Below are 57,671 nucleotides of genomic sequence, written 5' to 3' on the forward strand. Positions count from 1 at the left end.
CAGCTCCGGCCAAGAAACAAACCGACAGTTGAATGACACCGACATGACGCATGTGTCAACCATGCCCCAGGACATACCGTCAACCATGCCCCGACACATGCGTCATTTAGGCCCCGAGACATTACATTTTAGATTTCAGTGGTTTTTGAACATAAACAGTCAATAAACTGGACTTTGTAATACTTGAAGCTGTTTATGGTGAATAGCAACAATAATTATATATATAGTGGTGGGGAGAAGGCAAGCACGGGGACGCGGACGAAAAGTCGGACGCTCTGGAGTCCGGATGGAGTCCGTGATGTATTCGATGGAGTTGAGGTCTCGCGTCCTTGATCTACGTTGTGTGGATGGTTTGAGTTGAGCGTGCGCGCGACAGCGACGATGGACGTCGCGCTCGCAATGCTGTCGCGTCGCACGCGTATTAGCATGTCCGCAACACGCCGAACATGTGGATAACCCATACCTTTCGACCACATGGGTCAGCCGGGCTTGCATCGCCGATGACACGGCCGGCACGATGGATGTATGGCATATACGAAACGAATTGACGATATCGACCGCACCGGCAGTGCAGGTCACACAAGCGGCACAAACAGTGCAAACAGTACGGAGGACTCCCGCCGCACGCTACGCCGTGTCGGCGACGCACTGATCACTGCCGGTGTGGCGTTGGGCGCGCTGACGGTGGCGTTGATGCTGTATCTGCAGCGTGGCACGTACGATCCGATGGATGTGCTCGTGCTGCTCGCCATGTGCGCGACGATCGCCGGATGCCCGCTGTGCGTGGTCGCCGGGGTGATCGTGCGGATCGTCGGCGCTATGCCGCCCGCTACTCCTCAACCGTCGCGTGACGTGCGCGCATCAGGTCGAGCGCGTGCGCGAGATCGGCCGGATACTGCGAGGTGACGGTGGTCCAGACGCGGGTGCGCGGATGCCGGAACTCAAGTTTCATGGCATGCAGCCATTGCCGCTCCAAGCCGAGCTCGGTGGCCAGCACCGGATTGGCGCCGTACATCGGGTCGCCCACCAGCGGATGCCCGATGGACGAGAAGTGCACGCGGATCTGGTGCGTGCGCCCGGTCTCCAGATTCACCGATACGAGCGTAGCCTCGCCGCCGAACCGTTCCATGACATCCCAGTGGGTGATCGCGGGCTTGCCGGCCGGCGTGACGCAGAAGCGGAAGTCGGAGACCTTGGCGCGCCCGATCGGCGCATCGATCGTGGCCCGGTCCTCCTTGAGTCCGCCCTGTACGAGCGCATGATACGTTTTGACGACCTCATGCTCGGCAAATTGCCGCCGCATCTCGACGTAGGCGAGATCGGACTTGCACACGAGCATCAGGCCGGATGTGCCCACATCGAGCCGTGAGACGATGCCCTGACGCCCTGCGGCACCATAGGAGGTGATGTGCACGCCGCGCTGCAGGAGGCTGCCGAGCACGGTGGGACCGGTCCAGCCGACCGACGCGTGCGCGGCCACGCCGACGGGTTTGTCGACGACCACCACGTCGTCGTCCTCGTAGACGATGGCCATGTCGTCGGCGATGGGCTCGGGTTCTGCCTGTTCCTCGACGAGGTCGAATTCGACGGTCTCCCCTGCCATGAGTGTGCCGGATTTGGCGATATCACGGTCGAGCACGCGCGCCTGGCCGGTTTCGATGAGTTCGGCGGCCTTGGCGCGCGATATGCCGAGCATCTTGGCCACGGCCACATCGAAACGCTTGCCGACCAGCGCATCGGGAGCGGGAACGAGACGGCTCATAGGCTCATGCCGCCTTTCGACGCGTCCCTCCCGTCAGCGACGCCGGAGGTCGCGTTATCGTCGGCCGCAGTCACCGCCGCGGCTCCGCCCTCAGCCGGAGTCGCATGCCCGTCACCGGCCGCGGCCGTATAAGCCACATCGTCCACACGAACCACGCCGGCGGAAGCTGCCGCATCATCGCCGTCCTCACGGTCGAGCGGCACGCCCAGCACGATGAGCAACACGATGCCGATGCCGGCTACCATCAGCCAGATGTCCGCCACGTTGCCCACGGACCAGCCGTAGTTGAGGAAATCGACGACCTTGCCGTTGAGGAATCCGTCCGCATAGACGACCCGGTCGATGAGGTTGCCGAACGCGCCGGCGAACGCCAGCGCGAACAGTACCGTCCATCGCGTCGACACCGTACGTACGCCGAGCACGACAAGCACCACGCTCGCCGCGATGGCCAGCAGGGAGATCACCCAGGTCATCGACGAGCCAAGGCCCAGCGACGCGCCGGGATTGTGCACGAGCGTCAACGACAGCAGATTCGGGATAACGGGAACCGTACGGCCGTCGCCCAGTGCGGACTGCGCCCACAGCTTGGTCAGCTGGTCGATGACCAGCGCAACGGCCGCCACACATGCAAAGACGGCCACGCGAACGCGCGACCGTCCCTGTCGAGTAGTCATGATCGAATACCCGCCGCGAAGCTCACTGACCGGACTGCTCGGTCTGGTTGTAGCTGTTCGTGTCGGAGACCTGGTTCATCAGGCCGCTGAGGAACTCGGTCAGACGGGCGCGATATGCGCTCTCGAACTGCTTGAGGCCCTGGATGTTGCCCTCGACGACCTTGGACTGCTCGGCGAGCGTCTCGCGCACCTGCTGCGCGTAGGTGTCAGCGCCGGAGCGGGTCTTCTGGTCGTACTCGGAGGCGCGACGCTGGACTTCGTTCTCGTACGCGTCGGCTTCCTCGTGCTTGTTCTGCACGTAGGTATCGGCTTCCTGACGCTTGGTCTGCAGGTAGTCCTCGGCGTCCTTGCGGGTCTTGGCCGAGTACGCATCGGCGTCGGAGTGGGTGTGCTCGGAGTAGCCGTCGGCGTCGGCGTGCGTGCGCTTGCTGTACTCGTCGGCTTCCGTGCGCGTGCGCTTGCCGTAGTTGTCGGCCTCGATGCGCGTGCGCTTGCTGTAGTCGTCGGCCTCAGTGCGGGTGCGCGACGAGTAGTCGTTGGCCTTGGTGATGAGCTCGTTGTACTTGGCCTGGCTGGCTTCGGTGATCTCCTTGGCCTGCGCCTTGCCCTTGTCAACGTACTGGTCGTGCAGCTGCATGGCGAGCGTCAGCATGGCGGTGGCGCGCTCCGGCTCGGTGTTCGCGGACGCGGCGGCGCCGGCGATCTTCTGCAGGCTGCCGGTCTCGGTGCTCGGCTCGACCTTGGAGACCTGCTCGCGCAGCTGGTTCTCGCGCTGCTTGGACTCCTCGAGCTGGCGGGTGAGCTCCTGCACCTGCTGGGCGGCCTGGTGGGCCTTGACGACCTGCTGCTGGGCGGCGGCCAGCTGGCGGGACAGATCCTCGCTGTTGGCGCGGAAGGTGTCGCGCTCGCGCTGGATGGCGGTGAGCTGGTCGGCCAGTGCCTGGTTGTCGGACGCCTTGGCGGCCTGCGCGGTGAGCTGGTCGATCTGCTTGTTGAGCTGGTCGACCTGGCCCTTGAGTTGCTCGTTCTGGGAGGACAGCGCGCGGTTGCTCTCTTCGGCCTCAGCCAGCTTGGACTGGGCCACCTGCGCGGCCTGGTCGCCCTGGCCGGCTGCCTTGCCGGCGGCGTCCTTGAGGCTCGCGTTCTCGCGGGTCAGCTGCTGGACCTGATCGGTCAGGTCGGAGATCTTCTTGTTCAGGCTGGTCACGTCCGGGCCGAGGGCCTGGGTGGCCGCACCGGCGGCGACGGCCTGCTTGCCGAGCGCCTCGACGGTCTCGGTCACCTGATCAAGAAAATCGTCGACCTCGTCGACGTCATAGCCTTCCTTGAATCGAACCGTTTGGAAGGTATGCTCCCTGATGTCCTTCGGAGTCAACAAAGCCATAAATCTTTACACCTCGCTTTGGGGCACTGCCTCGCTGTGTTGGTATCAACACACGATGCTATCACGTACCCCGTGCCAAAGTGCTGTCCTTGGCGGTTTTTCGGGCAGTATTCCGCGGTTTGGAGGACATGGAGGACGCCACAGCGCACGACCGCACGCATCAGATGAGCATCTGCAGCACCACCAGCGCGAAATACAGCACGAGGAAGCTCACATCGAAGTAGACCGGCCCCATCGGAATCGGTTTGATGTAGCGGCGCAGCCATCGCAGCGGCGGCTCGGTGAGCTGGTAGACGACCTGGATCAGCGACTGGACGACGCCGCGCGGATACCAGCGCGGCGCGAGCACGAACGCCCAGTCGAGGATCATACGGATGAACAAGATGGTGATGTAGGCACCGATCAGCCAGTCGATGATGCGGGCAAGCAGGTATAACAGCATGCCCCCAGCCTATCAAGAGGTCTGGGGGCATGCTGAAAAGTCGCTGTGTGCGAAATGGGAGCGCTGGCCGTCAGTCGGCGAACAGGTCGTGCGCGGAAGACGGCGCCTGCGGCTCCTCGACCTTGATGTTCACCTGCGCAGGGCTGAGCAGGAACACGCGCGGAGTGACGCGTTCGATGGAACCGCGCACGCCGAACACCACGCCGGCGGAGAAGTCCACGATGCGGTAGGCCACGGCCTCCGGCACACCGGTCAGGTTGAGCACCACCGGCACGCCGTCACGCAGGGCGCGACCGACGAGCTGGGCGTCGTCGTAGGTCTTGGGGTGGATCGTGGTGATCCGGCTGACGCGGCTCTGGAACGGGTTGGATTCACGGCCCGACGCCGAACCGCCGGCGTTGCCGGAGGCCGAAGCCGTGGTCGACGACGGCGCCATCGGGGTCACGGAGTGGTCGGAGTCGAACGAGGACTCGTCGGCCGGCTCCTCGTCGTACTGGTCATCGTCATCCGTCACGTCCGTCATGCCCAGATAGGACATCGCGTTCTTCATAAACCCTGCCATGGCAGCTCCTTTCGCTCAGCGTGCTCGGCTGCGCCTCAATGTGTCCGGTTCCGTTCGCCGTTCGTTGTCGTGTCGTGCCGCCGTGTGGTCAGCGCAGGAAGTCCGGGATGTCGAGATCGCCCGGATCGTTGGCGGAGATCACCTCGTGCTCGGACGTCTCGTCGAAGGACTGGGACGCGGCATCGCCGGACGTCGGCGCGTACTGCTGCAGCGGCGTGACGGCCGGGGCCTGCTGCTGCGGCTGCGCGACCGGCTGCGGATGGGCGGGGGTGGCCGGATACGGCTGGCGCGCCGGGGACGGGCTCGTCACGATCGGCACGGTGGTCGGGGCCGGGGTCTGCGGGATGATCGGCGTGGCGGCCGGCGCGTTCGCGGCCTCCTCGGCGGCGGCCTTGGACTTCGGGTCGAAGCCGGCGGCGATGACGGTGACGCGCACTTCGTCGCCATACGTGTCGTCGAGCGACAGACCCCAGATGATCTGTGCCTCGGGGTGGATGGCCTTGCGCACGAGCTCGGTCGCGGCGGCGGCCTCCTGCAGGCCGAGGTCGGTCGGGCCGGCGATGTTGATGAGCGCGCCGTGGGCGCCTTCGATGCTTTCCTCGAGCAGCGGGGAGCTGATGGCGATCTCCGCGGCCTGGGTGGCGCGGTCCTCGCCGCGTGCGGAGCCGATGCCGAACAGTGCGGTGCCGGCGCCGCGCAGGATGGCGGTGACGTCGGAGAAGTCGACGTGGATATAGGAGTTCATCGTGATGAGGTCGGTGATGCCCTGCACGCCGGCGAGCAGCGCCGTGTCGGCGGTCTTGAACGCGTCGACGATGCCGACGTTGCGGTCGGACAGCTCGAGCAGACGGTCGTTCGGAATGACGATGAGCGCGTCGACTTCCTTGCGCAGGTTTTCGATGCCGAGGTTCGCGGACGCGGCACGCTGCGGACCTTCAAAGGAGAACGGACGGGTGACGACCGCGATGGTGAGCGCGCCCTGCTGGTGCGCGGCCTTCGCGACGATCGGGCTGGCGCCGGTGCCGGTGCCGCCGCCCTCGCCGCAGGTCACGAACACCATGTCGGCGCCCTTGAGGGACTCCTCGATGTCGGACTGATGGTCCTGCGCGGCCTTCGCGCCCTTCTCCGGGTCGGCGCCGGCGCCGAGGCCACGGCTGGTGTTGTCGGAAAGGGAAATCTTCACGTCGGCGTCCGAACGCAGCAAATCCTTGGCATCGGTGTTCACTGCAACGAACTCAACGTTCTGCAGACCCTCGGCGATCATACGGTTGACGGCATTGCCGCCAGCGCCGCCGACACCAACGACCTTGATGTTGGTTTTGTCGCTGAACTGCTCAGTCTGGGCGATTTCGCTCACCATTGTCTCCTGTCACTCACACGGTTACGCACAACTCTATCGCAGAACCCCTGATAAAAAGGTCACTTTTCTCGGTGTGTGTCGGCGTTTCGCGCATAGAATACACCATTTGCACACGTTTGCATGGATGCCGGCCCCTATTCCGCCGCCCGTCGCCGGGTCCCGTCAGTAGCTGGCGTCCATCGGATCGTCGCCGAACAGCGTCTCGTGCTGCTCGTGCGTCGTCTCGCGCGACTCGAGCCAGCCGTACGGCAGATGCACCTTCTTGGCGAACCGCACCCGGCCGCGCGGCTTGTCCTTGACCCGCTCCGGGAACGTCATCGCCGGGTCGAGCCGGCCGATCTCGCGGCGCACGTCGTCGAGGCTCTCGCATTCCATGAACGCCTTGCGCGTGGAACCGCCCACCGGGAAGCCCTTGAGATACCACGCGATATGCTTGCGCAGGTCGTGCACGGCCATGCGTTCGTCGCCGTCGTAAAACTCAGTGAGGAGTTCGGCGTGGCGTTGGATGACGTTGCAAACCTCGCCGAGCGTCGGGTTGACGCGGGTATCATCGCCCGCGAACGCGTGCTTGATGTCGGCGAACAGCCACGGTCGACCCTGGCATCCGCGGCCGATCGCGACGCCCGCGCAGCCGGTCTCGCGCACCATCTCGAGCGCGTCGTCCGCACCCCAGATGTCGCCGTTGCCGAATACCGGGATGTCGAGCGCCTCGACCAGTTCGCCGATGCGGCTCCAGTCGGAGTGGCCGCCGTAGTATTCGGCAGTGGTGCGCGCGTGCAGCGTCACGGCCGCGCATCCCTCTTCCTGCGCGATGTGCCCGGCTTCCATGAACGTCTCATGCTCGTGGTCGATGCCGACGCGGATTTTCGCGGTGACGGGGATGTTCGCTTCGCCGCACACGCGCACGACGCGCTGGATGATCTCGCGAAACAGGTCGGTTTTCCACGGCAGGGCCGAGCCGCCTCCGCGACGGGTGACCTTGGGCACCGGGCAGCCGAAATTGAGGTCGACATGGTCGGCCATGTGCTCGTCGACGACGATATGCGCGGCCTGTTCGACGATGGCCGGGTTGACGCCGTACAACTGCAGCGAGCGGATCTTCTCGCTCGGCGCGAACCGACATAATCTCAACGCCTTAGGATTGCGGGCGACGAGCGCGCGGGCGGTGATCATTTCGGCGACGTACAGGCCGTCGGGGCCGTATTCCTCGCAGATGACGCGGAACGGCCAGTTGGTCACGCCGGCCATCGGCGAGAGCACGACCGGCGTGGGCACGGTGATCGAGCCGAGCTGGACTGGCGCGATCGTCACCGGTTCGGCCACGGCGTCCGGCGACGTCATCCCGTCGCCCGTCGTCGCGACCACGTCGCCTCGTGGGTCGAGACGCTCGCGGTCACGCGCGGCGATCACGGTTTCGGCATCTTTAACGTTCGTCACCATACGTCTTTCCTGTTCCTCCCGGCTCCCCTCCATGAGGGGAGCTGTCATGCGCAGCATGACTGAGGGGAGCAGAAGGTCATTGCCTTCCCGCTCCCCTCAGTCCGATTCGCGGTCGCCCCCTCAGCGAGGGGAGCCGCATACCTATCAATGCAATCAGTACAGGCCGCCGGCCTCATTGATCCTCACGGAGTCCGGCCAGGCCTCGCCGCCCATCGCGACCGGCTTCTGCGGCACGTGCGTGCGCTTCTCGCCGATGCGGGCATCGACGTATTCGGCGACCTTGTCGAGCGAGATGCGCTCCTGGTTCATGGTGTCGCGGTCGCGGATCGTCACGGCCTGATCGTCGAGCGTGTCGAAGTCGACGGTGATGCACAGCGGGGTGCCGATCTCGTCCTCGCGGCGGTAGCGGCGGCCGATCGCACCGGCCTCGTCGTAGTCGATCATCCACTCGTGCTGGCGCAGGTCGGACGCGAGGTTCTGCGCGACGGTCTGCAGCTCGGGCTTCTTGCTCAGCGGCAGCACGGCGGCCTTGATCGGGGCCAGACGCGGGTCAAGGCGCAGCACGGTGCGCTTGTCGACGCCGCCCTTGGTGTTCGGAGCCTCGTCCACGTCGTACGCGTCCACGAGGAAGCACATGAGGGAACGGGTCAGGCCGGCGGCCGGCTCGATGACGTACGGCACGTACTTCTCGCCGGTGGCCTGGTTGAAGTAGCTCAGGTCCTCGCCGGAGTGCTTGGCGTGCGCGGACAGGTCGAAGTCGGTGCGGTTCGCGATGCCCTCGAGCTCGCCCCAGTCGGAGCCCTGGAAGCCGAACTTGTATTCGATGTCGACGGTGCGCTTCGAGTAATGGGCGAGCTTGTCCTTCGGGTGCTCGTAGTGGCGCAGGTTCTCCGGCTTGACGCCGAGGTCGAGGTACCACTGGGTGCGCGCGTCGATCCAGTACTGGTGCCAGTCCTCATCGGTGCCCGGCTCGACGAAGAACTCCATCTCCATCTGTTCGAACTCGCGGGTGCGGAAGATGAAGTTGCCCGGCGTGATCTCGTTACGGAAGGACTTGCCCATGTTGGCGATGCCGAACGGCGGCTTGGAACGCGACGAGGTCATGACGTTCTTGAAGTCCACGAAGATGCCCTGCGCGGTCTCCGGGCGCAGGTAGTGCAGGCTGTTCTCATCCTCGACCGGGCCGAGGTGCGTGCGCAGCATCATGTTGAAGTCGCGCGGTTCGGTCCACTTGCCGCGGGTGCCGCAGTCGGGGCACACGATGTCGGCCATGCCGTTTTCCGGCAGCTTGTCGCCGTGCTTCTCGGCGTAGGACTCCTGCAGCTTATCGGCGCGGTTGCGCTTGTGGCAGTTGAGGCACTCGACCAGCGGGTCGTTGAACACGGCCACGTGGCCGGAGGCGACCCACACCGGGGTCGGCAGGATGATGGACGTATCCACGCCCACCACGTCGCCACGGGTGACGACCATCGAACGCCACCACTCGCGCTTGATGTTGTCCTTCAGCGCGACGCCGAGCGGACCGTAATCCCACGCGGAGCGGGTGCCGCCGTAGATTTCTCCGGCGGGGAACACGAACCCGCGACGCTTCGCGAGGGACACGACTTCATCGAGTTTGGATACAGCCACAATGCACCTTCTGGTTTGAACGGTTTGGGGACTAGTTAACGTTCCCGAGTCTATAGGCACAGCGTGACAGTGATATAAGGTGCGTCTTAATACCACATGCGGGCAGGAAACGCCAGAGACGGGACACGAAAGAACCAGGACATGTCCACGTAGCGGCATAGCGTCGGGAACGTAATGCAGGGGAACCCGGAGGCAACGGCCGGGTTGAGAGTGGCGTGAGCCTGACCCTTGGAACCTGTTGGTTAAGACCATCGTAGGGAGCAGCGATATGAGCGAAGATTCGCATATGCACTGTTGCAACGACGCCGACGACACCGATCTGGCCGATCTGCGCGAGCGCATCGCGCAGGCGGTGCGGGACGTGAAGGCGCAGACGCCGCTGGCGCAGTCGTTCACCAATTTCGTGACCATCAACCTCGTGGCGAACGCGCAGCTTGCGGCCGGCGGCACCGCGGCCATGAGCTTTCTGCCGGACGACGTGATCGATACGGCGTCGATCTCCGGCGCGGACTACATCAACGTCGGCACGCTGCTGCCGTTCTACAAGGACGCGTTGCCGCAGATCGCGCGCGCGTTCCACAAGACCGGGCACAAGTGGGTGCTCGATCCGGTGGCGGCCGGCATCGGCAAGACGCGTACCGAGATCCTGTGTGCGTTCCGTGCCGTTCCCCCGACGATCGTGCGCGGCAACGCGTCGGAGATCATCGCGCTGGCGACCATGTGGGGGCTGATCTCCCCCGACGAGGCGAGCCGCCCGGCCGGCGTGGAGTCCGTGGACGAGGTGGACGCCGCCGTCGAACCGGCGCGTAAGCTCGCCACATTCCTCGCACAGTCCGCGCCGGACGGCAAGGCCGCGGTGGCCGTGTCCGGCAAGGTCGATCTCGTGACCGACGGCGACCAGATCTATCGTCTGACGGGCGGCAGCGCGCTCATGGCGAAGATCACCGGCGCCGGCTGCTCGCTCGGCGGCGTGACCGCGACGTATCTGGCCGTCGCCGAACCGCTCGTGGCCGCACTGGCCGCGTCGCTGCTGTACAACCGCGCGGGCGAGATCGCCGAAGCCAAGGCCGAAGGCCCCGGCTCGTTCCAAGTGCATCTGCTCGACGCCCTGTGGAACCTCACCCCCGAGCAGGTCGCCGCCTCCGACATTCGCTGATTCTTCCGTCTCTGGCTCCCTTCAGCGAGGGGAGCCATAACCAATCGATCGTCCGCCAATCATCATCCATACAGACTTCCTGTAGATCAACCCAAAAGGAACACCATGAACAACTATCCATTCGCATCGATGCGCGACTCGTTCGACCTGTCCGCGTACTTCGTCGTCGGCCCGCAGGACACGCACGGACGGCCGGTCACCGACGTGATCGAGGAGGCGCTGCGCGGCGGCGCCACGTTCATCCAGCTGCGCGCCAAGGACGCGGACGCCAAGGAGATCACCTCGCTTGCGCAGGACATCGCGCAGATCATCGAGGACAACGACAAGTCCGATTCGGTGGCGTTCGTGATCGACGACCGCGTGGACGTCGTCTGGCAGTGCCGTAACAAGGGCATCAAGGTCGACGGCGTGCACATCGGCCAGACCGACATGGAACCGCGCGAGGCCCGTGCAATGCTTGGTGACGATGCGATCGTCGGCCTGTCCGCCGAAACCGAGGCGCTCGTCAAGCTCATCAACGAACTGCCGGACGGCTGCATCGACTACATCGGCGCCGGCCCGCTGCATGTGTCCACCACCAAGCCCGAAGCGTCGGTCGGCGGCAATGACGGTTCCGGCAAGACGCTCGACGCGAACCAGATCAACACGATCTGCTTGGCCTGCGACTTCCCGGTCGTGGTCGGCGGCGGCGTGACGCTCGCCGACATGGACATGCTCACGCACACCAAGGCGGCCGGCTGGTTCGTCGTCTCCGCGATCGCCGGTGCGGACGACCCGCAGGCCGTGACGCGCGCGATGACCGACGCGTGGAAGGCCGTGCGCGGCGACGCGAAGCACGGCTACGCCAAGCGCGTGATCGCTCCGGCCGAACCGGCCGCCGACGCGGACGCCACGGCCGCCACCTCCGCCGAACCGAAGTTCACCAACGCGAAGGAAGCCAAGGAGGCGGTCAAGCTCGCCAAGCAGCAGCGCGTCGACATCGCCGCCCGCGGCTCCAAGCAGCGCGACAAGGCGCATATCCGCAAGACCAAGCCGGTGCATTTCGAGAACCAGTTCGGCAGCTACGACCTCGAGGTGCCGTACACCGAAATCAAGCTGTCCGATACGCCCGGCGTCGGCCCGAACCCGCCGTTCCATGACTACAACACCGAAGGCCCCAAGTGCGATCCGAAGGAAGGTCTGAAGCCCCTGCGCCTCGACTGGATCCTCGACCGCGGCGACGTGGAGGAATACGAGGGCCGCGAGCGCAATCTCGCGGACGACGGCAAGCGCGCCATCAAGCGCGGCAAGGCCACCAAGGAGTGGCGAGGCCGCAAGCACAACCCGCTCAAGGCCAAGGACCACCCGATCACGCAGATGTGGTATGCCCGCCACGGCATCATCACCCCGGAGATGAAGTACGTGGCCGAGCGCGAGAACTGCGACGTCGAGCTCGTGCGTTCCGAACTCGCCGCGGGCCGCGCGGTCATGCCGTGCAACATCAACCACCCGGAGGCCGAACCGATGATCATCGGATCCGCCTTCCTCACCAAGCTCAACGCGAACATGGGCAACTCGGCCGTCACCTCGTCCATCGACGAGGAGGTCGAGAAGCTGACGTGGGCCACCAAGTGGGGTGCGGACACCGTCATGGACCTGTCCACCGGCAACGACATCCACACCACGCGCGAGTGGATCCTGCGCAACTCCCCCGTCCCGATCGGCACCGTGCCGATGTACCAGGCGCTGGAGAAGGTCGAGGACGACGCGAGCAAACTGTCTTGGGAGCTGTTCCGCGACACCGTGATCGAGCAGTGCGAGCAGGGCGTGGATTACATGACCATCCACGCGGGCGTGCTGCTGCGTTACGTGCCGCTGACCGCAAACCGCGTGACCGGCATCGTCTCGCGCGGCGGTTCGATCATGGCCGAATGGTGCCTGCAGCATCATCAGGAGAGCTTCCTGTACACGCACTTCGACGAGCTGTGCGACATCTTCGCCAAGTACGACGTCGCGTTCTCGCTGGGCGACGGTCTGCGCCCGGGCTGCCTCGCGGACGCGAACGATCCGGCGCAGCTGAGCGAGCTGATGACGCTGGGCGAGCTGACCCGCCGCGCATGGGCCAAGGACGTGCAGGTCATGATCGAAGGCCCGGGCCACATCCCGTTCGACACGGTGCGCATGAACATCGAGATGGAAAAGGCGATCTGCAACGACGCGCCGTTCTACACGCTCGGGCCGCTCACGACCGACACTGCGCCGGGCTACGACCACATCACGTCCGCGATCGGCGGCGTGGAGATCGCCCGTTACGGCACGGCCATGCTGTGCTACGTGACGCCGAAGGAACACCTCGGCCTGCCGAACAAGGACGACGTCAAGCAGGGCGTGATCGCGTACAAGATCGCCTGCCATGCGGCCGACATCGCCAAGCACCACCCGCACGCGCAGGACCGCGACCTCGCGATCTCGAAGGCCCGCTTCGAGTTCCGCTGGCTCGACCAGTTCAACCTGAGCTACGATCCGGACACGGCGATCGCGTTCCACGATGACACGCTGCCGGCCGAGCCGGCGAAGATGGCGCACTTCTGCTCGATGTGCGGCCCGAAGTTCTGCTCGATGGCCATCTCGCAGAACATCCGCAAACAGTTCGGCGGCGAGGCGTCGCAGGAGCGGATCGTCGCCGAATCCGCCGAGAACGTGGCGCGCGGCATGGCCGAGATGAGCGAGAAGTTCAAGGCGCAGGGCGGCAAGCTGTACACCACCGCCGAATAGCGAGTAGCGTAAGGCATAACGCATGTGCGGCGGCCGCGGTCCACGACGACGCGGCCGCCGCACGTCGTAGGAAAGGACCCATCATGACCACAACTCTCATTCCCGTGCTGGCGATCTCCGGCTCCGACTCGTCCGGCGGCGCGGGCGCGCAGGCCGATCTCAAGACCATGCTCGCCAACGGCGTGTTCGGCATGAGCGCGATCACCGCGATCACCGCGCAGAACACGATGGGCGTCACCGGCGTGGAGAACATCTCCCCTGCCATGGTCGCCGCGCAGATCGACGCCGTATACGCCGACATCCCGCCGCAGGCCATCAAGATCGGCATGGTCTCCTCCGCCGAACTCATCAACGCGATCGCCGACCGGCTCGAGGCGCACGAGGCGAAGAACGTCGTGCTCGACCCGGTGATGGTCGCCACGTCCGGCGCGAAGCTCATCGACGACGACGCGATCGCCGCGCTCACCACGCGGCTGTTCCCGCTCGCCACGGTCATCACGCCGAACATTCCCGAAACCGAAGTGCTGCTCGAACTGCTCGAGCACCGCGACGCAGCGCTCGACACCGACAAGTGGGCCGAAACCGCGGAACAGTCGGCGTCCATCGCCGACGAAGCCGCCATGGAGACGGCCGGCCGCACCATCGCCGGCCACTTCGGCTGCGCGGCGCTCGTCAAAGGCGGTCACGGCGTGGCCGACGCGAATGACCTGCTGGCCGAGCCGGATGGCACGGTCACGTGGATCAACGGCGAGCGCGTCGACAATCCGAACACGCACGGCACCGGATGCACGCTGTCGTCGGCCATCGCGGCGAACCTCGCCAAAGGCGATGCGCTGCCCGACGCGATCCGTCACGCGAAGGCGTATCTGACCGGCGCGCTCAACGCGCAGCTCGACCTCGGCCACGGATCCGGCCCGATGGACCACGCGTGGGCGTGGCGTTAAACGCGAAGCCCTGAGCGATCACCAGCTCACCGGATCATCCAGACAAGCCAATACCCCGGATAATTACCCTAGATAATCCCTAAATAATAAGGAGTCCGATCATGCCCATTGATCGCAACGCCATCAAGCAGGAGGTTCCCATCGACCCGGAGACCGGCAAGCCGTATCTCAACACGGTCGCCGCGATCCAGGTGTCGGTGAGCGGCGCCGGTTCGGAGGTCTCGCCGTACGTGGCGCAGGCCATCAAGGTGATCCGTGATTCCGGCCTGCCGCAGGAGACCAACGCGCTGTTCACCGACGTCGAGGGCGACCTCGACGAGGTGCTGCATGTCGCCGGCGAGGCGGCCAAGAAGCTCGCCGAACAGGGATATCGCACGAGCCTCGTGCTGCACATGGACATCCGCCCCGGCTTCACCGGGCAGCTCACGGAGAAGCCCAAGCTCGTCGACGAGATCCTGAGCGAATAGGCCCGCCGTCGGCTCGGTTCCCGGGATTCGGGTCGCGCATCCCGGGAACCGTAAACCGCACAATATCGCACAATCGCACATCCATCTTCCGTGGCATCCCAAGGTTCCGCTAGGTGCAATCGCACATGGCTGGTTCCCGGGATCGTCCGCCGCGCATCCCGGGAATCGACGTCCACTATGTGACCCTTCCCAGTCATTCCACGCACACAAACCTAATCTATCGTCAAGGTCAACGCTCGCCTACACAATAGGCGGGCGTTCCGGGTTCAAGGCCAGCCTTCAGGCACACCGCGCATCCCACACAATGGGACCGTAAGAACGCCGATCCGCCGGCCAAGATTCCCAAGTAGAGGTTTGTATCATGACTGCTGCAGAACAGCAGATTTCCGCCGCCGCAACCGCCGCCCGCGCCAGCGAGGCAACCGCGGATCCGGCACAAGTGCAGGACATCATCTCGCGCGTGGACCGCGCCCATGAAACCACGATGTTCCATCGCATCGTCGCGCTCGTCGCGGCCGGCATGCTGATGGACAGCATCGACGTGTACATCGGCTCCGCCGTCGCGTCCAGCGCGCTGGCCACCGGCTGGTCCACCGTCAAGCAGAATTCGACGTTCATGTCGGCCGGTTTCCTCGGCCTGCTCATTGGTTCGTTGCTGGCCGGTTTCGTCGGCGATCTCAAAGGCCGGCGCACCGCCTATCAGATCAACCTGCTGCTGTTCGGCGGCTTCACGTTCCTCGGCGCGTTCGCCCCGAACATGGCCGTGCTCTCCCTGTGCCGTCTGGGCGCGGGCCTCGGCCTCGGCGCCGAGATCGTGACCGGCTTCGCGATGGTCAACGAGTTCGCGCCGATGAACCGCCGCGGCCACTGGTGCGCGATCGTCTCGCTCGTCGCCAACTGCGGCGTGCCGATCGCCATGCTGCTGTGCGCGTTCATCATCCCGCGCTGGAGCTGGCGTCCGCTGTTCGTCGGCATTGGCGTGGTGGCCGCCGTGATCTGGTGGCTGCGCCGCGACATTCCCGAATCCCCACGCTGGCTCGCCGTGCACGGCCGCTACGATGAGGCCGATGCGATCGTCAAGGAGATGGAAGCCAACGGCTCCGAGCCGGCCGGCGCATTCGACACCGCCGCCGACGCGGCCGCCGACGCTGCCGCGCAGAACCGCAACGCGGGCGGCCGTTCGCTCGGCATCTGCCTGCTCGTGGCGATCGTGGCCGTGGGCGCGACCAACGTGTGCTCGTACGCGTTCACCTCATGGGTGCCGACGATCCTCGTCAAGCGCGGCATCAACCTGTCCTCGTCACTCACCACGTCCACGCTCATGATGCTCGGCGCCCCGGTCGGATGCCTGATCGGCTCGCTGCTCATCGACCGCATCGGCCGCAAGCGCACGATCGTGCCCGCGTTCCTGTTCACCGGCGTGTTCGGCATGGCATACGCGTTCCAGACCTCGACCGCCGGCGCGATCATCGTCGGCTTCCTGCTCATGATGTGCCTGTACACGCTGATGGCGTCGGTCGTGGCCGTGTACGCGCCGGAGCTGTTCGCCACCAAGGTCCGCTTCCGTTGCGTCGGCCTCGCGAACGCGATCGCCAAGCTGCTCAACGTGCTCATGCCGATGGTGGTGGGCTGGATGCTCACCGCGCTTGGCGCTACCTCGATCTTCGTGTCGATCAGCGTGATCGCCATCTTCTCGATGCTCATCGTCGGCTTCTTCGGCGCCGAAACCTCCCAGCGCTCCGTCGGCTGATCCGGCCGCATCGCTTGCCAGTGGCGGAAAGGGCTCGCTGACGCACTCGTCAGCGAGCCCTTTCCGCCACTGGCGTTGTGCGTGTTGCGTACGGGAGGAGTCAACCGCAGGAAATACACGCTAAACCGCCGACCAGCGTGTACAACCCGCGATCCCAGTGTGGGTATCCGTGGGAAATACACGCCCATCAAGCCCCCAACGTGTATTTCCCACGGAAGCGGCTCGGGGTATCCCCGGGTTGCACACGCATTAGGCTCAGTCAGCGTGTGCAACCCGGGGATACCCCCGTCTACCGCAGAGGGATCACCGCCGACAGCGTCCATTCACCGTCCTGCGCATCGATGGTGAGCGCACCGTCGCGCGCGTCGAGCCGGGTCCGGTACCGGTTGAGTCCGGTGCCGAGACGCGGGGCATCACTATCCCGGCCGGACGCAGCGACGGAGTTCACAGCCGTGTCCACGAGCGCGACTTGCACAGCGTCGCGGCCGATGCCGATCGTGAGCACGTAGCCGGCGGCGGGGTCGGCATGTTTGGCGATGTTGCCGTACAGTTCCTCGAGAAATCCCTCGATCAGCTCGTCCGGCTCGGCGCCATCGTTCGCATTCGTGATGATCGTCTGACCGTCGAAGCCGAGTTCCGCAAGACGATGATCGCCGGCATGTGCAATCGTACGCAGCTGTGCGGCGAGCGGACAATCGTCGCGTTCGGCGTTCGGATTGACGACGGATGATCCGGATGAGCGCCGCGCATGATGACTCACAGACGACGATGCCAAGCCGAGATCATCGGATGTCCGATCGTCGATCAGCGGTACCGATGCTGACGCAACGGCCTCGGCACGACCGTTCATTTCCGCCGCCCGATGCCCGCCATCCCGTCCCTCGATCACGCCGATGACCTGATGCGTGCGATCGAGCGCGCCGGACGCCACGTCGCGCAATTCGCGCAGCTCCTCGACGCCGGGCGACTTGCCGTCGGCGATATCCTTGTCCAATCGCAGGATCAGGTACGCAAGATCGTTCGACACGTAGTCGTGGATGTCCTGCGCGGCGCGGGCGCGTTGACGGCGGTATGCGAGTTCCATGCGTTCGCTGTGCCGTTCGTGGTTCCAGCGTGCGGCCATGCCGCCGAGCAGGAATCCCGCGAACAGCACGATGACCGGTATGACGCCGGACATGGCGACCGTGCCGAGCAGGACGTGACGGTCGTCACCGCGACGGTCGCCGTCACCGGCGCCGTTGACGTCACCGTCGCCGGCGGATGCGGTGCCGTCCGTGGCGGCATGGTCGCCGGTGATCGTATCGGTGTGATCAGAGGCATCGGCGTCACCGTTCGATGATTCGTTGCTCGGCTCACGGCGGGCATCATCCGTACCGTTGGCGTCCGTAGTATCATCCGCGCTGCCGAGGGAGTCGGCGGATGATCCCGCGCTGTCGGCGTCTGTAGTATCGCCCGCGTCTCCGGCCGCATCATCGTCGGCATTCGTGGACATGCTACTGCCCGTGCCGCCACCCGAACCGACATGCCATTGCGGCAGCGCCACACCGCCCGCGGTGAACAGCCACGCGGCCAACGTCATCAGCGCGACCAGCGCCGCGATCCGCCGATTCGCATATCCCAGCACACCGACCGCAACCAGTACGGCGACCAGCGCCGCCGACGGCGTCTCGACCGGAGCCACGCACAGCACCGTCCACGTCATCGCCGTCAGCAACCCGCCGCTGACCGGCCGGAACGCCATCAGCACCACGGCCCACACCAAGCCGAACGCGCACATCGCATCCACGGCCCCCATATCGCCGTCGGTCAGACGTGTCAAGGTTTCAGCCGCACAGACCAACGCCACGATCAGCACCGCCGTCAGCAGCCATGCGTTGCCCGTACGCCGATCGGCGTCGGCCAGCCGGTCCAGCCATCCGGTCATCGTCACTCCGATCACTAGAACACGTGCCGCCGCACGCAGATCGAAATTGCGTGGGCGCGGCTGCGGGCGCCAAGTTTGGCGAGCGCCCGCCGTTCGAACGTGGCGACCGTCGGCACACCGACGCCGAGCCGATCCGCGATTTCACGTGTGGTCAGTCCGTCCGCGTACAGCCGCAGCACGTCCCGCTCCTTGGGCGACAGCGCCCCGCGACCGGCGTCGTAGGACGTGTCCTCCAGCAGCGTGTGCGCTTCGGCCGCGTCAAGGAACCGCACAGCGCCACTATCGTCAGTGCCGCTATCGCCAGCACCGTCCATACCGTCCGCACCATTCGTCGCCAATCCCCGCGCGGCGCGGCGGATCGCCACGGCCATGCCGGCAAGATCGGTTTTGCCGACCAGCGCCTGCATGCCGCAGCGCACCGCCTCGTCGAGGAACGAGCCGACCGCATACGAGGTCACGCCGACCACGCCCACATCCGCGCGTTTGACGCGGATCGCACGGCAGACCTCGGTACCGGGCACGTCGTTCATCGACATGTCGGTCACGAGCACGTCCGGCCGTTGCGCGCGGTTCAGGCATCGGCTGATCGCGACCGCGCCAAGCTCGCATGTCCAGACCACGTCGAACCGCACGTCCATGCGCGCGATCATCGTCGACAACACGGCCACCGCATACGGATCGTTGTCGACAATGCCGATGCGGATGCGTACGTTCGCATCGTCGGCAGCAGCACCGTGTCCGCTCCGCCCATCGTCGCGCATCATGTCCATGCCGCACCTCCCCGTCATCATCATGCCGCCCGCGCGGCCACGTCGTCGCGCCGCGTCATACGCGCTATGACATCCATCATTCCACGGCTCGCGCCTGTTCCATACTGGAATCACCACAACACGCCGGAACGGACGCGCCGCACGCCGCACGTCCCGGCTTGAAGACGGACCGTCGCACGACCGTCCGGAAAGGAGGCCATCATGACCTCGGTACACATCGATTCCGTCACGCGGGATCCGAACACACCACGCGGCGACGATCCCGATCGCCGCACGCCGCACACCGCTCCACGTTCCATGCGACGTTTCACGCAATGGTTCACCGAACACTGCACTTGGAACCGCGCCCATTGGATCGGCGTCATCGCGCTGGCGACGCTGCTGTTGCTGGTCACCTATTCCCGGCTCGTCACATTCCTGCCCGAACTCGACGGCCGGCCGATTCCGGACGGTTTCGTGTGGGTGCCCGTTATGACGGCCGGCTACTGGCCGGTCGGCTTGGGCGTTGCGAATCTGGCTCTCGGCTCGATCCGTTCCGGTTCGCTCTCGTTTCCGACGGTCAGCGCGCTGATGGGACCGCTCGGCTTCGGCTGGGCGCATCTGCGCATGGTCGGCTATGTCGAATACCGCCGGTGGTCTGATTGGCTGGCGTTGATGCGCGCGCACGGCGGCGAACTACTGGTGCAAACGTTGTACGGCAGTGCGGTGCTGCTGTTTGCCTACGCAGCGGTGGCGTTCGCCTGCTACGCGATCGGCCGTTACGGATTGCGCAGGCTGTTTCTCGCGCCGCCGCCGACAAGCGCGAGCGGCCGCATGCTCGCGTGGGCGCGGCGTGACGCGGTGCGGTTCGGCTGCTGGCTGACGCTGGCGATCACGTATGGATTGGTAATTGCGTTCTCGCTGATACGCGGCGAACTGGCGATGGCCGGCGCGTTGATGATCAATTTCGTGGTGCCGCCGGTGCTGCTGGTGACGTGTGGCGCATACGCGAGCCGTGACGCGGCGATGCCGGGCGGACGCCAGGTCGCCGGTCCGGAAACGACCGCAGACGAAGCCGGACTTGACGACAGCAGACGGCGAGCGGTTCCCGATTGGCTGCGCTCGCTGCTGTTCCCTGCGGTCGGGTCGCTGATCGGCACGGTTGCGGTATTCGCATTGGTTGCACAGTATCAGGACGAATGCCCGATCAACGGCGTGTGCACGCCGATCGGCGGCGGCTGGTTCATCGACTGGACCACACTGGTCGATACGGTGCCGTCGTTCCTGGTGCTGTATCTCGTCGCCGGCTATCTCGGCTACGGCGTGGTGCTGGCCGTACGGCTGATTGCGCGGGCCGTCCGTCGCCGCCGGCACTAAAGCCTCCGTAACGGCGCTAAAGTTTCCGTCGGCACTAGAGTCTCCCGTACGCCGTACGGATCCCTCTATACCATCCCCCTAAACAGACGCTTCTCCCCACCTTCTTAACGGACATACAGCCGATTTGGGCAGGTAAATCGACTGTATGTCCGTTGGAGGGATACGTCGAACAACGCGCAGGAACGCTCAGGGACACAAGAATCCGTCACCAACACCGCAAATCACACCTCCCCCAACGGACATGCAGCCGATTTTCCTACCGCAATCGGCTGTATGTCCGTTAAGAGCGAGAAGACATGCCATCACGGCGCTCGCTCCTCCCCCGCCTTTCACACCATTCCTCTCTTCAACGGGCATACAGCCGATTCGCCCGGCTATATCGGCTGTATGTCCGTTGAAGGAAGAGAGCCGTGATCACCACTGCATTGTGATACACTATCGTTAGTTTGATGATTTAACTATATAATCGACATACCGCAAGGCAGGCGACCAATGACATCACGAGTTCTGGTGGCGGGCATCGACACCTCCACGCAATCGACCAAGGTACGCGTCACCGATGCGGCGACCGGCACACTGGTGCGCTTCGGCCAAGCACCGCATCCGGACGGCACCAGCTGCGATCCGAACGCGTGGTGGAACGCGTTTCTCGCGGCGAAGGATCAGGCGGGCGGCCTCGACGACGTCGCCGCACTGGCGGTCGGCGGCCAGCAGCACGGCATGGTACTGCTCGACCGGCAGGGCCGCGTGGTGCGCGACGCGTTGCTGTGGAATGACACCCGCTCGGCGCCCGATGCGGAACGGCTGATCACCGAGCTGGGCACCGCCGGCAAGGCCGCGGACGGTTCCGAAGACGATCTCGCCGACGACCCGGTCATGCGAGGCCGCCAGCGCTGGGTCAGGGCCGTCGGATCGTCGCTCGTCGCGTCGCTGACGATCACCAAGATCGCATGGGTCGCCGCGAACGAGCCGGACAACGCACGTCATGTCGCCGCGGTCTGTCTGCCGCACGACTGGCTGAGCTGGCGCATCGCCGGCCACGGTCCGGTCACGGACAACGAGAGCGCCGATCTCGACGCGCTGTTCACCGACCGTTCGGACGCGTCGGGCACCGGCTACTTCGATTCGGCGACGAACGAGTACCGCATGGACCTGTTTCGACTGGCGTTCGGCCGCGACGACGTGATCCTGCCGCGCGTGCTCGGTCCAACGGAAATGGGTGCAGTAGCCGATCCCGCGATCGCCGGCAAGAACGTTCCCGACGGATGCGTCATCGCGCCGGGCGGCGGCGACAACGCGATGGCCTCGCTGGGTCTCAGCATGGGCGTGGGCGACGTGTCGATCAGCCTCGGCACGTCGGGTGTAGCCGCGGCCATCTCCCCCGTGCCCGCGTACGACATGACCGCATCGGTGACCGGATTCGCCGACTGCACCGGTCACTGGCTACCGCTCGCCTGCACGATCAACGGGTCGCGCATCGCCGACGCGGCCCGCAACGCGCTCGGTGTCGGGTATGACGAGCTGGCCGATCTGGCCGCTCAGTCTGTGCCGGGTGCGCACGGCGTCACGCTGATCCCGTATTTCGACGGCGAACGCACGCCGAACCGTCCGGATGCGACCGCGACGCTGCACGGCATGACGCTGCACAATACGACCCGCGCGAATATCGCCCGCGCGTTCGTGGAGGCGCTGCTATGCTCGCAGCGCGACTGTCTCGAGTTGGTGAAGGGCCTTGGCGTGGATGTCAAGCGCATCCTGCTCATCGGCGGCGGCGCGAAGTCGTCCGCGGTGCGCGCATATGCGCCGTCGATCCTCGGCATGGACGTACTGTTGCCGAAGACCGACGAATACGTGGCGATCGGCGCGGCACGTCAGGCCGCGTGGGTGCTGGACGGCGCGGCCGAGCCGCCGGCATGGGAGCTGACCATCGAGGACACGCTCACCGGCGAGCCTACGCCGAACGTGTACGCCCAGTACGTTCGGTACCGCGGCTGACCAACACGGCCGATCATCGGCACCCGCTCGGACGCGCCCCACCCTGTCCCGTCCCGTGTGTTGCGTGTGCATCCGTAGGAAACCCACCCCCTCCTGTCGTGTATGGCGCGACATGACGTTGGCGCATCGGCGATCCCGCATCTAGACTGGACGCAGGGGCAAGGGAAGGGGCGCAACGTGGCATCATCGGTACCATCAGCGGCATCATCGGCGGCAACATCAATGTCTGCGACACCGGCCTCTGCACCGGCTTCCGAGACCACGTCAATGCCCACCCCGCCGCATACCATCCGCGTCGCCATCGTGGACAACGATCCGTACGCCTTGTTCGGCCTCGCCGCGCAGGTCAAGGCATGCGGCCCGCGGTTCGCGGTCATCTGGCAAAGCGAGCTCGGCGCGGTCGCGTTCCAGAAGGCGCTCGACCCGCGCACCGCCCCGGATGTCGTGCTGGTCGACATGTCGCTTACCGACATGCAGGGCCCCGACCTGTGCGCGCAGATCCGCCGTCGCTCCCGCACGATCGGCCTGATCGGCATTACGTCGCGTCCGGTCGAGCAGTACCGCGATCCGATGATCGAGGCCGGCGCGCAGGGACTCGTCGGCAAACGCATCAGCCCACAGTCGCTCGCCCACGCGCTTGCACAGGCCGCACACGGCGAGCCGATCACAGCAATCGCAACGCCCGCAGCACCGTCTCCCACCGCAACGCCCGCATCATCATCCTCAACCGACGACCGCACGTTCCAGTCCATCGCTGCATCCTTCGTCCGCGTGAACGCCGGCCGCACACGCGGCACCACGCTGTCCGACCACGAGCGCGAGGCGCTTGCTCTGTATGCCGACGGCCTGAAAACCGCGCAGGTCGCCACGCGCATGGGCATCACCGTGTCGAGCGTGCAGACACTGGTCAACCGTGCCAAGACCAAGCTCGGCGCGTCCAGTCTACCGCAGGCCATCCGTATCTGCACCGAACGCCGTCTGCTGGCGAGCGTCGCGGATGAGCAACAGGTTTAGCGAGCGCCGATGACCAGCGCACCGACATCCCGCCCGTCGCTATCAGGCGATCGCCTCCACGAGTTGTCCGGCACGTCGTATCGTAGCGCGCCGGACAGCCCGGCATCGGTAGCGCCGAACTCCGCAGCATCACCGAAGCCAACGTTGTCATACACGGTGCGATCGATGGCCGCACATATGGCCGCACGGTACGCCTCGCGTCGTTGGGTTGGTACGTTCGGCGCGCTGTTCGCCGCATACCTCACACTGGGATCGCTGATCGTCGCGTTCGTCAGTTACGTCGACCATCCCGTCTGGCTGGCGGTCACGACCATGCTCGCGTCGGCCGGATGCCTGCTGCTGCCCGGTCTGCCGACAGTCGGCGCCGGGTTGGTCACCGCATTGTGGTCGCTGGCTCCGATCGTGTCCGCCGCCGGGTCGGATACATTGATGCCTCCGCATCTGGGGTATGCCGCGTTGTTCGCGGCCGGCGTGGCCGCGTATTTCGGTGTCCGACGGTATCTGCCACTGCTGGCTGCCGCGTTCGGCGTGTATCTGTGCGGCATGTTCGGCGTGATCGGCGCAGGTACGGCTGGCTCGGTTTCAGGGGGCATGATCGGGTCATCGGGCGACCTGTTCGGCGTACTGAATACGGTCGCGGAGACGGCGATACGGTTCGCATTGGCGACGGTCGCCGGTGTCGCGTTGCGCGAACAACAACGCAAGCAGACCGCGGAGGCCGCGTTGGAACGCAGTCGGATGACGTTGGAGCGCCATCGTTCGCAGCAGACGTTGGCCACGGGGATTCATGACGGGATAGCGAACAAGCTCGCATTTCTGCTCATGACGTTGGATCGGCACATCGACGGCGATACGGTGATCGGCGGCGAGGAGCTGCGGCGGATGCGCGACTGTGCGGACGAGGCATATGCGAGCAGTCACGACCTGATCCGCATGCTGAGCCGTGACGACACGTCGCCGTCTTCGCAGCCCGACGCGGCCGATGATATCGGCAGGCACGCCGGCGTTGATGAGGATGGGCCGATGCGGTCGGCCACGACGGCGGACAACGGGACGACGGGCGCAACGCACTCGGCATGCGATATGCACGGCACACGAAACGTCACGTATGGCCAAGACTCGGGTGACGTGGCGATCGCGAGCGGCATGGACCCATATGGCATGTCGTTTACGGACGGACCGGACTCGCGCGACGGCGCGACATCGCCGTCCGTCACCGGGTACCGGTGGATCGGCGTGATCGCGGATGCGCTGCGACGATACGACGAGCAGCTGTCGGAGGCCGGGTTCGACGGGGCCGGCCTGCCGCCCACGTCGGCGAGCGCACCGCCCGCGGTGAGCGCGGCGGTGTTGGACGAGACGTTGGCGTTGCTCGGCGAACTGTATGCGAACGTGATCAAGTACGCCGATTCCTCACGACCGTACATCGTCGCGGTGAATGCGACGGCCGACCGTATCGTCGTCACCTGCGCCGATACGATTGCGGGTGGATCGGATGATGCCGGCAACGCCGTCGGCACAGTCGATATGGACGGTACGGCCAATACGGACGGTACGGACAGGATCGCCGATATGAACGACGGCACCGATCATACGGCCGACGGCGGCGGGTCGGCATGCACGCCGACCGGCATCACGCGGTCTCACATACACGGTTCCGGCACCGGCCTCGCCCGCCGCCGCGCACAGATCGAACGACTCGGCGGCATATTGACCGTCGCAGCCGACGGCGACGCATGGCATTGCGAGGCCATTCTGCCGTATTCGGCGTGAGCCAAACCGGTCACGCCCTTTGCTCCCATCAAGCCGACTGAGGGAAGCAAGGAACCGCGCCTATCCGTCATGAATCGCACGACGCGAGCTTGGGCAGACACCCCCGCACGCGCACACTGGAATCATCCGGTCACCCCGACCGGTTCACCCCGCAAGGAGGTCGTCATGAGCACCATCACCCATTCCCGCGCACGGCGACTACGCATCATCGCAGCCATCGTCGCGCTCATCATCATCGCTGCGGCCGGCATCGCTTACGGCGTCGTGCGGTCGCACCGGCCGTACTACACGATGCTGGTCCTCGGCGACGCGTCGGCGACGTCGCGCACGCAACGGCTGCGCGACGGACTGGTCACCGCCGCCGGCCTGGACGACGATCAGGTCACCGTCGACGATCTGCGCGACGACGTGTCGCCGAGCATCGACGCCGACATTCCGACGCAACTATCGGATGCCGACCGTCAACGCATCATCGACAGGATGATCACGTTGCAACGGCGGGGCGGCGTCGCACTGATCGCGCCGGCGGCGCTGTTCGACGCGACCACCGACCAGCAGACCTGTACCAACGATCTGGCGGGCGCGGTCTCGCTCAGCGGCGTCCGTTCCCCCGATTCGGGAACGCTGCCGTTGAGCGCGTCGTTCGCCAAGACGCTGCCGGATGATGCGTGGTACTACACCACCTGCACCGACGGCAAGACCACGCTCGACCCGACCACGAACGACGATCTGTCGAGACGTTGCGAATACGACGCGGACCGCGGTTCGACGATCTGCGCCACGGACCGCGGGGCGACGGAATACCGTCCGGCAGCGAGCGTGGTCCCGCCGGGCGACGACGCGCACGTCTACGACAACGTCGACTCGTACGTCTGGGAACAGCACGGCATGCTGGAACGATACGACGTCACACCGCAGGGGTTGGATCTGCGGCGGTCGGCCACATGGACGACGCTCGGCGGCGGCGCGACTACGGCGGACGCCGATTACGTGGTCGCGTTCTTCGCCGACGGGAATCTGAACAGCCAGGCGACCACGCTCAACGACGCATTCGCCCGCTATCTCAAGCTGTAGTTCACATCCCATATGGCGAACGTATATCCGAACACATCGCAACGTATATCGCAAGGAGGTTGGTTACGATGTCCGACGTTATTCTTGGACCCACGAATCCGAATCATGAGGTCGCCGGCACGCTGGCCGAGCCGGGTGCGTACGAGATCATGTTCGACCCGCGCAACCGCAGGCCGAGGACGAAACGGCAACGGCTGCTGATCAGCGTGGCGTTCGTATTGGTCGCCTTGCTGATGGTGGCGTCGCTGGCGCGGCTCACCGTCGCCACGCCACCGAAGCTACGCGTCACGCTGGTCGATGCAGGCCAGTATGGCACGGCGGTCGACGATCTGGCGAAGGATTTCATCGCCACCGCCAACCTGCGCGATCGCGACGTTGCGGTGACGACGGTGGACGGCACCGACGCCGACGCGTTGCGCGCATCGTTGCGCAGGCTACGGCGCGACAACACGACCGATCTGGTGATCGCGCCGGTTTCGACGTTCGATCGGCTCGCCGGCGACGAGCTCGTCGCACGATTCGATGCGGACGATGTCAGCGCGCTGATCAGTGCACAGGCGCCGGATTCCGGCGACGACGGTGATGTCGGCACCAACGAAGGCAGCAGCGGCGATGCGGCCTCGCAACCGCCGGTCGTGTTGCGCACGACGTGGTACGAACTGCCGATCGACGGCGAGGCCGGCCATGCACCCGGCGTGGGCAGCCTTGCGTGGACGTGTACGCAGCCGGCGGCGGACGACGACGTGGATCAGTTCGCCAGCACGACCTGCATGGCCGACGCGAGCGGATACACCGATGCCGGCGATATCGATAGTGGCACGAACGCTGCGAACGCCGACGGCGGCAAGGACGGCGACCATAACGGCGACGCCGTCGAGCGGCGAACGTATGCACCGACAGCGATCGTGGCGATCCCCGACGATGTCAATGTGACGACGGCCACCGACGGCTCGCGAACGTGGACGCAGACCGGTCCGATGGCCATCCGTCAGACCGCCGTGTACGGATTGCGCATGGACACGTCCACGCGCTGGACCACGATGCAACGGCACGCCGGCGCGGCGACGAACGCGCGCACCGACTACGTGATGGGCGTGATCGGTTCCGATCAGATACAACACGGCCCGACCGTCGATGGCCTCGCCGCCCGGTTCATCGCCTACCTCGCGTTCCGCGCATAACCCTTGCTCCACAGCAGGTATTCCCGCCTTCTTCAACGGACATCCAGCCGATTTGGATACTCGAATCGGCTGGATGTCCGTTAAGGGTAAGAGCGACAAAGAGTGGATGCTCGGGCTGTCACGTCATTCCCCTCTTTAACGGACATACAGCCGATCCGCATACCAAAATCGGCTGTATGTCCGTTAAGGGGTATTGCGACGACGAGCGTCAGAGCTGGCCGTTGCGGCGCAGACCGGCGCGCATGGCGATGCCGATCAAGGAAAGACCGAAGGCGGTAATCGCAGCGATGATCATGGCCCGTCCTTTCTCTCGGTGTGGATAACTGTCGTTAACGATACGCTGCGCATGTTGCGCGACATCGCGCGCCATCGAACGTCACGGTAACGTCCGTAACATCGCCGACATCATATGCGATACGCCCGTCGGCATACGACGACCGATCCGTCCGCCAACATGCCGTCGAACGAATCCCCCCTACGGCACGTCCGGCGGCACGGTCGGTCATGTGATGCACGTCACATCAGGCGACGTGCGTCACATGCAGACCGCGCGGAATCACGCCTCGGCGAGCGCGTCGATGATGTAGTTGTTGATTGTCGCCTTGACGGACTCGAGATGATCGGACTTGGTCGCGGCGATGAGCTCGGACTGCGGTTTGTCGATCGCATACTCGGCCAGCGACGCCAACGTGGCGGTGCCGTCCTCGACGGTCGCGCCGATGCCGGAGTCGAAGGAGCTGTAGCGGGCCTCCTGCAGGTCCTCGATGTAGTGGTCCTCGTGCATCTTGGCGGCGACCAGCAGGCCGGCGGCGTAGGAGTCCATGCCGGCGATGTGCGCGCGGAACAGGTCCTCCGGCGTGAACGAGGTGCGACGCGGTTTGGCGTCGAAGTTCAGGCCGCCGCGCGGGCCGATGGAGCCGGCGGCGAGCACCTCCCACATCACGGCGACGGTTTCATACAGGTCAGTCGGGAACTCATCCATGTCCCAGCCGATGAGCTTGTCGCCCTGGTTGGCGTCGAGCGAGCCGAGGAAGCCGGCCTCGCGCGCCACGCGGATCTCATGCTGGTAGGTGTGGCCGGCGAGGTTGGCGTGGTTGCCTTCGAGGTTGAGCTTGAACACGTCGGTCAGGTCGTAGGTGCGCAGGAAGTTGATGGCGGTGGCCGCGTCGAAGTCGTACTGGTGGAGGGTCGGCTCCTTCGGCTTCGGTTCGATGAGGAACTGGGCGTCCATGCCGATCTCCTTGGCGTAGTCGGCGCACATGTGGAAGAACGCGGCGATGTGGTCCTGCTCGCGCTTCATCTCGGTGTTCCACAGGTTCTCGTAGCCTTCGCGGCCGCCCCAGAACACGTAGTTCTCGGCGCCGAGACGCTTGCCGATCTCGAGGCTCTTCTTGAGCTGGCCGGCGGCGTAGGCGTAGATGTCGGCGAACGGCGAGGTGGCTGCGCCGGAGACGAAGCGCGGGTTGGTGAACAGCGAGGAGGTGTTCCACAGCAACTTGACGCCGGTGGCCTTCATGTTCTCCTCGATCTTGTCGACGACCTTGTCGAGGTTGGCGTTGGTCTCGCGCAGCGTGTCGCCTTCGGGAGCGATGTCGCGGTCGTGGAAGCAGAAGTATTCGACGCCGAGCTTGGTGAACAGTTCGAAGGCGTAGTCGACCTTGGCGAGGGCCTGATCCATTGGATCGGTGTACTTGTAGTACGGGCGTTGCGCGGTGCCGGTGCCGAACGGGTCGACGAGTTCCTGGTTGAAGGTGTGCCACCAGGCGACGCCGAAGCGCAGCCAGTCCTTCATCTTCTTGCCGGCGACGACCTTGTCGGCATCGTAATAGTGGAACGCGAGGCCTTCCTGCGGTCCCTTCTCGCGGCCGACGTACTCGATCTTGTCGATATCCCACAGACCCATGGTGAGCTCCTTGATGACTTCGTTGTAAGGGGTGGTGATTGATGACGGAATGTATCGTACGTCGTCGTCGGTTATTTTGTCAAATCATTTAACTTTATTGACGACGTGCGTGTCGTGCACGGCCGAGCGCACGTACTGCACCGGTGAGCATGCGCACCGTGCCGGTGAATATACGCACTATGCCGGTGAGTATACGCACCGCGACAGTGAGCATACGACTTCTCTCGGGACGCATCATCTCCTCTGTGACGTACATCCACTTCCCCCAACGGACATACAGCCGATTCAGAGGGCAAAAACGGCTGTATGTCCGTTGGAGAAGATGAGACACACGCTCCCGAAAACGCGACATTCCTACCTTCCCTAACGGACATACAGCCGATTTACCCCACAGTTTCGACTGTATGTCCGTGGAAGAAAGCGCATAGATCTGGGCGACCGGCAGATCATCATCGCTCACAAGCCATGAGATACCACCGCACGCTGAACCACGGAACTCGTCCTCCCCCAACGGACATACGGCCGATTCGGGAAGTGGAATCGGCTGTATGTCCGTTGGAGAAGATGAGACACACGCTCTCAAAAACGCGACATTCCTACTTTCCCTAACGGACATACAGCCGATTTACCCCACAGTTTCGGCTGTATGTCCGTTGAGGAGGAAGGCACGAGAGCACGAGAGCGACGGCGCGTCGGACGAAGCGTCAGTTGAACTGTCAGTCGGCCGATCAGTCGGACAAATCGTCAGTCGGCCGATCAGTCAAATCGTCAGCCGATCGTCAGATAAGACAGCGGATCGTCGAACAGGCGACGCAGACCGGTCACCGCGGCGCCGTAGAGTGCCGGATGATCGACGATCGGCGGAAACAGCAGCCGCACTTGCTCGACGTCACGCGCCATGATCTGCGACTGCACCCGCCGTTCGAGATCGGCGCGCAGCGGCTCGCCGAAACCGCTCCACAAACCGCCGAGCATCACCGTGTCCACGTCAATCACGTTGATCACCGACGCGATCGCGCACGCCAACGCATCCACGGCATCGTCGACCGCGGCCGTCGCCGACGCATCCCCCGCATGCCACGCCTCGATCAGCCGCGGCACCAACTCGGGCTGCGCGGCATCGCTGCCCTTAGCCAATCCCGCGGCGATCATCATCGCACGTCGGCCGGCGTACATCTCCAGGCATCCGCGACGGCCGCACCCGCACATCACGCCATGCCGGTCCACGCTGCAGTGGCCGATCTCGCCGGCGAACCCGCGGTCGCCGCCCACCACCTGCCCGGCACGCGCATACGCACCGCCGATGCCGATGTCGGTGGACACGTACAGAAACGAATCGAACGCGTCGATCGGCCACTCCCCATGCGCGCGCGGCGTCGCATAGCCGGGAATCTGCGCGATCGCGGCCAGCGTGGCTTCGTTCGTGGCGATCGCATCGAGACGATCCACCACGGCGAACCGACGCAGGTCAAGGTTCCGCCATCCGAGATTGCGCGCCGTCAGCAGCACGCCGTCGCCGGCAACGAGACCCGGCAGTGCAAGTCCGGTGCCGACGATCGCGCAGCCGTCGGCCGCGAGTCGGGCCTCCACCGGACGCAGCATCGCATCGAGCCGATCGAAGATGTCATCCGGCCGCACGTCGTCCATGGCCTGCGTGCGCCACGCCTCGTCGACAACGGTACCGCTGACATCGAGCACGATGTAGCCGAAACCGTCGGTATTGATCTGCACGCCGATGCCGGCCCAATGACCCGTGTCGAACGCGAGCGGCGTGCTCGGGCGGCCGTGCGCCGTCGACACGGGCGCCGGACTGAGCTGGTGGATCACGTGATTGGCGAGCAGCATGTCACTCAGCAGCGACAGCGTGGCCTTAGTGAGGCCGGTTTCCTTGGCGAGCGCGGCGCGGCTCAGCGGCGCGACGGAACGGGCGAGCGTCGACAGCACCACGGACAGGTTGTGGTTGCGCAGGTCGTCCTGGTTGATTCGCCTGGTCAGCGGCACGTCGCCCACCTTTCCGCCGGCGCACGGCGGTTGATCCGACACGCCGCACGCTATGAAGTATCTCCTCTCCGAGCCTACAATGCGCACCCAACGTCCGGTGGGGCTGCCGGCCAGCAGCAGCCGCAGCGGGCTCCCAGAACCGCAGTGGGCTCAGTATTCCTCGCGGTACTTGAGCGGCTTGCCCGCAACGTGCCGAGCCAGCTCCTCGGCCACGTTCAGGCCCATCGCATGCAGTTCCGAACCGGTCGAACCGGCGATATGCGGCGTCAGAATCACGTTCGGCATGTCCCACAACGGCGAATCGGACGGCAGCGGCTCAGGCCACGTCACGTCAAGAATCGCATTGATGCGACCGGTCTGCAGCTCCGCGATCAACGCATCATGGTCGACCACGCGACCGCGCGCCGAGTTGAGCAACGTCGCCCCGTCCTTCATCAGCGCAAGCTCGCGTGCGCCGATCATGCCACGCAGCGGCGGAATATCCGGCGCATGCAACGATACGATATCGGACTGGCTCATCACCATGTCAAGATCGGCCTTGACCGCACCGTACGACGCGGTTTCGTCGGCGGACATGTCGATCGCGTACGCCAGCACGTCGAGCCGCGTCATCTGCAGCATGGTCATAAGCCGCCGGCCGATACGCGACGACGCACACACCAGGCCAACCGTCTTCTCATAGTTGCCAACGTTCGCAAACACGCTCTGCACGTCGACCCACGCGCCCCAGCCGCGCTGTTCGTGGTACATGCGTTCGGCGCGGAAGAACTGCTTGTTGGCGAGCAGGATGTTCGCGAAGCAGTATTCGGCGACCGGCAGACCGTTGAGATACCCCGAGTTCGACAGCGCGATGCCGCGCGTTTTGGCCATCTGCTTCGCCTCGTCATCGGTGAAGATACGATCGGCCGCGCCGCTCGCCGCGAAAATGGCCTTCAGGTGCGGCATCGCGTCGAGCACGGACACGTCGACGAGCCGCTCCGCACCCCAGCCGGTGATGATGTAGTCGGCCCTGGCGACGCGCTCCGCGTTCTCCGGATCACGGAAGTCCTCGACGACGGCCGGGTTACCCGCATCGTCGCGGTCGTAGTCGGCCGCGAGATCGAGCGTGCGCCACGCGTCGGCGCCCATGATTTTGCCGACGAGATCGGCCGGATGGAACGAGAAGACGACGGACGGTTTGGCTGCGGATTCGGCGACGGATGATGTTGGTACGGTCTGCTGCGACATGCGATGCTCCTTCGGACAGCCGGCGGCGGCCGGTGTATTCGTCGCCGATTGTACGCTGCGGTACGTTGCGAATCCGTCGCTTTGCCATCTGTTGCACACGCCGCGTCGTCATCCTGCATCGCAATAACGGATCCCCACCTCATACATCCCGCGCACGATTCACGCACGGTTTCCGCAATACCGTACACAAGGCAGCCGCATGCGTACGGTATTGCAGGCGCTCCTGCAAAACCGTACAGACAGAGGCTCCTTGTGTACGATACTGCAGACGCTCCTGCAATAACGTACGCTACGAGTCGGTATGTGTACGGTATTGCAGGTGCTCCTGCGAAAACGTACGTCAGACATCCGCACCAGTACGGTATTGCAGACGACTCCACGAAAACGTACGACGAAGAGACGTATGCGATCCACGTCTGACGGCACGGATCACGATGCGCAGCCCAACAACGGACATACAGCCGATCGCACTGGCCGAATCGACTGTATGTCCGTCACGAGAAACATAAGCAGATGCAACTCAATCCCTCAACGGACATACAGCCGATTCGGGCACCCCAGTCGACTGTATGTACGTTAGGGACAGACAGAACCCACCATCCCAACGGACATACAGCCGATTGCGAGGAGGAAATCGGCCGTATGTCCGTTAGGAGAGCCAAACAAAGGATCAGCATGCCCCACGGACATACAGCCGATTGCAATGGGCGAATCGACTGTATGTCCGTTACAAGAGAAGGACCGACGGGATGGGAAGGATCAATGGACAGGACATCCGGTCGATACATCCCATCAACATCGGCCGAATGCACGTCGATCAGGAGCCGTGCCACGACCCGCCGCCCCCCCCTCATGCCGTTGCGGAAATCCGCCCACATGTATACCATAAGGTATAACGTAAAACATAAGCGTTTCCAACCGCTGCGCACCACGTCGACGCACCCACGCCAACCCACAGCCGTCGACGCACCCATGCACAACGCAACGTAACGCAACAACGCACCACCACCGCAAAGGAGCACCTATCATGAACGACACCTGCCACATCACCATCGACACATCGCACGTCGTCGGCAATCTCGACCACTCGTGGCGCTACCTCGGCTACGACGAATGCAACTACACCTACATGCCCGAAGGCAAGGCGCTGCTCACGAAGTTTGGCGACCTGCCGGACGCGCCGTACTACGTGCGCACGCATTTCATGTTCTGCAACGGCAGCTGCCACGGCACGCAGAAGTTCGGTTCGACGAACCTCTACCGCGAGGACGCCGACGGCCGCGCGATCTACGATTTCACCTACTACGACCTCATGCTCGACACGATCCTCGCCACCGGCAATAAGCCATTCGTCGAGCTCGGCTTCATGCCGCAGCCGCTCGCCGACCCGAGCTATCGCAAGCAGCCCGCGCTCGGCGGCGTCAACGCGTACCGCGAGGTCGGCTGGACGTATCCGCCGGCGGACTATGGCAAGTGGCACGACTTCATTCGCACCGTTGCGACCCATCTCGCCGACCGGTACGGCGAGGACGAGATTCGGACGTGGTATTTCGAATTGTGGAACGAGCCTGACATCTTCTACTGGTCCGGCACCGACGACGACTACTGCACGCTGTTCGACTACACCGAGCACGCGCTGCATGACGCGCTTCCCTCGGCGCGACTGGCCGGCCCCGCATGCACCGGCATCTTCCTGCACAACGGATCGCGCGCGCTGATGCGCACCTTCCTTGCCCACTGCCGCGAGGGGCGCAACCGCTGCACCGGCGAGACCGGCACGCGGCTCGACTTCATCACGTTCCACGCGAAGGGCTCGTGGCTGCCCGGCGACGACACGGCCGCCAAGTCGGTGCCGAGCGTGGGCAGTCTGGTTCATCAGGTGGACCTCGCGCTGGATGTCATCGCCGAGGAGGGGTTCGGCGACCGCGAAGTCGTGATTTCGGAAGCCGATCCGGACGGCTGGGCGGCGGGCGGCATCGCCGACAATCCGAACATGCGGTTCCGCAACACCGAGTACTACGCGTCGTACGTGGCGGCGACGTACACGCGGCTGCACGAGCTGTGCGTACGTCGCAACGTTACGGTGCGACCGTTGGCATGGGCGTTCATGTTCCCGCAGGAGGAGTGTTTCGCCGGAACGCGTACGTTCGCGACGCAGGGCATCGACAAGCCGGTGATGAACGCGTTCCGCATGTTCTCACGGATGGGCGATCATGAAGTGGCGTTGCGCAGCGATCATGCGGTGGATCCCGCGGTCGACCGTCGGCTGATCGCGGACTTCGACGAGGCCGCACCGATGCGATACACCGGCGAAGGCGCACAGACGGTGGTGTCCGGCTTCGCGACGGCGGGGCGCGGGGCGGCGGCCGACGGCGTTCATGGCAACGGGGCCGACGGCTGTGCGAACCTGCAGGTGCTGTTGTACTCGCACTGCGACGATATCGACGTGCATGACAATCGTGATGTGGAGTTACGTATCGACGGACTGGATGCGGGACGGTATCGCGTGACGCAGTATCGGGTCGACGGCACGCATTCCAACGCGCATACAGTATGGCTTGCGGAGGGCAGTCCGAAGTATCCGACCGGCGCACAGTATGATGCGATCCATACGGCGGGCGAACTGGAGACGCTGGAACCAGAGCGGACGGTCGAGGTGACGGATGATGCCGATCATGCCGCAACGCTGCGGTTCGCGATGCCAACGCACGCCGTCGCACTGATCACGCTGACGCGGCTATAACCTCGACTGCAACTCTTAACGGACATACAGCCGATTGACGGGACCAAATCGACTGTATGTCCGTTGAACAGTCAGCCATGACATGATGATCGGCAATCCCAAACATCGCGATACGGCACCCCCTCTAACGGACATACAGCCGATTTAACCCCATCAATCGGCTGTATGTCCGTTAGGGGAAAGAGGCTGAAGCACGAGACCATCGTCGATAAGAAACATCACCCATCGAGGCAGTCCACCGCATCACATCACCATATAACCTTGACGGACATACAGCCGAAAACCACCCCGCAATCGGCTGTATGTCCGTTAAGGGGGCGGGATCGTCAGAGTCTCATTGAGGCACAACTCACACGCGCGAAGGCACAGTGCTCACGCGAAGGAGCAGCTCATGCGAAGACGCAACGGTTCACGCGGCTCTGACGGCAGGGCACGAGCGGAACGTCAGCCGCGACTCACGCGGCGCCGCAGCCGCAGGACTCGCGGCAGTGGAGCGCGAACGAGGCGGTCGTCTGCCGCGCGTCGCCATCGTACGAGCCGTCGATGCGGTCGACGAGCATGTCGACAGCCTGTTTCATCATGCCGTGCACGTCCAGTTCCACAGTGCTCAGCCGCGGCACGGTGAACTCACCCATGGTGATACCGTCCGAGCCGATCACCCGCACATCGTCGGGCACGCGCACGCCTCGATCCGCAAGGCCGCGGATCACGCCGAGCGCCAGCGTGTCGTTGCAGCACACCAGCCCGTCCGCGTCGAACCCACCGCGATCCACTAGCTCACGCCCGAGATCGACGCCGACGAAATACCGCCATTCCCCGCCGATCATCCGGTCGTCCACGGCATCCGCGACCATCAGCCCGGCCTCGTCCATCGCACGCAGGAATCCGCGCAGCCGCAGGCCGACCACCGGCGTTACCCCCGGAGCTGCCGCCTGCTCGCGCGACGCGCCCACCAGCATGATCCTGCGGCATCCGGTCTCGATCAGGTGACGCGTCGCCGCATAGGCCATCTCCTCGTGCGGGGTGAGGATGTTGTCGAAGATCCGGGTGCCTGAGTAGTCGTCGAGCATGACGATCGGCTGGTTCCGGTTGAGCTTGCGGATCGCGTTCGCCGTCATGCCGCACGGGTCGAGGATCATGCCGTCGCAGGACTGCCGGTTGATCTCGCCGACCGCGTCGCGCAACGTCTGCGGGTCCTGCTCGGTCTGCATGACGAGCGAATGATAGCCGCGGCCCGTGCAGACGTGCTTGACGTGCGTGACCATCTTCGCGTAGATCGTCGAGACATCGAGGCCGCGCACGACCAGTTCGATCATGCCGGTTTTGCCGTATCTGAGGCTACGCGCGGCCATATTGGCCGAATACCCGAGCTCGCGCGCGGCCGCTCGCACGCGCTCCTCGGTCCATTTCGACACGTGCTCGCCGCCGCGCAGCGTATAGGAGACGGTCGCGGGAGACACTCCGGCGCGCTCCGCCACATCCTTGAGCGTGACCATGATTGGCTCCTTTTCGCACGAGAATCCATAATGGGAGAACAATCGTCGACCGTGTTCGTAACGATACAAATCTATATCCTACACGTGCGCCCGCCTTCCCCAATCGGGAACGACGGGCGCACGAACACGACCAGACGATCGATGGGACGAGCCATCGCCCGGACAAGCCATCGACCGAACCGACCGCCGACCGCAGGCCAGCGACGCGTCTCAGCCGATGATCGTAACGTCGCCCACGTTGCCGAGCACGGTGATGTTGGCGTCCTCCAGCGTCGCGCACGGCCGTCCGTTCCGCCGCATGTTCACGATGCGAATGTCGCGCACCGGATGCCCGGCGTCGTAGCCGCCGATCAGCGACGGCTCCTCGTCGCCGGCCAACACACCGTCCGAGACCGTCACGTCCACGTCCTCGATACGCACATGTTCGATCAGCCGTCCGGGCGCGGGATTGTAGTCCTTGTTCCACTTGGTCTCGATGTCGAGCACGCGGCCGTGGGTGATGCGTTCGATGCGGATGCCGCGCCACGTGACGTCGCGCACGGTGTTCTTGTCACCCGCGTTGATGGCCATCACGCCCAGATAATTGGCCTGGTATTCGTTGTGTTCGAGCACGTCGATGTTCTCGAAGCGGATCGACTCGAGCACGTCGCCGTCGTGTTCGTGGTCGCCATGGGTGCCGATCATCATCGGATGCGCCACGTCGGCCCACAACGTGCAGTCGTGCGCGTACACGCCCCGCGAGCCGCCGCGGTACTGCCATCGAGAACCGTACACGGCGATGCAGTCGTCGGACGTGCGCAGGAAGCAGCCGTCGATCTCCACGTCCTCGCAGGCCATCATGTCGACGCCGTCCGACCAGCCTTCGCAGCTGAACGACTTGAGGTTGCGGATGGTGACGTTGCGCGACGAGCCGAGGAACACCGAGTAGTGCGGCGGGTTGATCAGTACCAGACCTTCGACCGTCACGTCATGGGAAAAGCCGATCGTCACACCGTTCGCGCCGGCGTACCGCTTGAAATCGTTGAGGTAGAGCACGCCGCGGCCGCGCACGGTCACGTCTTCGGCATGGTCGATGACGAGCGATCCCTCGACGACCGCGCCGCCCGCGAAGACGACGTCGGTGTGCGACGGGATGCGCCACGTGCCGTCGGCGATGTAATGGTAGCCGGGTTCGATGCGCACGGTCGCGCGCGGCTTGCCCGACGCGAGCACCGCCGCGATCCCCTGGTTCACCTCATACCAGCTCAGCGTGGACGGACGGTCGGGCGAGCCGTGCACGGTCACGTCGGCCGGTTCGGATGCCGGTTCCGGCTGCAGCGCCCCGGCGAAGACATGCAGGTTGTGGACGCGGTTGCGGTTGATCTCGACGCTCAGGTTGGCGGGATGATCAAGCATGAACACGAGCCGGTTGCGACCGACGATATGCGGTTCGACGCCGCGAGAGAGCGGGCGGATGTCGGCGCGGTACATCTCGTACCAGCCGTTGACCACGACTTCGACCTCGACGCGGCCGTTGAAGTCGAAGTAGCACATCGACGATTCGCGCGGGTCGTGCATGTCGACGCGCACGCGGTAGACCGGCACGGTCTGCCAGCCGGATTCGTCGGCGTCGTCGAACGATGCGGGATCATGCGAGATCGGGCGCACGCGCACCGTGTATTCGTCGCGCAGCACGGCCAACGCGGGTGCCGGGTACACGCGCACGCCGTTGCCAAGCTGTTCCGTGGTCATATCAAAAACCTTTCCCCATGGTCTCCCATAGCGTTCGCGGCGGGAGACCGTACATCACTTGAGGCTGCCGACGGTGACGCCGGACTTCCAGTACCGCTGCATCGCGATCATGAGGATCACGACCGGGATCATCGAGATGAACGCGCCGGTGATCACCAGCATCGTCAGGTCGTACTGCGAATCCGTGCCGCGGGCCAGCCACGACTGCAGGCCGAGCATGACGGTCCACTTGTGGTAGTCCTTCAGGAAGATCATCGGCCACATGAACGAGTTCCACGCGGCCACGAAGTGCAGCAGGAAGATCGTCGCGGCCGGGGTGACCATGAGCCTCCACGAGATCGACGTGAAGATGCGGTATTCGCCCGCGCCGTCGATGCGCGCGGCCTCCATGAGCTCGTCCGGCACCGCGCCCTCGGCATAGACCTTGGCGAGGTACGCGTCCATAGGAGTGAAGCATGCGGGCAGGATCATGACCCACCAGTTGTCATACAGACCGACCTTCTGGAACAGGATGAACGAGGGAACGGTCAGCAGCGTGCCGGGGATGATGAACGACGCCATGATCAGGCCCATGACGAGGCGCTTGCCCCAGAAGTTGTACTTCGCGAGGGCGTAGCCGGCGGCGACGGTGATGACCATTGCGCCGGCGGACGTGACGAACGAGAGCCAGACCGTGTTCCACAGCCAGGTCGAGTAGACGCCGTTCTGGTAGGTGAACAGGTCGTGCAGGTTCTGGAACAGGTTGAACTTGCCGGCGAACCACAGGCCGTTCGTGCGGTAGATCGTGCTTGTCGACTTGGTGACGGCCACGACGAGCCACCACAGCGGGGCGACCGCGTAGAACGCGAGCAGCACCAGCAGGCCGAGCACGAGCCACTTGGACGTGCCTTTGACCTGGTTCGCGGTCGATTCGCCGGACTGATCGGCCGCCTTGTCGCGGCGGCGCTTGTCCATCCAGTTGCCGATGGTTGCGGTGCTCATACCTTATTCACCTTTCCCTGCAGGGCGTACACGCCGATCGACGCGATGCACAGCACCAGCGCCAGCAGCAGCGACAGCGCGGTCGCGTAGTTGATGTTGCCCACCTGGAACGCCTGGTTGTAGATCATCATGGCCGGCGTGAAGTCCTTGGTGATGGTCTGCGGGCTGATCGAACGGAAGAAGTACGGCTGGTCGAACAGCTGGAGCGTGCCGATCACCGCGAACAGCGTGGTGAACGTGACCGAACTGACCATGTACGGCACCTTGATCGAGAACGCGATGCGCACCTCGGACGCGCCGTCCAGTCGCGCCGCCTCGATCACCTCGCCCGGGATGGACTGCAGCGAGCCGTACATGATGAGCATGTTGAATCCGAGTCCGGCCCATACGGCCATCTGGCCCATCGAGAACCAGACCATGTTCGAGTCGAAGAAGTTGATGCCCGTCCAGCGGAAGGGGCTGGTGGTCGGGCTGTACAGGTAGATCCAGATGATGGTCTGCACCACGCCTGGGGTCATGTACGGCAGAAGCAGCAGGATGCGGAACTTGCCGGCCGTCTTGGCCTTGACCGAGTCGATGAGCAGCGCCATGACCATCGACAGGAACTGGGTGACCGGCACCATGATGATGCCGTAGAGCGCCACACGGCCGAAGCCCACCCAGAACGTGGTGTCCTGCGCGGCCTTGATGAGGTTCGCGAGCCCCACGAACGTCTCCTTGGCCTCTCCCAGACCCAGACCGGACTTCTGCTTCGCGTAGACGACCACGCGGAACGACATCACGATCGGGATGATCACGAAGAACACGAAGCCACAGAAGAACGGAACGACGAACGACGCCCCCTTCGCGGCCTGAATGATACGCCACGGAACGTGGCTCGAACCACCCGACGTGCCGCCGGATGTCACTTTGCTGTCTGCCATGACAACCCTCCTACACTTTCTGTCTGTCCCATCCATGACAAACCGGTGGTGCCCGCCCTGCGGAGGAAGGCCGGCACCACCGGCTCATGGATTCACGAGATCACAGTCGGCTTGAGCCGCCGGTCGGAGACCGGAACGGGATCAGGCCTCCTTGACGTTGATGCCCTTGGACTTGAGGTCGCTCACGATGAACTTCTGCACGTTCGCGATCGCTTCCTTCAGCGTGATCTGCTTGGCGACGGCCTTGCCCCACTGATCCTGCAGCTCCGGGAACCATGCGTCGTAGTCCGGGCCGAGGTCGAAGCCGCCCATCACGTTCTGGGAGGCGTCGAGGATGATCTTCTTGGCCTCGTCGTCGTTGCTGTAGAAGTTGTCCGGGACGGATTCGTCGACGTACTTGTCCATGTCGAAGTTGGTCTTGTCGGTGTAGCCGGCCGGCACGCCGATGGACTTGGTCTCCGGGTCGCGGAAGGTGGCCTCGTAGCCTTCAGGCGTGCACTGCCACTTGACCCACTTCATGACGGCCTCTTGGTGCTCCTTGCTCGTGCCCTTCGGAATGAAGGCGACCTGGCTGAGGATGCCCGGGATCTTGGTCTCGCCCTCGCTGAACTGCGGGAACGGGATGGCCTCCCACTTGCCGGAGGTGTTCGGCATGTTGGTCTTGTAGCCGGTGCTCGACCAATAGGCCATGGTCAGCAGGCCGAGCTTGCCGGAATCGAAGTAGTTGTAGAGGGCGGGGCGATCCTGGTAGGTCTGGTTGGAGACCATGTCGCCGTCGATGAGCTGCTGGATGACGTCGATGGCCTTCTGAGTGCCCTCGTCCTGCAGATCCACGACCCAGCTGTCGCCCTTGGTGCTGAACCACTGGGCGCCGGCGGCTTCGGCCATCTGCATGAAGCCGGACGGATCCTCGCCGGCGAGGTTCATCACGGTGCCGCCGTCGGCCTTCATCTTTTCGCCGAGGGCGAGCACGTCGTCCCAGGTCTTCGGCGCGTCCACGCCGTACTTGGCGAGCACGTCGGTGTTCACGACGCCGAACGTGCCGGCAGCCACGCCCGGCAGGCCGTAGTACTTGCCGTCGAGCTCGACGTTCTTCTTGGCTCCGTCGGTGTAGTACGGCAGGATGGGCTTGATGGTGTCGGTGATGTCCTCGGCCCAGCCGTTGGCCACGTTGGTGGTCAGCGGGGCGAAGCCCTGCACGTAGTCGGGCAGCTTGCTCTTGGCCTCGAAGGCGTTGCGGAAGTTCTGCTGGATGGCGGTGTTGGACGCCTGCAGGACGAACTTGACCTTGACCTCGTTCTGGGACTTGTTGAAGGCGTCGACGCCGTTCTGTCCGTTCTTGTCCCAGCTCCAGACCTCGATCTCGACCGGGCCAGAGGACTTGGTGGCGGTGTCGCTGCCGGAGTCGCTGCTCGAACCGCAAGCGGCCATACCGGTCATGGTCGCCACGGCGACCACGCCGGCGGCGATCCTTTTGATCGACTTCATAGGCTTCATGGTGTGCCTTTCTGTATACGTCCGCCCACTTCGGCAGACGTCCTTTTCCTTACGTTGTGAATTTCATAACGCTATGAATTTCATAACGCTATGAATATAGCTCTTGACACGATTCAAGTCAACTCGACGACACGCCGATATTTACTGCACTAACAGTGATTACTCGATTCAAATAAGCACAAGGCTGCCCCGCATCACACATCGCACGCAATATGCAACATGCAACATGCAATCACACATCGCATGCAACAGCATCACACATCGCATCGCACACCGCACATACGCACGGCACGCATACAGCACCACCCTTCTCTTTGCCCATCCCCTCAACGGACATACAGCCGATCGACGGGCCCAAATCGGCCGTATGTCCGTTGATAGTCAGCCATGACATGATGATCGGCAATTCCGAACATCGCGATACAGCAATCCCCCCTCCCAACGGACAACCAGCCGATTTAACCCCATCAATCGGCTGTATGTCCGTTAGAGAAGAGACAGCATTCCCGCACGACACCGCCGAATCATCCGCCGCCACACCGCCCCCACTCCTCCTAACGGACATACAGCCGATTCGGGACCTGTTTTCGACTGTATGTCCGTCGAGAAAATGAGAATTCCGATCCAGGCAGGCAGCACATCATCCGCGGAATCAGGCCGACGGTCGATCACCCGCGGTCGCTCGCGACCGATCGCCAGCGATCGTCCTACCGCGACCGTCAGGCGAGCAGACGGCGGCGGGCCTCGTCCGGGTCGACATCGAGCGGCGGCCAGCTCAGGTTCATGCGTTCCAGAGCGTCGCGCAACAGCTCGCTGACGACGGCGCGCGAGTACCATCGCCGGTCGGCCGGCACGAGGTACCACGGTGCGGCCGGCGTGGACGTACGCTCGAACACCTCCTGCCATGCGGCCATGTAGTCGTCCCACCGGTCGCGGGCGTCAAGATCGGACATGTCGAACTTCCAGTGCTTCGATGGATCGTCCAGCCGGCCGAGGAAATGTCGCCGCTGCGCGTCACGGCTGGAGACGAGGAAGATCTTGATGATCGAGCAGCCGTCGGCGACGAGCTGCGACTCGAATTCGTTGACGAGGTCGTAGCGCGGGCACCACACCGATTCCGGATACGTGCCGTAGACGTGCGGCATGACGATGTCCTCGTAATGGGAACGGTCGAAGACCCCGATCCATCCCGGTTCGGGCAGTTCACGCCGCACGCGCCACAGGAAATCATGGGAGAGTTCCTCGTCGGTGGGCTTGCCGAAACCTTTGTACCGGATGCCCATCGGGTTGCCCTGCGTGAAGATGTGTCGGACGATGCCGCCCTTGCCCGACGCGTCCATGCCCTGCAGCACGACGAGCAGACGGCGCTTCGACCCACGCGAGCCGTTGGCGTACAGCAGGGTCTGGTATCGGGAGATCTCGTCGGCCGATACGGCGATGAACCGCTCACCGTCGGCCTTCGTGCCGTCGAATCCCGGCGTGGATGCGGGATCCGCATCGGCAAGGCCCACGCCCGGACGGAATACCAGATATTGGGTCGGGGGAAGGGACCACACGCCGCTGAGCAGATCGCTCGCCTTGGCGTTCAGCGCCAGACGCCGGTCGACGGGAGTCTGTGGCCCGATGGCGTCCATGCGATCCCGTGCCTCATCGAGCGGCCTGTTGATACGGCGCGACGCGTCTTCGGACGCATGGTCGACATGCCGTTCCTGATGCTTGCATTTGGTCATGGCCCGCCCCTTCTCTATTTATTGTTATATTATCGGCGGCCACCGCACATCAGGCGCAGGCCGCGGCAGCGGGTTCCTTGGCCGAAACGAACCGGCAGTGGCGATTGATCAGGTTGACGATCTGCCCGGTGATGACCGCGGCGACGACCGTGCCGAGGCCAAGACCCCTGATCCCGCCGAAGAACACGAACGACATGATGCCAGCGATGACGACCAGCGACACGTCGAAACAGACCTTGACCGTGCCGAAACGTACCTTGGTCACGATCGCAAAAGCGTTCACGACGCCCTCGCCGGGCACCATGATGAGCCCGGGTGCGACTTCCATGCAGATGCCCAGCGCCAGAATCGTGCAGCCGAGCAGCAATCCGACGCCCTGGCTCCACCACGCATTCGGCACGAACCACGTCAGCAGCCGCATGCTCACGTCGAGCGTGGCCGCGAACCAGAACGTGGCCGCCAGCTGCAGGTATTGGACGGGATGGAAGTCGCGGCGCAGCAGGGCGATCTCGATGAGAAGGAACACGACGTTGACCACGAAGGTCGTGATGCCGAAGCTGATCTGCGGGAAACGCAGCGTCGTCACCCACGCGATGCTCGAGATCGGCGAGGTGCCGAGATCGCTTTTCGTGATGAGCGCGATGCCGAACGATTCGACGGCAAGACCGGCCAGAAAGCAGATGATCCGTTTGACGATATATGGCATGTCCGTTCCTCTTCCATACGCATGAGTCCGCCGCCGATCATCGGCCATCACACAGGAGCCGTCAACGATTCCATCGGCGCGGGTATTGCAACCGACTGACACTATATCACAAACCGGAAAGCGCTTACCATAGATAAACGTAATTTTGTAAGTATCTCTCATCGATGTGATATCAATAACAGTAACCGCTTACCAAATAGCGGCATAAAACCGTCTACGACTGCCGCATCGATACCGCGCGCTCCGAATCACGCAGACAGGGACGGCCCTGCACCACCTCCACGCGCGACGGCGGCATGGCCACCCCCGCGCGGCGCGCACGGATCTGCTCATACAGCAGCCGGAACGCACGCTCCCCCATCTCATGGAAGTTCTGCGTATAGCTGGACAGCGCGGGCTGCCACAACGGCGCAAAGTTGCGATCGTCGAATCCGACGACGCTCACGTCGTCCGGCACCCGCCGACCGCCTTCACGCAAGCCCTTCATCACCGCGATCGCCGTCTCGTCGTTGCCGGCGAAGACCGCGGTCACATCGTCACGCATCGCCAGTTCACGGCCGACACGAACCGCCGCGTCCAGATCATCGTCCGGCACGACGATCGGCTTCGGAACCGCGATCCCCCGTTCCTCAAGCGCGTCACGCCATCCGTTCGTACGCGTGTTGTCGGTCGGCCCCTCGCGCCTGCCCACGTGGAACACGGTACGGTGGCCGAGATCAAGCAGATGCAACGTCATCCAACGGCCGCCGTCGCGCTCGGCGTTGACGACCTGATAGTCGCCGTCGCCGAAGCTGCCGCCGACCACGACCCACGGCAGATCGCCCGGCAGATGCGCGAGCGCCTCGATCCCGGCGCGATCGTACTCGTAGACGATGGCTCCCGCCGGACGAACGGACAGGCCCATGCGGATGCGGGATTCCAGCGAGTCCATGTCGGCTTCGTCGATCGAGACGATGTTGAGCAGGAACCGATGCCGGCGCGCGGCGGCCTCCGCGCCGTGGTTCGTGGCCGACGTGGAGAACGCGCTGGGATTGGCGGCGAACACCACCACCGTGTCCATCTCGCGGTTGGACAGGGCGCGGGCAACGACGCTCGGCTCGTAGCCGAGCTGCTTGATCGCCGCGGCGATGCGGTCGCGCTTGTCGGCGGAGACGTTAACGGTGCCGTTGAGATAGCGGGAGACGGTCGGCGCGGAAACGCCGGCGAGCGCGGCGACGTCCTTGATGACCGGCCTGGTGTGCCCCGTGGTCTTCGCCATGCGCAACGCCGTCCTTTCTGATCGTCCGCCGCAATACAGCATGTCCGAATACGGCATATCCATAGTGCCACGAGCCCTACGCAACTTCGGGAAACGCCGAGGAGGCCCCTTGCTCTTGCGAAGGTCATCATATCGCGCTATTCTGAAACCGGTTTCAGAAATGAAGCCGGAACAGTACATGATCGCGTATGCCGCACGACATACGCACTCACGAAAGGAATGACGATGTCTCTCAAGGATTCTATGATGCGCGGTCTGGCCATGTACGGCATGAGCGCGATGGCCAAGTCCGCTCCGGCCAGCAGCAAGGTGCTCGCCGATATCCTCAACGCCGCCGATAACGACACGATCGCTCGCTGAGCATCCTCAGCGAGATGACAATCGGACAACCTGCCATTGTCATCAACCGGCGGACCGGCATCACCGCACGATCGATATCACCACATGCGGCATTGCCAAACAATCACATAACCGAATAACTGAACATACCGGACAACGACGTCCACTCATACTTGCCGTCCCGTACCGCTCACGGACAGGGCGAACGCAGCGTAACGATCTTTCATTACAGAGAGTGGCGGTTTTCTCTCGTTGAGCGAGCCTCAAACGAGAGAAAACCGCCACTCCTCACATGCGACCGTCGGATCGGCCACCGGCACGATCGACCGTCGGCACGATCGACCGTCGGCACGATGCATGCAACATGTCTCGGCGCAACAAAACTTCCTGCTCCGCCGAGGCGCACCTACGCCATCAGCCGTCCGTCACCTGTCGGCTGTCGGCTGTCACCCGTCAGCCCAGCCCTATGCGCGAGCCGAAGAACGCATACCATGCGTCGTACAGGAACAGCGGTACCATCGCCAGCATGGCCGCCTCGATGCCAGCCGCATCCTGGATCATACCCAGAATGAACGGGATCACCGCACCGCCGACGATGCTCATCACCACGATCGATGAACCCGTCTTCGCCGCGGCGCCGCTCGTGCCGCGCAACGTGAGCGAGAAGATCGTCGGATATCCGATCGACACGAACAGGAACGACACCAGCAGCGCGATCACCGACAGACGACCCAGCCCGAGGAACACCACGACCATCAGTGCCGCGCCGGCCAGCATGTACCAGCCAAGGATCTTCGCCGGATCGAAGCGCGCCATAAGCGGCGTGGTGATGAACCGGCCGAGCGTGAACAGCAGCGCCATCACCGACAGCAGCGTCGTGGCGAGGCCGGTCGTGATGCCCGCGCCCCAATGCTTGAGCGCATAGGCCGAGAACATCGCCATGCCGCCGGTCTGGATGCCGAGGAACAGGAACTGTGCGATCACGCCGAGGGTGAAATACGGGCGACGCAGCAGATCGCGCAACGTGCCACCCGCGGCGGCCGGCTGATTACCGTCGTCGTCGCCGGGCGGGGTCGGCAGCTTGACCAGCACGAACACGAGCAGCACCACAGCCAGCACGATGCCCATCGTCAGGTAGATCGAGCGCGTGTCGCCGAGGAACTTCGTCTTCGCCGCGTCGAAGCCACCCTCCCCCGGCGCGACCGTGGTCGACAGGATCCCGCCGAGGATCAGCGGCCCGACGACGGTGCCGATGCCGTTGAAGCTCTGCGCGAGATTCAGACGGAACGATTCGCCCTTCTCGTCGCCGAGTTTGGTGATGTACGGGTTGCAGTTCGCCTCGAGCGAGGCCGCGCCCATCGCGATGACGAACATGGCGAGCAGGAACAGCGCGTAGCTGGTCAGACTCGTGGCCGGCGCCACGATGAACGAACCGGCGACGAGCAGGGCCAGTCCGCTGATGATGCCGCCCTTGTAGCCGAACCGGCGCGAGATCAGGCCGGCGGGGATCGCCATGACGAAATACGCACTGTAGTAGGCGACCTGCAGCAGCGACGACTGCGCGTTGCTGAGCCGCATGTAGTTGACGAACGGCGTGTTGAGCGCGTTCACGAGGTTCATGGTCAGCCCCCACACGAAGAACAGCGAGGTGACCAGCATGGTCGCGACAATCACGGCCGTCTTCGATGATGTGGATGCGGACGACGCGTTGCCGCCTCCGCTGTCGTGATTGGTGATGGTATTGCCGTTGCCCGTCATCTCGTCGCTCCCCGTTCGTCCATACCTTGTCACGCGACGTACGGTCGCCGAGGCCGGCGCCGTCGTCGGTCGAGTCCGACCATTGTAGCGGACGCCCGGAACCACGCGCGACACGACGTCGTTTCCCATATCTCTCAACGGACAACCAGCCGATTCAGGGGGTGGAATCGGCTGCATGTCCGTTGGAGGGAAACCCTAAACACTGAACCGCATCGCACCCACCGCATCACCGTACGGTTGCGTAGCAGTCGCAAGCAATACCGTACAGTAGGATCGGCTCAGCGTACGTTTTTGCAGACGATTCCGCAATACCGTACATATACGATGCCCTACTGTACGGTTCTGCAGCGGCCGCAAGCAATACCGTACGCTACGGTCGACTCAGCGTACGTTTCTGCAGCAGCCGTCGGCACTACCGTACACAACGACGACTGCCCATCACCGACAATCCGCTACCGCCGCAACGGCGAACCGTCAACCGTGACATCGGGTTCAGCGCATACCTCGCAACCGTCGAGCAGCACGGCGGGGCGTTCGTCGGGATGGATTGAACGCAGCCGGATGCGGTTCAGGTCGAGGCCATGCACGTTGCGCAGGTCCATGAACGCGGTGCGCGACCAGTCGGGCCAGTAGTTCTCGCTCGAACGCACGTCCGGTTCGGCGAGCTTGTCAACCAGCCGCGGATACTCCCCCAGCGGCGGGATGTCGGACAGTTTCACTCCCCCGATGAACGTGTAGCGCAGTCCGTCGAGCGTCACGTCCTCGATCGGGTGGCCGTCGGCCGCATCGAAGCGGATGCCGGCGAACTTTGGCTCGCCCATCACGTCGTCGGTGAAGCGGCGGTGCACGTTCGCCATCTCCCCGTCGTCGGTCGCGGTCACGTTGCTGATCGAGATGCGCGCCATCGTGCCGATTTCGGGCATGTGGTCGAGTTCGACCGACGTGCCGTAGTCGTCGAGTTCGAAGCGGTTGTTGAGCACGGCGAAGATCGGCCGGGTCACGTCGCGCATGACGATGTTGCTGATCGAGATGTCGCTGATCGAGCCGCCTTCGGTGCATTCGAGCTTGATGCCTTCGCGCCACACGCGGTTGAGCGTGCAGTTCGAGATGCTCACGTTGTAGATGTCGCCGATGGATTTCAGGCCGATGCGGATGCCCGCGCACACGCCGGAGAACTCGCAGTTCGTGACGTGCACGTCGTGCACCGGGTAATCCTTGCTGCTGGACTGCAGGCAGAAGTTGTCGTCGGTGCCGCGCACATAGCAGTCGGAGATGAACACGTGCGCGCTGCCGTCGAAGTCGAGGCCGTCGCCGTTGTAGCGCTTGTCGTTCTTGATGTCGAGGCCGCGAACCCAGATGTATTCGCTGTCGAGGAACGCGGTCGTCCACGCGGCGGACTCGTAGAGGCGCAGATTTTCGACGTGCACGTTATGGCAGCGCAGCATGCGGATCATCATCGGCCGGTAGATCGACCCCTCGTTCGGAAACGCGGACGCATTGCCGTCGATCGTGCCGCGGCCGACGAGCGCGAAGTCGTGCTGGTCTTCGGCGTAGATGAAGCACCGGTCGAGTTCCGGCTCGTTGCGGTAGCGGTTGTGGTGCACGTCCGGCGCGTAGTCGGCGATGTTCGGGCTCGCGAGCAGCGTCGCGGACTCGCCGACCTCCAGCGTGACGTTCGACTTGAGCTTGATCGTGCCGGCGAGGAACGCGCCGCCGGCGAGCACAACGCGGCCGCCGCCGTCCGCCGTGGCCGCATCGATCGCGGACTGGATCGCCGGAGCGTCGTTGGTCACGCCGTCCGCGACGGCGCCGAAGTCACGCACGTTATAGATGTGGGTGGTATTGATCGTCATTGTCCAATCCTTTGCAATGTGCCGTTACCTACCGAACGATCGGATCATCGTAGCGTCTATGACCACACCGCATCGGTAAACGCTTTCCATTATATACCCCGACACCACTAGCACAAGATAGACCCGATCTCGCAACCGGTGTCGCCCATGGGCCGCAAATGGAACTACGATTGCACTTCACGGCCACGAATCGAGGAAAAGCGCTCGCGCCACACAAGTAAAAGACCTTGCCCGCAACGACCCCATCAATCCACACGCGAATTCACGACGACACGCCGAACGGAAAGCGTTTGCAAGTGAATTTCCCCAACGTTATACTCATGAAACTAGTTACACCACGATGGTATAACGCCGCTCCGGCATCAGGGCGAGGTCAGCCCCGACGCCAGCGGCAACGAAGCGCATCCGGCAAAGGAGCATTATGAGCATGAGCATTTCCGCCGAAGACCCCGCGGTCTTCGCGCCCAAGGACACCGGCAGGTTCCCCTGGCGCGCGTCCATCGGCCAGTTTTTCGGCACCATCGGCTGGTACGCGCCATTCTTCGGCATCAGCGCGATCCTACTTCCCGCCAAGATCGAGATGATCGACCCGGCGCAGAAGGTGAGCCTGGTCGCCAGCGCCACGACGGTCACCATGGTCATCGCGATCTTCGCCGGCGTCATCTTCGGCGCGCTGTCCGACATGACCCGATCCCGCTTCGGCGCGCGCACCCCGTGGGTCATCGGCGGCGGCATCGCGGCTACGATCTGCCTGATCGTCTTCGCGCTGTCGAACGACACCGTCATCGCGATGGGCGCATGGTTCATCTACGTGGCCTGGTACAACGCGATCATGGCCGCCGGCATGGCGTGGATGCCTGACCTGATCCCCGTCAAGTACCGCGGCTCAGCGTCCGCCATGTTCGGTGTCGCCACCGAGATCGGCCTCAACGGCGCACAGTCGCTCGCCTCGTTGTTCATCACCAATGTGCCGCGCGGCGTGTTCGCGCTGCTCATTCTGGCCGACGTCTGCCTGATCGCCGCCGTGGTCATCTGCAAGGAGCCGTCCAACAAGGACGTGCCGCGCGAGAAGTTCACGCTCTCCGGCTTCCGTAAGTTCATGCCGCCGCGCCACGCCGGCCGCGACTACTGGTTCGCCGCGTTCGCCCGCATGATGTACATGATGCCCGGCGGCATCGGCACCTACCGTCTGTACACGCTGACCGACTACATGCACGTTTCCAAGGCCGCGGCCGCCGGCTGGATGAGCCTCATGGCGCTGCTGAGCCTGATTCTCGCGCTCGTCGCCGCCGCCATCTCCGGCCCGATCGCCGACAAGTTCCATACCATCAAAATCCCGTGCGTCATCGCCGTGTTCCTCGTCGGTCTGCCCTGCTGGCTGCCGTTCTTCATCCCGACGCCGCTCATGTACACGATCTATGTCATGCTTTCCGGCCTCGGCGGCGGCATCTTCGTCGCCCTCGACCAGGCGCTGATGACCTCCGTGCTGCCGAACCAGAAGGAGGCCGCGAAGGACCTCGCGTTCCTCAACGTTGCCGGCACGATCGGCCAGATGCTCGCCCCGATCATAGCGGCCGTGGTCATCGGCTGGTTCGGGTACCAGGGTCTGTTCCCGATGGGCTTCATCATCCTCTCGCTCGCCGCTATCTCCATCTTCGGCGTCAAGCGTGTGAAGTAAGTAAGACATACGTCCTAATACACGCCCGTTCGCGATACGACAACGCGACGCAAAAGGCGAGGCTGCGGATCTCCTCCGCAACCTCGCCTTTTGTCATTCCCCACCGTCACGCACGGACCGGCGCGGTGGACCGTCGAACGACCAGCCCGGCGGGAATGGTCACGTCATCGCCGCCGTCAAGTCCCATGCGCACGGCGGCGACACCCATGTCGGCGAACGGCACATGCACGGTGGTCAGGGGCACGATCAGATCACCGGCGAACGGCATGTCGTCGAAGCCGACCACGGACACATCACGCGGCACGTCCACACCGGCCGACCGCAACGCGACGATCGCATCCAACGCGGCCACGTCGGTGACGCCGACCACCGCGGTGAACCGCCTTCCCGAACGCCATCGGCCCGCAACGGCCGCCTGATCCGCCGTACGATCCGCCGCGAACGGCAGATCACCGGCCGGATCGTGCGCGATGCCGGCCTCGTCCAACGCACGCAGGAAACCCCGGTACCGCTGCGTGAACACCGCGGACCCCTCGCGCACCCCCACAAACAGCATGTCGCGATGGCCGAGCGATATCAGATACCGGGTCGCCGCATACGTGCCGGTCTCGTTCGCGTAGTCGACCACGCCGATGCGCGGATCCAACCCGAGCCGCGGGCGCGCCATGGCGACCAGCGACGTGCCCATCGACGCGAACCGGTCGACGTATTCGTTGAGATCCGTGTCCCGGATTGCGCCGGGATCATCATCGGCGACGATCACGGCCACGCGCGGACGCTGCGCGAGCAGGTCGGTGAGCACGGCATGCGCGTCGACCTGCGTTCCACCCGTGGCGATCAGCCGGAACGTCTTGCCTCGCCGTATCGTCTCGTCGGCCAGAGCCGCGGCCATGTCGGCGTACGCGCCGCCGGTGATCTCGCGCATGACGAGCGCGACCGAATTCGGCGGGGTGGTCAAGGCGCGGGCATGCGCGTTCGGCACGTAGCCGAACGTTTCGACGGCCCGTTCGACCTTCGCGCGTGTGACATCGGACACCTTGGCGTTGCCGCGCATCACCCGCGACACGGTGGCGATGGACACGCCGGCCGTCGCCGCGATGTCGCGGATGTTCACATCCGCCGTTTTCGCAGGCCCTTTGCGGGCGTGTGACACCGAGACCGGCCGTAGACCGTCGGATCCGGCCGGTATCGTCTCGCCGCGGCCGACGTTCCCCGTCTCATCACGTCCATTGGTTCCCACTGCAACCGCTCCACATCCCATGCCGGTCGATTATCGGGCATGTCACCGTTGCCATCATAACGTGCATCGTTCGAAACGACCGTAACTCGACACTATCGGCATGCTCTCATTGACTTACGGTCGTTTCGGAGCCACGCGACGACCGTAACTCAATGACAGACGCACGTTCCTGTTGAGTTACGGTCGTTGTGACGCCGCGAAACGACCGTAAGTCAACAGTAGGATCGTGATGTTGTCGAGTTACGGCCGTCTGCGACGCGACGACCGGAGCAGACACCCGGCACGCGTACGATCGACTCGATTCAGTACGATTCGACTCTATTCGGCATGACACGCACGCATATGACGCGCATGACGCATCATCAAACCGCACTCCATCGCACTACCGCACCGTCCGCACTACCGCACCGTCCGCACTACCGCACCGTCCGCACTACCGCACCGTCCGCACTACTACTGCACCGCACCAGCGCCACCACATTACCCCGGCAGCCGCACCACACCCGCGTCACCCGTACAACAGCTTCACGCCCGATTTCGGCACGCCGGCCTCCTCCAGCTTCCGATACAGCGGATGCCGCCGCCGCACCTCGTCATGATCGGTCCGCAGCACCGCCGTCACACCGGCACGCCGCAGCATCTCCTCGCGGGCGCGTTCGTCCAGCACCACCTGACGGATGTCGCGCCCCTTGGCCATCGCCGGGTCGACGTACTTGCGCATGCCGTCGTATTCCAACACGACGATGCCGCCGCCCGGCAGCCGCCATAGGAAATCCACGCGACTGCACGACGCATCATCCTCCGGATCGACGAACTCCCGCTGCAACTCCGGCGCGACGAATCCCCCTTCGATCACCACTGCCCGGCACCACGACTCTCCGCCGTTTTCACTCGCGGGATCCGCGTAATGCAACGCCCGCATCACCGGCCCGCAATCCACGCGCATCCGATCGCAGATGGCGAGCACGTCCTCCGTGCGGACCAAGCCGCGCCGCAACGCCGAATCAAACATCGGCAGCGCATCCGCGAATTCGTAGCGCAGTCCGCAATCGACCAGCGTCCGGGCCGGCGAAGTGATGCGCACGCTCCCGATCGTCTCCGGTTCCGTATCGTCGTCGACGCAGGCCAGATGCGCGCCGACGGTGCCGTCGCCGCGTTGCCGGTACCTGACCTCACGGACCTCGGGATCGCGCATGTACACACGATGCAGTTTCCGGTAGGACGGTAGTTTCTCGGAACCGTTCGAGGCGATGAATACCGGATCGCCGGCGTGCAGATGCCAGCCGTGTTCGAGATGCAGGATGGTCGCGGCGCTCAGTCCGGCGAAAATCCGGTGCGGAAACTGTTCGGCCAGCGTACGGATGACGTGGCGGGAGCGCTCCGCGATGTCGATCGTGGACCAGTAGTCCGCTCGTGCGTAGACGTTGCGGTGCGGCCGCACCAGTTCGCCGTGGCGGAGCCTGACGTATACGGCCTTGCGCGCCGCGTTGCTCTCGGGGAAGAAGCAGCGCCGATGCCGCTCCGCCTGCGATGACAGTCGTTCGATGTCCTTATGCGTGTTCATACGTCGATCATGACGGACCGTGGATCGCCGGCGCAAGCGCCAACGGGGTATGTGGTCGAACGGTACGATTCACGGCGTGTCGCGCGATATGCCGCGTGGCAATGTGGATAACTTTCGGTTCCGGCGCCGGTTGACGATGTGACGACGCGTCGGCACGCCGCATCCGTCACCGCCACGCATGCGAACAAGCGTCGGCGCGACGGCTGCCGCCGGCAAGGCGAGACGCGACAGGACGGTACGAGGCCGTAACTCAACAGTATCGACGCATGCTCGTTGAGTTACGGTCGTTTCGGCGCTCTCAAACGACCGTAACTCAACGATATCGACGTCCTACTGTTGAGTTACGGCCTCCATGGCACCGTCAGACGACCGTAACTCAACAGTAGGATCGCGAAGTTGCCGGGTTACGGTCTCGGCTCCCGCGGCAACGACGACGGTCGATCAGAACGATCAGAACGATCAGAACGATCAGAACGATCAGAACGATCAGGACAGACGAACTCCGGCGGACGATCATGACCAGCAGACGATCATGACGGACGTCGCCGAGCGCACGATCAGGACAGGCGGGTACTGGCGGACGTCGTTGGGACGAGCCGTAGTTCGGCTCCGACGTTCTCGTATAGACCGCGGCTGATGGCCCAGCTGACGACCTCGTCCGCGAAGCGCACCGGATCCTCGAGGAACAGGAAGTGGCCATGCCCGCCCGACCAGATCGCCACGTCCTCGGTGCCGGACGCGCGTTCGAAGTCGGCGCGCGCGGGGGTCGTGTAGATGCCGAACGTGGGCTTGGTACGCCGCTTCATCATCGCGATCGCCGGGTCCCAGTTGCCGAACGATTCCGGATCCATGTATTCGGACTGGTAGTAGTCGGCGAGCGCACGCGGATCGGCGCGGCGGATGTCGGCGACGATGGCCTCGCGCACACGCTGTGAAGTATATGCGGAGAACGCGCCTTGGATGAATGATTCGATGGTGCCGTAGGCGTCGGCGCGTAGGGCCTCGAGCATGGCCGGCTGCCCGTCGATCTCAGCCTGACGTGCGCCGAGCGCCGGATCGATCACAACCTCGCCGGCGACCAGCTCGGGATGATGCACATGCACGTGGAGCGTGAACTGGCCGCCCATGGAATGACCGATGAGCAGCACCCGCTCCCCGGAGGGCACGTTGCGGCGGATGAAGTCGGCCAGATCCTCGCCGGCCGCCGGAATCGTGAAGGGGGACTGCGCGCCGGCCGGATTGTCGTCGCGACGCGTGCCGTGACCGGGCAGCTCGTACGGCAGCACCGTCCAGTCGTCGGGCCATCGCACAAAGTCCCATACACGGGAGGATCCCGCCCATCCGTGAACCGGAACCGCGTATACATGCCATGCGCTCATGACGATTGCCTGCCTTTCGGAAACATTCGACCGGATCTGTCTCGACATCGATGCGCTCCGGCCGACCTTTATATACCCCAATATAACGGAAAGCGCTTTCCATATCAACTCGCCACCCATGTGCGCCGAATCTCCCAGCACTATCGGATGACAGAACGTCTGCCGATACACGACCCGATACCATATTCACGCTCGGCCCTCGGAACTACCCATCGTTGGAATCCGTCTCCGTTATTCATCCCCGAGCATGAGCGCGATCATGCGACCGGTCGACTACAGTGGCTCGGTAACGGAAGTACGCGCAATCCGCTCGACCGAACGTCGGATAACGCATGCGGAGCGCAAACCGTGACGAGAGATACGACAGAGAAGAGAATCATCATGGGATACATCGCCTATTTCAGCCGGCCGTTCATGCTGGCGGTCGCCTTGTGGCCGTTCGTGTCGGCCGTGCTGACGGTGCCGGTGCTGGCGCTGCTGTACCACCGCTACAACCGCATCCGCTTCTCGCAGACGCTCGTCGCGTACGGCACGGTGCTATACGCGATCGGCCTGCTGTGCTTCACGCTCTACCCGATGCCCGAGGACCCGGCCGCCTACTGCGCCGCGCATCATCTCGCCCCGCAGCTCAACCCGTTGCAGTTCATCGGCGACATCCGCACCGACGGCTTGGCGGCGGTCATGCAGCTCGCCCTGAACGTCGTGTTCTTCCTGCCGCTCGGCTTCATCATGGGTCGCGTGTTCCGCTGGCCCCTCGCCGCGGCCCTGCCGGTCGGCTTCGCGACGAGCCTGATGATCGAGACGCTGCAGCTGACCGGTTTTCTCGGCTTCTACCCGTGCTCGTACCGGCTGTTCGACGTGGACGATCTCATCACGAACACGCTGGGCGCCCTGCTTGGTTTCGCTGCCGCGCGACTGTTCGACCGGCTCGTGCCGCCGCGCGCGAACGACCTGACAACGGTGACGCGGCCGGGATTCCTGCGCCGCTGCATCACGTACGCGATCGATCTGACGGTCATCACGGCCGTGGCGATGCCGACGACCATGCTCGTCACGGTGCTGTACGACATGCTCGTGGTGCGCGACATCGCGGTATGGCAGTCGATCCCGGTCGTCGGCCACATGTTCGGCAACGACGTCACGTTCTCCGACGTGGTGACGCTGATCGCATTGATTGTCTTCGAACTGCTGGTGCCGTGGATGCGCGGCGGGCGTACGCTCGGCGGCGGGTTCACGCACATGACCTGCGAGACGCGGGTGCGCTCCGGCTGGCGGCGCGTGCTGTTCTACGCGGCACGCACGGCGGTGTTCGTGATCGTGATCTTCATGCGTCTGATTCCGCAGGCCGGACTGTTCACGTTCGCACTGCTCATCTTCTACTGGGTGAAGAAGCAGATGCCGTACGACCTGCTGCCAGCGGATCCCGAGGCGGTTACGCAACCGGCCGCGTGACCGCGGACCTCCGGTTCGCCGCATGTCATGCGGCCCGGAACCGACGGGAAGACCGTAACTCAATGACACAATGACGTTCTTGTTGAGTTACGGCCGTTTCAGCGGTAGGAAACGACCGTAACTCAACAGGATCGACGCGTTGTCATTGAGTTACGGTCGTTTCGGAGACGGAAAAAGGCCGTAACTCAATGACAGACTCGTCGTTGTGTTGAGTTACGGCCTGACGGACCGACGGATGACGGCCGATCCGTCGCGCTATGTGCCGAACCGGCCACGTCGGTCGGCTATACGGCTGATCCGCTGCGTCGCGCACCGGATCAGCGGATACCGGATCACAGCTGGGATTCGGCGGGGAGCGCTTCGATCGCGCGCCGGGCGGCGACGAGCGCCTCCTCGAGCGGCTCGACCTGCGGATACCAGCGGCGCTCCCACTCAAGCGACAGCGGACCGGTGTAGCCGCCATCCTTCAGGAGCTTGCAGCATTCGGCCAGCGGCACGCGGCCGGTGCCCTGCAGCACCGGGGTCTGATCGCCCGGAAACGCGCAGTCCTTGATCTGCACAAGACCGCGGCCGTTCACCAGATACGGCTTCAGATACTCGAACGTGGTGGCCGGCGCCTCGCCGACGCGCCACGGGTGGGCGAGATCCCAGATGGAGCCGGCCTGGTTGCCCGGCGCGATCTTATCGAGATAATAGTGGATGATCGCGTTGCGTTCGCCGTTGGTGTGGCTGTCGTGCGTTTCGATGAGCGGCTGCACGCCGAGCTTGTCGGCGGTCGGCAGGGCGCGGGCGATGATCTCG

General features: G+C 64.2%; 44 protein-coding genes and 1 riboswitch (1 of these 45 running past the window's edge). Of the genes, 16 read left to right on the forward strand and 28 right to left on the reverse strand.

Annotated features, from left to right (window positions below; all coding sequences use genetic code 11):
* Nucleotides 1-525 precede the first annotated feature (525 nt).
* Nucleotides 526-906, forward strand: coding sequence for a hypothetical protein (locus DSM100688_RS11940; RefSeq protein ID WP_152358918.1), 381 nt, complete (start codon nucleotides 526-528; stop codon nucleotides 904-906).
* Here the strand turns inward: DSM100688_RS11940 and DSM100688_RS09820 are convergent.
* From DSM100688_RS09820 to DSM100688_RS09855, 8 genes are all read right to left on the reverse strand, one after another.
* Nucleotides 830-1,762, reverse strand: coding sequence for an RluA family pseudouridine synthase (locus DSM100688_RS09820; RefSeq protein WP_152358919.1), 933 nt, complete (start codon nucleotides 1,760-1,762; stop codon nucleotides 830-832). The two genes, DSM100688_RS11940 and DSM100688_RS09820, sit on opposite strands and share 77 nt — an antisense overlap.
* Entirely contained in the window at nucleotides 1,759-2,436 is a 678-nt protein-coding gene (locus DSM100688_RS09825; protein WP_152358920.1) for a signal peptidase II, read from the reverse strand. Before DSM100688_RS09825 ends, DSM100688_RS09820 begins: the two co-directional genes overlap by 4 nt.
* 22 nt (nucleotides 2,437-2,458) lie before the next feature.
* Nucleotides 2,459-3,820 (reverse strand): DivIVA domain-containing protein, encoded by a 1,362-nt coding sequence (locus DSM100688_RS09830; RefSeq protein ID WP_152358921.1) that lies wholly within the window; start codon nucleotides 3,818-3,820, stop codon nucleotides 2,459-2,461.
* Nucleotides 3,821-3,980: 160 nt separating this feature from the next.
* Nucleotides 3,981-4,262 carry a YggT family protein gene (locus DSM100688_RS09835; protein ID WP_152358922.1) on the reverse strand — a complete coding sequence of 94 codons (282 nt, stop codon included), beginning with the start codon at nucleotides 4,260-4,262 and terminating at the stop codon, nucleotides 3,981-3,983.
* Between the two features lie 70 nt (nucleotides 4,263-4,332).
* Nucleotides 4,333-4,824 (reverse strand): cell division protein SepF, encoded by a 492-nt coding sequence (locus DSM100688_RS09840; RefSeq protein WP_152358923.1) that lies wholly within the window; start codon nucleotides 4,822-4,824, stop codon nucleotides 4,333-4,335.
* 88 nt (nucleotides 4,825-4,912) lie between these two features.
* Nucleotides 4,913-6,181 (reverse strand): cell division protein FtsZ, encoded by a 1,269-nt coding sequence (gene ftsZ / locus DSM100688_RS09845; protein WP_152358993.1) that lies wholly within the window; start codon nucleotides 6,179-6,181, stop codon nucleotides 4,913-4,915.
* Between the two features lie 165 nt (nucleotides 6,182-6,346).
* On the reverse strand, nucleotides 6,347-7,624 hold the full coding sequence (dusB, locus tag DSM100688_RS09850; RefSeq protein ID WP_152358924.1) for a tRNA dihydrouridine synthase DusB: 1,278 nt from the start codon (nucleotides 7,622-7,624) through the stop codon (nucleotides 6,347-6,349).
* A 153-nt stretch (nucleotides 7,625-7,777) separates the two neighbouring features.
* Nucleotides 7,778-9,253 (reverse strand): glycine--tRNA ligase, encoded by a 1,476-nt coding sequence (locus DSM100688_RS09855; protein ID WP_152358925.1) that lies wholly within the window; start codon nucleotides 9,251-9,253, stop codon nucleotides 7,778-7,780.
* A 168-nt stretch (nucleotides 9,254-9,421) separates the two neighbouring features.
* Nucleotides 9,422-9,530, forward strand: a riboswitch (TPP riboswitch).
* Here DSM100688_RS09855 and thiM point away from each other — a divergent pair.
* The 5 genes from thiM to DSM100688_RS09880 all read left to right on the forward strand — a co-directional run bounded on the left by thiM (nucleotide 9,522) and on the right by DSM100688_RS09880 (nucleotide 16,324).
* Complete coding sequence (thiM, locus tag DSM100688_RS09860) at nucleotides 9,522-10,409, forward strand: hydroxyethylthiazole kinase (protein WP_152358926.1); 888 nt, start codon at nucleotides 9,522-9,524, stop codon at nucleotides 10,407-10,409. Its footprint overlaps the riboswitch before it by 9 nt.
* A 105-nt stretch (nucleotides 10,410-10,514) precedes the next feature.
* The gene (thiC, locus tag DSM100688_RS09865) at nucleotides 10,515-13,163 is read left to right on the forward strand and encodes a phosphomethylpyrimidine synthase ThiC (RefSeq protein ID WP_152358927.1); all 2,649 of its coding nucleotides are present in this window, start codon (nucleotides 10,515-10,517) and stop codon (nucleotides 13,161-13,163) included.
* Between the two features lie 83 nt (nucleotides 13,164-13,246).
* On the forward strand, nucleotides 13,247-14,107 hold the full coding sequence (thiD, locus tag DSM100688_RS09870; protein WP_152358928.1) for a bifunctional hydroxymethylpyrimidine kinase/phosphomethylpyrimidine kinase: 861 nt from the start codon (nucleotides 13,247-13,249) through the stop codon (nucleotides 14,105-14,107).
* A 101-nt stretch (nucleotides 14,108-14,208) separates the two neighbouring features.
* The gene (locus DSM100688_RS09875; RefSeq protein ID WP_152358929.1) at nucleotides 14,209-14,574 is read left to right on the forward strand and encodes a thiamine-binding protein; all 366 of its coding nucleotides are present in this window, start codon (nucleotides 14,209-14,211) and stop codon (nucleotides 14,572-14,574) included.
* A 361-nt stretch (nucleotides 14,575-14,935) separates the two neighbouring features.
* Nucleotides 14,936-16,324, forward strand: a complete 1,389-nt coding sequence (locus DSM100688_RS09880) for an MFS transporter (protein WP_152358930.1) — start codon at nucleotides 14,936-14,938, stop codon at nucleotides 16,322-16,324.
* A gap of 289 nt (nucleotides 16,325-16,613) precedes the next feature.
* Here the strand turns inward: DSM100688_RS09880 and DSM100688_RS09885 are convergent, their stop codons facing one another.
* Nucleotides 16,614-18,248 carry a sensor histidine kinase gene (locus DSM100688_RS09885; RefSeq protein WP_152358931.1) on the reverse strand — a complete coding sequence of 545 codons (1,635 nt, stop codon included), beginning with the start codon at nucleotides 18,246-18,248 and terminating at the stop codon, nucleotides 16,614-16,616.
* A gap of 14 nt (nucleotides 18,249-18,262) precedes the next feature.
* Complete coding sequence (locus tag DSM100688_RS09890) at nucleotides 18,263-19,018, reverse strand: response regulator transcription factor (protein WP_239519431.1); 756 nt, start codon at nucleotides 19,016-19,018, stop codon at nucleotides 18,263-18,265.
* Nucleotides 19,019-19,219: 201 nt separating this feature from the next.
* Between DSM100688_RS09890 and DSM100688_RS09895 the strand changes: the two genes are divergently transcribed.
* From DSM100688_RS09895 to DSM100688_RS09920, 6 genes are all read left to right on the forward strand, one after another.
* Entirely contained in the window at nucleotides 19,220-20,374 is a 1,155-nt protein-coding gene (locus DSM100688_RS09895; protein WP_152358932.1) for a hypothetical protein, read from the forward strand.
* Between the two features lie 492 nt (nucleotides 20,375-20,866).
* Nucleotides 20,867-22,369 (forward strand): xylulokinase, encoded by a 1,503-nt coding sequence (locus tag DSM100688_RS09900; protein ID WP_152358933.1) that lies wholly within the window; start codon nucleotides 20,867-20,869, stop codon nucleotides 22,367-22,369.
* 303 nt (nucleotides 22,370-22,672) lie between these two features.
* Complete coding sequence (locus DSM100688_RS09905) at nucleotides 22,673-23,383, forward strand: response regulator transcription factor (protein ID WP_163146947.1); 711 nt, start codon at nucleotides 22,673-22,675, stop codon at nucleotides 23,381-23,383.
* A gap of 165 nt (nucleotides 23,384-23,548) precedes the next feature.
* Nucleotides 23,549-25,156 (forward strand): hypothetical protein, encoded by a 1,608-nt coding sequence (locus DSM100688_RS09910; protein WP_152358935.1) that lies wholly within the window; start codon nucleotides 23,549-23,551, stop codon nucleotides 25,154-25,156.
* Between the two features lie 165 nt (nucleotides 25,157-25,321).
* Complete coding sequence (locus DSM100688_RS09915) at nucleotides 25,322-26,230, forward strand: hypothetical protein (RefSeq protein WP_152358936.1); 909 nt, start codon at nucleotides 25,322-25,324, stop codon at nucleotides 26,228-26,230.
* Between the two features lie 68 nt (nucleotides 26,231-26,298).
* Entirely contained in the window at nucleotides 26,299-27,411 is a 1,113-nt protein-coding gene (locus DSM100688_RS09920; protein ID WP_152358937.1) for a hypothetical protein, read from the forward strand.
* A gap of 208 nt (nucleotides 27,412-27,619) precedes the next feature.
* Here DSM100688_RS09920 and DSM100688_RS11835 read toward each other — a convergent pair whose 3' ends face one another.
* From DSM100688_RS11835 to DSM100688_RS09935, 4 genes are all read right to left on the reverse strand, one after another.
* A complete protein-coding gene (locus tag DSM100688_RS11835; protein WP_163146946.1) occupies nucleotides 27,620-27,781 on the reverse strand; it encodes a hypothetical protein in 162 nt (53 codons plus the stop codon).
* Between the two features lie 186 nt (nucleotides 27,782-27,967).
* Nucleotides 27,968-29,314 (reverse strand): xylose isomerase, encoded by a 1,347-nt coding sequence (xylA, locus tag DSM100688_RS09925; protein WP_152358938.1) that lies wholly within the window; start codon nucleotides 29,312-29,314, stop codon nucleotides 27,968-27,970.
* A 768-nt stretch (nucleotides 29,315-30,082) separates the two neighbouring features.
* A complete protein-coding gene (locus tag DSM100688_RS09930; protein WP_152358939.1) occupies nucleotides 30,083-31,315 on the reverse strand; it encodes an ROK family protein in 1,233 nt (410 codons plus the stop codon).
* 150 nt (nucleotides 31,316-31,465) lie between these two features.
* Nucleotides 31,466-32,542, reverse strand: coding sequence for a hydroxyacid dehydrogenase (locus DSM100688_RS09935; protein ID WP_152358940.1), 1,077 nt, complete (start codon nucleotides 32,540-32,542; stop codon nucleotides 31,466-31,468).
* 1,027 nt (nucleotides 32,543-33,569) lie between these two features.
* Between DSM100688_RS09935 and DSM100688_RS09940 the strand changes: the two genes are divergently transcribed.
* Nucleotides 33,570-35,285 (forward strand): GH39 family glycosyl hydrolase, encoded by a 1,716-nt coding sequence (locus tag DSM100688_RS09940; protein ID WP_152358941.1) that lies wholly within the window; start codon nucleotides 33,570-33,572, stop codon nucleotides 35,283-35,285.
* A gap of 455 nt (nucleotides 35,286-35,740) precedes the next feature.
* Here the strand turns inward: DSM100688_RS09940 and DSM100688_RS09945 are convergent, their stop codons facing one another.
* From DSM100688_RS09945 to DSM100688_RS09980, 8 genes are all read right to left on the reverse strand, one after another.
* Nucleotides 35,741-36,781: a LacI family DNA-binding transcriptional regulator gene (locus tag DSM100688_RS09945; protein ID WP_152358942.1), complete on the reverse strand. Its 1,041-nt coding sequence runs from the start codon at nucleotides 36,779-36,781 to the stop codon at nucleotides 35,741-35,743.
* 210 nt (nucleotides 36,782-36,991) lie between these two features.
* Nucleotides 36,992-38,512, reverse strand: a complete 1,521-nt coding sequence (locus DSM100688_RS09950) for a glycosyl hydrolase family 28 protein (protein ID WP_152358943.1) — start codon at nucleotides 38,510-38,512, stop codon at nucleotides 36,992-36,994.
* Nucleotides 38,513-38,566: 54 nt separating this feature from the next.
* Nucleotides 38,567-39,493: a carbohydrate ABC transporter permease gene (locus DSM100688_RS09955; RefSeq protein WP_152358944.1), complete on the reverse strand. Its 927-nt coding sequence runs from the start codon at nucleotides 39,491-39,493 to the stop codon at nucleotides 38,567-38,569.
* Nucleotides 39,490-40,416: a carbohydrate ABC transporter permease gene (locus tag DSM100688_RS09960; protein ID WP_152358945.1), complete on the reverse strand. Its 927-nt coding sequence runs from the start codon at nucleotides 40,414-40,416 to the stop codon at nucleotides 39,490-39,492. The genes DSM100688_RS09955 and DSM100688_RS09960 overlap by 4 nt, the downstream gene beginning before the upstream one ends.
* A gap of 141 nt (nucleotides 40,417-40,557) precedes the next feature.
* A complete protein-coding gene (locus tag DSM100688_RS09965) occupies nucleotides 40,558-41,904 on the reverse strand; it encodes an ABC transporter substrate-binding protein (RefSeq protein WP_163146945.1) in 1,347 nt (448 codons plus the stop codon).
* Nucleotides 41,905-42,632: 728 nt separating this feature from the next.
* Nucleotides 42,633-43,643, reverse strand: a complete 1,011-nt coding sequence (locus DSM100688_RS09970; protein WP_152358947.1) for a PPK2 family polyphosphate kinase — start codon at nucleotides 43,641-43,643, stop codon at nucleotides 42,633-42,635.
* Between the two features lie 49 nt (nucleotides 43,644-43,692).
* Entirely contained in the window at nucleotides 43,693-44,349 is a 657-nt protein-coding gene (locus tag DSM100688_RS09975) for a YczE/YyaS/YitT family protein (protein ID WP_152358948.1), read from the reverse strand.
* A 214-nt stretch (nucleotides 44,350-44,563) separates the two neighbouring features.
* The gene (locus DSM100688_RS09980; RefSeq protein ID WP_152358949.1) at nucleotides 44,564-45,607 is read right to left on the reverse strand and encodes a LacI family DNA-binding transcriptional regulator; all 1,044 of its coding nucleotides are present in this window, start codon (nucleotides 45,605-45,607) and stop codon (nucleotides 44,564-44,566) included.
* Nucleotides 45,608-45,832: 225 nt separating this feature from the next.
* Between DSM100688_RS09980 and DSM100688_RS12245 the strand changes: the two genes are divergently transcribed.
* Entirely contained in the window at nucleotides 45,833-45,967 is a 135-nt protein-coding gene (locus DSM100688_RS12245; protein ID WP_275575919.1) for a hypothetical protein, read from the forward strand.
* Nucleotides 45,968-46,399: 432 nt separating this feature from the next.
* Here the strand turns inward: DSM100688_RS12245 and DSM100688_RS09985 are convergent, their stop codons facing one another.
* Both DSM100688_RS09985 and DSM100688_RS09990 read right to left on the reverse strand, forming a co-directional pair.
* Nucleotides 46,400-47,605, reverse strand: coding sequence for an MFS transporter (locus tag DSM100688_RS09985; protein ID WP_338070091.1), 1,206 nt, complete (start codon nucleotides 47,603-47,605; stop codon nucleotides 46,400-46,402).
* A 551-nt stretch (nucleotides 47,606-48,156) separates the two neighbouring features.
* Nucleotides 48,157-49,557 (reverse strand): glycoside hydrolase family 28 protein, encoded by a 1,401-nt coding sequence (locus DSM100688_RS09990; protein WP_152358951.1) that lies wholly within the window; start codon nucleotides 49,555-49,557, stop codon nucleotides 48,157-48,159.
* Nucleotides 49,558-49,978: 421 nt separating this feature from the next.
* Here DSM100688_RS09990 and DSM100688_RS09995 point away from each other — a divergent pair, with 421 nt between their 5' ends.
* Entirely contained in the window at nucleotides 49,979-51,235 is a 1,257-nt protein-coding gene (locus DSM100688_RS09995; RefSeq protein ID WP_152358952.1) for an MFS transporter, read from the forward strand.
* Between the two features lie 106 nt (nucleotides 51,236-51,341).
* Here the strand turns inward: DSM100688_RS09995 and DSM100688_RS10000 are convergent, their stop codons facing one another.
* The 3 genes from DSM100688_RS10000 to DSM100688_RS10010 form a co-directional block, all read right to left on the reverse strand.
* Nucleotides 51,342-52,475, reverse strand: a complete 1,134-nt coding sequence (locus DSM100688_RS10000; protein WP_204316729.1) for a LacI family DNA-binding transcriptional regulator — start codon at nucleotides 52,473-52,475, stop codon at nucleotides 51,342-51,344.
* A gap of 508 nt (nucleotides 52,476-52,983) precedes the next feature.
* Nucleotides 52,984-54,039 (reverse strand): CTP synthase, encoded by a 1,056-nt coding sequence (locus DSM100688_RS10005; RefSeq protein WP_239519429.1) that lies wholly within the window; start codon nucleotides 54,037-54,039, stop codon nucleotides 52,984-52,986.
* Nucleotides 54,040-54,596: 557 nt separating this feature from the next.
* Complete coding sequence (locus tag DSM100688_RS10010; RefSeq protein ID WP_152358954.1) at nucleotides 54,597-55,538, reverse strand: alpha/beta fold hydrolase; 942 nt, start codon at nucleotides 55,536-55,538, stop codon at nucleotides 54,597-54,599.
* 261 nt (nucleotides 55,539-55,799) lie between these two features.
* Here DSM100688_RS10010 and DSM100688_RS10015 point away from each other — a divergent pair, with 261 nt between their 5' ends.
* Complete coding sequence (locus tag DSM100688_RS10015; protein WP_152358955.1) at nucleotides 55,800-56,870, forward strand: VanZ family protein; 1,071 nt, start codon at nucleotides 55,800-55,802, stop codon at nucleotides 56,868-56,870.
* 332 nt (nucleotides 56,871-57,202) lie between these two features.
* Here DSM100688_RS10015 and DSM100688_RS10020 read toward each other — a convergent pair whose 3' ends face one another.
* Nucleotides 57,203-57,671 carry the 3' portion of a sugar phosphate isomerase/epimerase family protein gene (locus DSM100688_RS10020; RefSeq protein ID WP_152358956.1) on the reverse strand. The gene runs 419 nt beyond the window's last position, so 469 of the gene's 888 nt are visible here — the last part of the coding sequence; its start codon lies beyond the right edge, outside the window; it ends in the stop codon at nucleotides 57,203-57,205.

Origin of the sequence: Bifidobacterium ramosum (assembly GCF_009299505.1) — a bacterium.
Taxonomy (GTDB): Bacteria; Actinomycetota; Actinomycetes; order Actinomycetales; family Bifidobacteriaceae; genus Bifidobacterium; species Bifidobacterium ramosum.

What these genes read in the sequence shown, in the direction of transcription:
- DSM100688_RS09835 (WP_152358922.1), bottom strand. Translation starts at nt 4,262, where the DNA reads ATGCTGTTATACCTGCTTGCCCGCATCATCGACTGGCTGATCGGTGCC.
- DSM100688_RS09990 (WP_152358951.1), bottom strand. Translation starts at nt 49,557, where the DNA reads ATGACGATCAATACCACCCACATCTATAACGTGCGTGACTTCGGCGCC.
- DSM100688_RS09975 (WP_152358948.1), bottom strand. Translation starts at nt 44,349, where the DNA reads ATGCCATATATCGTCAAACGGATCATCTGCTTTCTGGCCGGTCTTGCC.
- DSM100688_RS09945 (WP_152358942.1), bottom strand. Translation starts at nt 36,781, where the DNA reads ATGGTCACGCTCAAGGATGTGGCGGAGCGCGCCGGAGTGTCTCCCGCG.
- DSM100688_RS09900 (WP_152358933.1), top strand. Translation starts at nt 20,867, where the DNA reads ATGACATCACGAGTTCTGGTGGCGGGCATCGACACCTCCACGCAATCG.
- DSM100688_RS10010 (WP_152358954.1), bottom strand. Translation starts at nt 55,538, where the DNA reads ATGGGTGGCGAGTTGATATGGAAAGCGCTTTCCGTTATATTGGGGTAT.
- dusB (WP_152358924.1), bottom strand. Translation starts at nt 7,624, where the DNA reads ATGGTGACGAACGTTAAAGATGCCGAAACCGTGATCGCCGCGCGTGAC.
- DSM100688_RS09895 (WP_152358932.1), top strand. Translation starts at nt 19,220, where the DNA reads ATGACCTCGGTACACATCGATTCCGTCACGCGGGATCCGAACACACCA.
- DSM100688_RS09820 (WP_152358919.1), bottom strand. Translation starts at nt 1,762, where the DNA reads ATGAGCCGTCTCGTTCCCGCTCCCGATGCGCTGGTCGGCAAGCGTTTC.
- DSM100688_RS09880 (WP_152358930.1), top strand. Translation starts at nt 14,936, where the DNA reads ATGACTGCTGCAGAACAGCAGATTTCCGCCGCCGCAACCGCCGCCCGC.
- DSM100688_RS09995 (WP_152358952.1), top strand. Translation starts at nt 49,979, where the DNA reads ATGAGCATGAGCATTTCCGCCGAAGACCCCGCGGTCTTCGCGCCCAAG.
- DSM100688_RS09940 (WP_152358941.1), top strand. Translation starts at nt 33,570, where the DNA reads ATGAACGACACCTGCCACATCACCATCGACACATCGCACGTCGTCGGC.
- xylA (WP_152358938.1), bottom strand. Translation starts at nt 29,314, where the DNA reads ATGGGTCTGTGGGATATCGACAAGATCGAGTACGTCGGCCGCGAGAAG.
- thiD (WP_152358928.1), top strand. Translation starts at nt 13,247, where the DNA reads ATGACCACAACTCTCATTCCCGTGCTGGCGATCTCCGGCTCCGACTCG.
- DSM100688_RS09965 (WP_163146945.1), bottom strand. Translation starts at nt 41,904, where the DNA reads ATGAAGTCGATCAAAAGGATCGCCGCCGGCGTGGTCGCCGTGGCGACC.
- DSM100688_RS09915 (WP_152358936.1), top strand. Translation starts at nt 25,322, where the DNA reads ATGAGCACCATCACCCATTCCCGCGCACGGCGACTACGCATCATCGCA.
- thiC (WP_152358927.1), top strand. Translation starts at nt 10,515, where the DNA reads ATGAACAACTATCCATTCGCATCGATGCGCGACTCGTTCGACCTGTCC.
- DSM100688_RS09890 (WP_239519431.1), bottom strand. Translation starts at nt 19,018, where the DNA reads ATGGACATGATGCGCGACGATGGGCGGAGCGGACACGGTGCTGCTGCC.
- DSM100688_RS09830 (WP_152358921.1), bottom strand. Translation starts at nt 3,820, where the DNA reads ATGGCTTTGTTGACTCCGAAGGACATCAGGGAGCATACCTTCCAAACG.
- DSM100688_RS09875 (WP_152358929.1), top strand. Translation starts at nt 14,209, where the DNA reads ATGCCCATTGATCGCAACGCCATCAAGCAGGAGGTTCCCATCGACCCG.
- DSM100688_RS09885 (WP_152358931.1), bottom strand. Translation starts at nt 18,248, where the DNA reads ATGACCGGATGGCTGGACCGGCTGGCCGACGCCGATCGGCGTACGGGC.
- DSM100688_RS09970 (WP_152358947.1), bottom strand. Translation starts at nt 43,643, where the DNA reads ATGACCAAATGCAAGCATCAGGAACGGCATGTCGACCATGCGTCCGAA.
- DSM100688_RS10015 (WP_152358955.1), top strand. Translation starts at nt 55,800, where the DNA reads ATGGGATACATCGCCTATTTCAGCCGGCCGTTCATGCTGGCGGTCGCC.
- thiM (WP_152358926.1), top strand. Translation starts at nt 9,522, where the DNA reads ATGAGCGAAGATTCGCATATGCACTGTTGCAACGACGCCGACGACACC.
- DSM100688_RS09950 (WP_152358943.1), bottom strand. Translation starts at nt 38,512, where the DNA reads ATGACCACGGAACAGCTTGGCAACGGCGTGCGCGTGTACCCGGCACCC.
- DSM100688_RS09955 (WP_152358944.1), bottom strand. Translation starts at nt 39,493, where the DNA reads ATGAGCACCGCAACCATCGGCAACTGGATGGACAAGCGCCGCCGCGAC.
- DSM100688_RS10005 (WP_239519429.1), bottom strand. Translation starts at nt 54,039, where the DNA reads ATGAACACGCATAAGGACATCGAACGACTGTCATCGCAGGCGGAGCGG.
- DSM100688_RS09980 (WP_152358949.1), bottom strand. Translation starts at nt 45,607, where the DNA reads ATGGCGAAGACCACGGGGCACACCAGGCCGGTCATCAAGGACGTCGCC.
- DSM100688_RS09910 (WP_152358935.1), top strand. Translation starts at nt 23,549, where the DNA reads ATGGCCGCACATATGGCCGCACGGTACGCCTCGCGTCGTTGGGTTGGT.
- DSM100688_RS09825 (WP_152358920.1), bottom strand. Translation starts at nt 2,436, where the DNA reads ATGACTACTCGACAGGGACGGTCGCGCGTTCGCGTGGCCGTCTTTGCA.
- DSM100688_RS09935 (WP_152358940.1), bottom strand. Translation starts at nt 32,542, where the DNA reads ATGTCGCAGCAGACCGTACCAACATCATCCGTCGCCGAATCCGCAGCC.
- DSM100688_RS11835 (WP_163146946.1), bottom strand. Translation starts at nt 27,781, where the DNA reads ATGGCGCGCGATGTCGCGCAACATGCGCAGCGTATCGTTAACGACAGT.
- DSM100688_RS11940 (WP_152358918.1), top strand. Translation starts at nt 526, where the DNA reads ATGGCATATACGAAACGAATTGACGATATCGACCGCACCGGCAGTGCA.
- DSM100688_RS09840 (WP_152358923.1), bottom strand. Translation starts at nt 4,824, where the DNA reads ATGGCAGGGTTTATGAAGAACGCGATGTCCTATCTGGGCATGACGGAC.
- DSM100688_RS09920 (WP_152358937.1), top strand. Translation starts at nt 26,299, where the DNA reads ATGTCCGACGTTATTCTTGGACCCACGAATCCGAATCATGAGGTCGCC.
- DSM100688_RS09985 (WP_338070091.1), bottom strand. Translation starts at nt 47,605, where the DNA reads ATGCTGGTCACCTCGCTGTTCTTCGTGTGGGGGCTGACCATGAACCTC.
- DSM100688_RS09960 (WP_152358945.1), bottom strand. Translation starts at nt 40,416, where the DNA reads ATGGCAGACAGCAAAGTGACATCCGGCGGCACGTCGGGTGGTTCGAGC.
- DSM100688_RS12245 (WP_275575919.1), top strand. Translation starts at nt 45,833, where the DNA reads ATGTCTCTCAAGGATTCTATGATGCGCGGTCTGGCCATGTACGGCATG.